The organism is Phenylobacterium sp., assembly GCF_036563285.1.
In the GTDB taxonomy this organism is placed as follows: Bacteria; Pseudomonadota; Alphaproteobacteria; order Caulobacterales; family Caulobacteraceae; genus Phenylobacterium.
Map to the genome: position 1 here is coordinate 167,635 of NZ_DATCMR010000012.1, position 54,699 is coordinate 222,333.

The 54,699-nt window shown below is 69.6% G+C and carries 57 protein-coding genes and 1 tRNA gene (2 of these 58 cut by a window edge); 31 read left to right on the forward strand and 27 right to left on the reverse strand.

All coding sequences use genetic code 11. The annotated features are described in order from the left end of the window. Both VIL76_RS19155 and VIL76_RS19160 read right to left on the reverse strand, forming a co-directional pair. A protein-coding gene (locus VIL76_RS19155) for a DUF1203 domain-containing protein (RefSeq protein ID WP_332046675.1) crosses the window boundary here: on the reverse strand, positions 1-423 show its 5' portion. It extends 48 nt beyond the left edge of the window; the window shows 423 of its 471 coding nt (coding positions 1-423); its start codon is at positions 421-423; the stop codon falls past the left edge of the window. 307 nt (positions 424-730) lie between these two features. Next, positions 731-1,825 carry a lysylphosphatidylglycerol synthase domain-containing protein gene (locus tag VIL76_RS19160; RefSeq protein ID WP_332046676.1) on the reverse strand — a complete coding sequence of 365 codons (1,095 nt, stop codon included), beginning with the start codon at positions 1,823-1,825 and terminating at the stop codon, positions 731-733. A gap of 47 nt (positions 1,826-1,872) precedes the next feature. Between VIL76_RS19160 and VIL76_RS19165 the strand changes: the two genes are divergently transcribed. Continuing rightward, positions 1,873-2,544, forward strand: a complete 672-nt coding sequence (locus VIL76_RS19165; RefSeq protein ID WP_332046677.1) for a BON domain-containing protein — start codon at positions 1,873-1,875, stop codon at positions 2,542-2,544. On the opposite strand, the gene VIL76_RS19170 is transcribed toward VIL76_RS19165, so the two are convergent. Continuing rightward, complete coding sequence (locus VIL76_RS19170; RefSeq protein WP_332046678.1) at positions 2,537-2,950, reverse strand: hypothetical protein; 414 nt, start codon at positions 2,948-2,950, stop codon at positions 2,537-2,539. The genes VIL76_RS19165 and VIL76_RS19170 overlap by 8 nt on opposite strands. A 62-nt stretch (positions 2,951-3,012) precedes the next feature. Here VIL76_RS19170 and VIL76_RS19175 point away from each other — a divergent pair, with 62 nt between their 5' ends. The 3 genes from VIL76_RS19175 to VIL76_RS19185 all read left to right on the forward strand — a co-directional run bounded on the left by VIL76_RS19175 (position 3,013) and on the right by VIL76_RS19185 (position 4,020). After that, positions 3,013-3,324, forward strand: coding sequence for a polyhydroxyalkanoic acid system family protein (locus tag VIL76_RS19175; RefSeq protein WP_332046679.1), 312 nt, complete (start codon positions 3,013-3,015; stop codon positions 3,322-3,324). A gap of 84 nt (positions 3,325-3,408) precedes the next feature. Next, positions 3,409-3,609 (forward strand): hypothetical protein, encoded by a 201-nt coding sequence (locus tag VIL76_RS19180; protein ID WP_332046680.1) that lies wholly within the window; start codon positions 3,409-3,411, stop codon positions 3,607-3,609. A gap of 147 nt (positions 3,610-3,756) precedes the next feature. Then, positions 3,757-4,020 carry a hypothetical protein gene (locus tag VIL76_RS19185; protein ID WP_332046681.1) on the forward strand — a complete coding sequence of 88 codons (264 nt, stop codon included), beginning with the start codon at positions 3,757-3,759 and terminating at the stop codon, positions 4,018-4,020. A gap of 57 nt (positions 4,021-4,077) precedes the next feature. Here VIL76_RS19185 and VIL76_RS19190 read toward each other — a convergent pair whose 3' ends face one another. From VIL76_RS19190 to VIL76_RS19205, 4 genes are all read right to left on the reverse strand, one after another. After that, complete coding sequence (locus VIL76_RS19190) at positions 4,078-4,911, reverse strand: SH3 domain-containing protein (protein WP_332046682.1); 834 nt, start codon at positions 4,909-4,911, stop codon at positions 4,078-4,080. A gap of 164 nt (positions 4,912-5,075) precedes the next feature. Then, the gene (locus VIL76_RS19195; RefSeq protein WP_332046683.1) at positions 5,076-6,086 is read right to left on the reverse strand and encodes a DUF2891 domain-containing protein; all 1,011 of its coding nucleotides are present in this window, start codon (positions 6,084-6,086) and stop codon (positions 5,076-5,078) included. Beyond that, positions 6,070-7,020 (reverse strand): DUF979 domain-containing protein, encoded by a 951-nt coding sequence (locus VIL76_RS19200; protein WP_332046684.1) that lies wholly within the window; start codon positions 7,018-7,020, stop codon positions 6,070-6,072. Before VIL76_RS19200 ends, VIL76_RS19195 begins: the two co-directional genes overlap by 17 nt. Beyond that, entirely contained in the window at positions 7,017-7,685 is a 669-nt protein-coding gene (locus tag VIL76_RS19205) for a DUF969 domain-containing protein (RefSeq protein ID WP_332046685.1), read from the reverse strand. Before VIL76_RS19205 ends, VIL76_RS19200 begins: the two co-directional genes overlap by 4 nt. 74 nt (positions 7,686-7,759) lie before the next feature. On the opposite strand from VIL76_RS19205, the gene VIL76_RS19210 reads away from it, so the two are divergent. Then, the gene (locus tag VIL76_RS19210) at positions 7,760-7,888 is read left to right on the forward strand and encodes a hypothetical protein (RefSeq protein WP_332046686.1); all 129 of its coding nucleotides are present in this window, start codon (positions 7,760-7,762) and stop codon (positions 7,886-7,888) included. Here VIL76_RS19210 and rsmA read toward each other — a convergent pair. The 6 genes from rsmA to lptF all read right to left on the reverse strand — a co-directional run bounded on the left by rsmA (position 7,885) and on the right by lptF (position 15,822). Next, complete coding sequence (gene rsmA / locus VIL76_RS19215) at positions 7,885-8,712, reverse strand: 16S rRNA (adenine(1518)-N(6)/adenine(1519)-N(6))-dimethyltransferase RsmA (RefSeq protein WP_332046687.1); 828 nt, start codon at positions 8,710-8,712, stop codon at positions 7,885-7,887. The genes VIL76_RS19210 and rsmA overlap by 4 nt on opposite strands. Next, positions 8,712-9,719 (reverse strand): 4-hydroxythreonine-4-phosphate dehydrogenase PdxA, encoded by a 1,008-nt coding sequence (pdxA, locus tag VIL76_RS19220; RefSeq protein WP_332046688.1) that lies wholly within the window; start codon positions 9,717-9,719, stop codon positions 8,712-8,714. The genes rsmA and pdxA overlap by 1 nt, the downstream gene beginning before the upstream one ends. Beyond that, positions 9,716-11,071 carry a peptidylprolyl isomerase gene (locus tag VIL76_RS19225; protein ID WP_332046689.1) on the reverse strand — a complete coding sequence of 452 codons (1,356 nt, stop codon included), beginning with the start codon at positions 11,069-11,071 and terminating at the stop codon, positions 9,716-9,718. The genes pdxA and VIL76_RS19225 overlap by 4 nt, the downstream gene beginning before the upstream one ends. Before the next feature lie 58 nt (positions 11,072-11,129). Beyond that, positions 11,130-13,481 carry an LPS-assembly protein LptD gene (locus VIL76_RS19230; protein ID WP_332046690.1) on the reverse strand — a complete coding sequence of 784 codons (2,352 nt, stop codon included), beginning with the start codon at positions 13,479-13,481 and terminating at the stop codon, positions 11,130-11,132. Positions 13,482-13,576: 95 nt separating this feature from the next. Continuing rightward, positions 13,577-14,683, reverse strand: coding sequence for an LPS export ABC transporter permease LptG (gene lptG / locus VIL76_RS19235; RefSeq protein WP_332046691.1), 1,107 nt, complete (start codon positions 14,681-14,683; stop codon positions 13,577-13,579). Continuing rightward, entirely contained in the window at positions 14,680-15,822 is a 1,143-nt protein-coding gene (lptF, locus tag VIL76_RS19240) for an LPS export ABC transporter permease LptF (RefSeq protein ID WP_332046692.1), read from the reverse strand. Before lptF ends, lptG begins: the two co-directional genes overlap by 4 nt. 144 nt (positions 15,823-15,966) lie before the next feature. Here lptF and VIL76_RS19245 point away from each other — a divergent pair, with 144 nt between their 5' ends. The 5 genes from VIL76_RS19245 (at position 15,967) to VIL76_RS19265 (ending at position 20,877) form a co-directional block, all read left to right on the forward strand. Then, entirely contained in the window at positions 15,967-17,412 is a 1,446-nt protein-coding gene (locus VIL76_RS19245; protein WP_332046693.1) for a leucyl aminopeptidase, read from the forward strand. Positions 17,413-17,415: 3 nt separating this feature from the next. Further along, on the forward strand, positions 17,416-18,102 hold the full coding sequence (locus VIL76_RS19250) for a hypothetical protein (protein ID WP_332046694.1): 687 nt from the start codon (positions 17,416-17,418) through the stop codon (positions 18,100-18,102). 70 nt (positions 18,103-18,172) lie between these two features. After that, positions 18,173-20,056, forward strand: coding sequence for an ATP-binding protein (locus tag VIL76_RS19255; protein WP_332046695.1), 1,884 nt, complete (start codon positions 18,173-18,175; stop codon positions 20,054-20,056). 36 nt (positions 20,057-20,092) lie between these two features. Beyond that, positions 20,093-20,551 carry a DNA polymerase III subunit chi gene (locus VIL76_RS19260; protein ID WP_332046696.1) on the forward strand — a complete coding sequence of 153 codons (459 nt, stop codon included), beginning with the start codon at positions 20,093-20,095 and terminating at the stop codon, positions 20,549-20,551. Beyond that, complete coding sequence (locus VIL76_RS19265; RefSeq protein ID WP_332046697.1) at positions 20,548-20,877, forward strand: peptidase inhibitor I78; 330 nt, start codon at positions 20,548-20,550, stop codon at positions 20,875-20,877. Before VIL76_RS19260 ends, VIL76_RS19265 begins: the two co-directional genes overlap by 4 nt. Here the strand turns inward: VIL76_RS19265 and VIL76_RS19270 are convergent. Further along, positions 20,874-22,109, reverse strand: a complete 1,236-nt coding sequence (locus VIL76_RS19270) for a glycosyltransferase (protein ID WP_332046698.1) — start codon at positions 22,107-22,109, stop codon at positions 20,874-20,876. The two genes, VIL76_RS19265 and VIL76_RS19270, sit on opposite strands and share 4 nt — an antisense overlap. Positions 22,110-22,111: 2 nt before the next feature. Next, positions 22,112-23,338, reverse strand: coding sequence for a glycosyltransferase (locus VIL76_RS19275; RefSeq protein WP_332046699.1), 1,227 nt, complete (start codon positions 23,336-23,338; stop codon positions 22,112-22,114). A 97-nt stretch (positions 23,339-23,435) separates the two neighbouring features. Here VIL76_RS19275 and VIL76_RS19280 point away from each other — a divergent pair. Next, positions 23,436-23,520: transfer RNA gene (locus VIL76_RS19280), tRNA-Leu, on the forward strand. A gap of 155 nt (positions 23,521-23,675) precedes the next feature. After that, positions 23,676-25,160, forward strand: coding sequence for a trigger factor (gene tig / locus VIL76_RS19285; RefSeq protein ID WP_332046777.1), 1,485 nt, complete (start codon positions 23,676-23,678; stop codon positions 25,158-25,160). Between the two features lie 64 nt (positions 25,161-25,224). Here tig and VIL76_RS19290 read toward each other — a convergent pair whose 3' ends face one another. Next, complete coding sequence (locus VIL76_RS19290) at positions 25,225-25,404, reverse strand: hypothetical protein (RefSeq protein WP_332046700.1); 180 nt, start codon at positions 25,402-25,404, stop codon at positions 25,225-25,227. A 300-nt stretch (positions 25,405-25,704) separates the two neighbouring features. On the opposite strand from VIL76_RS19290, the gene VIL76_RS19295 reads away from it, so the two are divergent. Genes VIL76_RS19295 through VIL76_RS19305 form a run of 3 tightly spaced genes read left to right on the forward strand, consistent with a single transcriptional unit; the run spans position 25,705 to position 30,361 of the window. Next, entirely contained in the window at positions 25,705-27,492 is a 1,788-nt protein-coding gene (locus tag VIL76_RS19295; protein WP_332046701.1) for an FAD-dependent oxidoreductase, read from the forward strand. After that, positions 27,477-29,309, forward strand: a complete 1,833-nt coding sequence (locus VIL76_RS19300; RefSeq protein WP_332046702.1) for a 2-oxoacid:acceptor oxidoreductase subunit alpha — start codon at positions 27,477-27,479, stop codon at positions 29,307-29,309. The genes VIL76_RS19295 and VIL76_RS19300 overlap by 16 nt, the downstream gene beginning before the upstream one ends. Continuing rightward, positions 29,306-30,361 (forward strand): 2-oxoacid:ferredoxin oxidoreductase subunit beta, encoded by a 1,056-nt coding sequence (locus VIL76_RS19305; protein ID WP_332046703.1) that lies wholly within the window; start codon positions 29,306-29,308, stop codon positions 30,359-30,361. Before VIL76_RS19300 ends, VIL76_RS19305 begins: the two co-directional genes overlap by 4 nt. Here the strand turns inward: VIL76_RS19305 and purM are convergent. Beyond that, positions 30,358-31,383 (reverse strand): phosphoribosylformylglycinamidine cyclo-ligase, encoded by a 1,026-nt coding sequence (gene purM / locus VIL76_RS19310; protein WP_332046704.1) that lies wholly within the window; start codon positions 31,381-31,383, stop codon positions 30,358-30,360. The two genes, VIL76_RS19305 and purM, sit on opposite strands and share 4 nt — an antisense overlap. 79 nt (positions 31,384-31,462) lie before the next feature. Between purM and rnd the strand changes: the two genes are divergently transcribed. Continuing rightward, the gene (gene rnd / locus VIL76_RS19315) at positions 31,463-32,641 is read left to right on the forward strand and encodes a ribonuclease D (protein WP_332046705.1); all 1,179 of its coding nucleotides are present in this window, start codon (positions 31,463-31,465) and stop codon (positions 32,639-32,641) included. 542 nt (positions 32,642-33,183) lie between these two features. On the opposite strand, the gene VIL76_RS19320 is transcribed toward rnd, so the two are convergent. From VIL76_RS19320 to VIL76_RS19345, 6 genes are all read right to left on the reverse strand, one after another. Next, positions 33,184-34,680 (reverse strand): Ppx/GppA phosphatase family protein, encoded by a 1,497-nt coding sequence (locus tag VIL76_RS19320; RefSeq protein WP_332046706.1) that lies wholly within the window; start codon positions 34,678-34,680, stop codon positions 33,184-33,186. Next, positions 34,661-36,865 carry an RNA degradosome polyphosphate kinase gene (locus VIL76_RS19325; RefSeq protein WP_332046707.1) on the reverse strand — a complete coding sequence of 735 codons (2,205 nt, stop codon included), beginning with the start codon at positions 36,863-36,865 and terminating at the stop codon, positions 34,661-34,663. Before VIL76_RS19325 ends, VIL76_RS19320 begins: the two co-directional genes overlap by 20 nt. A gap of 134 nt (positions 36,866-36,999) precedes the next feature. Then, entirely contained in the window at positions 37,000-37,671 is a 672-nt protein-coding gene (locus VIL76_RS19330) for a DnaA ATPase domain-containing protein (protein WP_332046708.1), read from the reverse strand. Positions 37,672-37,783: 112 nt separating this feature from the next. Next, the gene (locus VIL76_RS19335) at positions 37,784-38,185 is read right to left on the reverse strand and encodes a GxxExxY protein (RefSeq protein WP_332046709.1); all 402 of its coding nucleotides are present in this window, start codon (positions 38,183-38,185) and stop codon (positions 37,784-37,786) included. A 55-nt stretch (positions 38,186-38,240) separates the two neighbouring features. Continuing rightward, a complete protein-coding gene (locus VIL76_RS19340; RefSeq protein ID WP_332046710.1) occupies positions 38,241-39,005 on the reverse strand; it encodes an arginyltransferase in 765 nt (254 codons plus the stop codon). Positions 39,006-39,082: 77 nt separating this feature from the next. Then, positions 39,083-39,985, reverse strand: coding sequence for a flagellar motor protein MotB (locus VIL76_RS19345; RefSeq protein WP_332046711.1), 903 nt, complete (start codon positions 39,983-39,985; stop codon positions 39,083-39,085). Between the two features lie 89 nt (positions 39,986-40,074). On the opposite strand from VIL76_RS19345, the gene VIL76_RS19350 reads away from it, so the two are divergent. Genes VIL76_RS19350 through VIL76_RS19360 form a run of 3 tightly spaced genes read left to right on the forward strand, consistent with a single transcriptional unit; the run spans position 40,075 to position 42,218 of the window. Next, positions 40,075-40,929: an NAD(P)-dependent oxidoreductase gene (locus VIL76_RS19350; protein ID WP_332046712.1), complete on the forward strand. Its 855-nt coding sequence runs from the start codon at positions 40,075-40,077 to the stop codon at positions 40,927-40,929. 1 nt (position 40,930) lies between these two features. Then, positions 40,931-41,692, forward strand: coding sequence for a hypothetical protein (locus VIL76_RS19355; RefSeq protein ID WP_332046713.1), 762 nt, complete (start codon positions 40,931-40,933; stop codon positions 41,690-41,692). Continuing rightward, the gene (locus tag VIL76_RS19360; protein WP_332046714.1) at positions 41,679-42,218 is read left to right on the forward strand and encodes a GNAT family N-acetyltransferase; all 540 of its coding nucleotides are present in this window, start codon (positions 41,679-41,681) and stop codon (positions 42,216-42,218) included. The genes VIL76_RS19355 and VIL76_RS19360 overlap by 14 nt, the downstream gene beginning before the upstream one ends. On the opposite strand, the gene hemB is transcribed toward VIL76_RS19360, so the two are convergent. Beyond that, the gene (hemB, locus tag VIL76_RS19365; RefSeq protein WP_332046715.1) at positions 42,215-43,231 is read right to left on the reverse strand and encodes a porphobilinogen synthase; all 1,017 of its coding nucleotides are present in this window, start codon (positions 43,229-43,231) and stop codon (positions 42,215-42,217) included. The genes VIL76_RS19360 and hemB overlap by 4 nt on opposite strands. Before the next feature lie 10 nt (positions 43,232-43,241). Continuing rightward, a complete protein-coding gene (locus tag VIL76_RS19370) occupies positions 43,242-43,718 on the reverse strand; it encodes a hypothetical protein (RefSeq protein ID WP_332046716.1) in 477 nt (158 codons plus the stop codon). An 86-nt stretch (positions 43,719-43,804) separates the two neighbouring features. Here VIL76_RS19370 and VIL76_RS19375 point away from each other — a divergent pair, with 86 nt between their 5' ends. The 5 genes from VIL76_RS19375 (at position 43,805) to hemA (ending at position 49,087) form a co-directional block, all read left to right on the forward strand. Next, positions 43,805-44,944: an isobutyryl-CoA dehydrogenase gene (locus VIL76_RS19375; protein WP_332046717.1), complete on the forward strand. Its 1,140-nt coding sequence runs from the start codon at positions 43,805-43,807 to the stop codon at positions 44,942-44,944. Beyond that, positions 44,941-45,993, forward strand: a complete 1,053-nt coding sequence (locus VIL76_RS19380) for an enoyl-CoA hydratase/isomerase family protein (protein ID WP_332046718.1) — start codon at positions 44,941-44,943, stop codon at positions 45,991-45,993. Before VIL76_RS19375 ends, VIL76_RS19380 begins: the two co-directional genes overlap by 4 nt. 37 nt (positions 45,994-46,030) lie before the next feature. Next, positions 46,031-46,783: a methyltransferase gene (locus VIL76_RS19385; RefSeq protein WP_332046719.1), complete on the forward strand. Its 753-nt coding sequence runs from the start codon at positions 46,031-46,033 to the stop codon at positions 46,781-46,783. 23 nt (positions 46,784-46,806) lie between these two features. After that, a complete protein-coding gene (mmsB, locus tag VIL76_RS19390; protein WP_332046720.1) occupies positions 46,807-47,694 on the forward strand; it encodes a 3-hydroxyisobutyrate dehydrogenase in 888 nt (295 codons plus the stop codon). Positions 47,695-47,857: 163 nt separating this feature from the next. Further along, on the forward strand, positions 47,858-49,087 hold the full coding sequence (gene hemA / locus VIL76_RS19395) for a 5-aminolevulinate synthase (protein ID WP_332046721.1): 1,230 nt from the start codon (positions 47,858-47,860) through the stop codon (positions 49,085-49,087). A 278-nt stretch (positions 49,088-49,365) separates the two neighbouring features. Here hemA and VIL76_RS19400 read toward each other — a convergent pair whose 3' ends face one another. Next, positions 49,366-49,605: a hypothetical protein gene (locus tag VIL76_RS19400; RefSeq protein ID WP_332046722.1), complete on the reverse strand. Its 240-nt coding sequence runs from the start codon at positions 49,603-49,605 to the stop codon at positions 49,366-49,368. Beyond that, the gene (locus VIL76_RS19405) at positions 49,605-50,042 is read right to left on the reverse strand and encodes a MucR family transcriptional regulator (RefSeq protein WP_332046723.1); all 438 of its coding nucleotides are present in this window, start codon (positions 50,040-50,042) and stop codon (positions 49,605-49,607) included. Before VIL76_RS19405 ends, VIL76_RS19400 begins: the two co-directional genes overlap by 1 nt. A 186-nt stretch (positions 50,043-50,228) precedes the next feature. Between VIL76_RS19405 and glyA the strand changes: the two genes are divergently transcribed. From glyA to thiL, 7 genes are all read left to right on the forward strand, one after another. Further along, positions 50,229-51,518 carry a serine hydroxymethyltransferase gene (gene glyA / locus VIL76_RS19410; RefSeq protein ID WP_332046778.1) on the forward strand — a complete coding sequence of 430 codons (1,290 nt, stop codon included), beginning with the start codon at positions 50,229-50,231 and terminating at the stop codon, positions 51,516-51,518. A 32-nt stretch (positions 51,519-51,550) separates the two neighbouring features. Further along, entirely contained in the window at positions 51,551-52,024 is a 474-nt protein-coding gene (gene nrdR, locus VIL76_RS19415) for a transcriptional regulator NrdR (RefSeq protein ID WP_332046724.1), read from the forward strand. A gap of 144 nt (positions 52,025-52,168) precedes the next feature. Then, the gene (locus VIL76_RS19420; RefSeq protein ID WP_332046725.1) at positions 52,169-52,810 is read left to right on the forward strand and encodes a RibD family protein; all 642 of its coding nucleotides are present in this window, start codon (positions 52,169-52,171) and stop codon (positions 52,808-52,810) included. Next, a complete protein-coding gene (locus tag VIL76_RS19425; protein WP_332046726.1) occupies positions 52,810-53,400 on the forward strand; it encodes a riboflavin synthase in 591 nt (196 codons plus the stop codon). Before VIL76_RS19420 ends, VIL76_RS19425 begins: the two co-directional genes overlap by 1 nt. 29 nt (positions 53,401-53,429) lie before the next feature. Continuing rightward, positions 53,430-53,897 carry a 6,7-dimethyl-8-ribityllumazine synthase gene (gene ribH / locus VIL76_RS19430; RefSeq protein WP_332046727.1) on the forward strand — a complete coding sequence of 156 codons (468 nt, stop codon included), beginning with the start codon at positions 53,430-53,432 and terminating at the stop codon, positions 53,895-53,897. Next, positions 53,894-54,343, forward strand: a complete 450-nt coding sequence (gene nusB / locus VIL76_RS19435; RefSeq protein WP_332046728.1) for a transcription antitermination factor NusB — start codon at positions 53,894-53,896, stop codon at positions 54,341-54,343. The genes ribH and nusB overlap by 4 nt, the downstream gene beginning before the upstream one ends. Next, on the forward strand, positions 54,303-54,699 hold the 5' end (the start) of the coding sequence (gene thiL / locus VIL76_RS19440) for a thiamine-phosphate kinase (protein WP_414695448.1). 578 nt of this gene lie beyond the right edge of the window; only the first 397 of its 975 coding nucleotides appear in the window; it begins with the start codon at positions 54,303-54,305; its stop codon lies off the right edge, out of view. The genes nusB and thiL overlap by 41 nt, the downstream gene beginning before the upstream one ends.

Consider the following 54,699-nt stretch of genomic DNA (forward strand, 5'->3'; position numbering starts at 1 on the left):
GGCGTGCAGGTAGGCGACCTCGTCGACGTCCAGCATGCGCTCGATGACGGGCGCGAGCTCCGCCCCGGGCGCGATCTGGCCGTCCAGCATCATGCCGCCGGCGTCGAAGGCGCGCAGCGAGATGTAGGGCCTGAGCGCCAGGGACGGCGGGACCTCATCCACGTAGCGGGCCGTCTCCGCCGCCTGTTCGCCGACGAAGATCGCGTGCCGCGAGCGGAACGGGGTGTCGGCCGGCTGGTGCTCGTAGTTGGCCAGCAGCAGGGTTTCGCCCGGCCGGGCGTCGGTCAGGGTGATGCGGCAGGGGAAGCCCTGCGGCGCGTCGGCGACGTAACGGATGACGCCGCGCTCGGCGAGCGCCTCGTCAGACAGGCCGAACAGCGGGCGGAAGGGGTCGAGCGGCAGGCCCGAGACGACGAAGCTCATGGCGATCTCCTATTCGGGCGGAAGATCGTCAGACCGGGGCTGCGGGCCAATGCAGCCAAATCAACACAGGTCCGAAAGCCGCTACGACGCGGAGGATCAGGCTGCGCATCCCCCTTCCTGGCGGAAGGCGGACGTCGGCGTCACCTCAGGGTTCGTAGCGGATGGGCTCGGACGCCGGACGCGTCGCCCCGCCCAAGGTCGAAGCCAGCGACCAGAAACCGGCCGTCGGACCGAACATCATCAAGAACAGCCACATGAGGGCCTCCACGCCTGAGGCGGAGGGAATGCGGGGAACGCGGCCCCGTTCCTACGGCGAAGCCTTGGTCTTGCGGTGCAGCAGGGTGTCGCCGCCGAGCGCCACGATCGCCACGATGAGCGGCAGGACGTAGTAGGCGAGCCGGTAGCCAAGGAAGGCGGCCGCGAGGGGGGCAGGCTCCACGCCGCGCAGCAGCGCCGACAGCGAGCCTTCGAAGACCCCCGCGCCCGCAGGCACCGTCGAGACCAGGCCCGCGACGCAGGAGATGGCGTAGGAGCCCACGAAGGCGAGATAGCCCACCGAGTCCGGCGGCATCAGGCTCCAGATGATCGCGGCCGCCACGCTGTTGTCGGCCACGCCCACCGCGAGCTGGGCCAGGGCCACGCCCGGCGCGGGCAGCGCCAGGCTGCGGCCGAAGGCGTGCACCGGCGAGCGTCGGAGCGCGCAGAGCAGCACATAACCGAAGGCGAAGGCGAGCAGCGCCGCGCCGAGGCTGCGGGCCACCGGCGTGGAGATGGCGCTGCCGGCCAGCTCCTCGCGCCCGGCCAGCAGCATGCCGAGCCCGCCCAGCGTCGACAGGCCCACGGCGAAGGCCATGCCGTTGAACAGCGTGACCGCGGCCACCTGGGTGAGGCTCACGTTGAACCGGTTGTAGAGCCGCGCCCGGATCGCCCCGGCGACCAGCAGGTTGGCCCCCACCGCATGGGCGATGCCGTTGGCGAGGAACGAGGTCCCCACGGAAGCGCCGATCGGCACCCGCGCGCCTGTCCAGCGCAGGCCGAGCTGCTCGACCACCCCCATCAGAAGGAAACTCACCGCCGACAGCAGGAGCGCCACCAGGATCCTCGCCGAGCCCCAGTCCGCCATGGCCGCGGCGACCTCGTCGAACGACAGGTGGCGGAACTCCCGCCACAGCGCGTAGGCGGCCACGCCGAGCAGGAGCGGCGGGATCAGCCGGAGGGTCCAGCGGCGGATGAGCGAGGGAAGCGGCGTCCGCTCGTCCGGCTCCAGGGCGTGGACGATGTCCTCCTCGATCGGGTGATCGGGCGGATGCTCATGGTGGTCGTGCGGCTTCAGCACAGCGGTGGTCTCGCAGGAGTCGTGCGCGGCGTCACCGTGGCCGGACGCCACGGAACCGAAGGCCACGGCGCCGGTTAGAGCGGAAGGCCGCCCTTGCAAGGAGGAGATACGCCATGCCGCGCTTTGACTGGCGGGACCGTGAAGACGTGCGTCGCGGTGATGACCGCCGCCTCACAGACCGCGACGTCGTCCCGACCCGGGACGATTTCGGACAGGCGGACTACTCCACCGACTATGCCTACGACCCCAGCCGGCGTGCGGGCTATCGGGCCGAAGAGGACCGCACCGGTCGCGACGACTACGGCCAGGCCGACTACTCCGGCGACTATGGCTACGACACCCGCGAGGGGCGCGCCTACCGCCGCTTTTCGGAGGACGACCGCGATTATGCCCGGCGGATGGACGACGGCGGCTACAGGCACGGCCACGAGGAGCGCGACGGCCGGTCCTGGAAGGACCGCGCCGGCGACTTCCTGAGCGGCGGCCGCCGGGAGGAGTACGACCGCCGCGAACCCGCCTACGAGGACCGCCACGCGCGCCGCCGCGGACCGTCGGACCGCGTACTCTGGGCGGTGATCTCCGAGCGCCTGGCGGACGAGCGCCGGCTCGATCTCTCCGACGTGGACATCGTGGTCGAAGGCGGCGAGGTGACGCTGAACGGCACGGTGCGGCGCAAGGAAGACAAGCGCCGGATCGAGGACATTGCCGACATCGACGGCGTCAGCCACGTGCAGAACAACCTGCGCGTCCGCGGGCAACACCGCGGCCGCTGGGCCTTCATCTAGGCCGCGAGCGGGGAAAGCGCCGGCGGAAGCGTTCAACGACCACCGGCGCGGCGGCGGCCCAGATGCCGCCGATGTCCGCCACCCAGTTGTCGATTAGCGGCTCCAGCTGCGCGCCCGACAGCAGGTGCGAGGCCTCGAGCACGGTGGCGAACACCATGTAGCCGCTGACGACGCCGCGCAGGCGCGCGCGCGGCATGGCGGCCAGTCCCAGCAGCTGGGCCACGTAGAACGCCGCGAAATGCTGCAGGTACTTGGAGCGGGCGAAGTCGGGAACCAGCTCGGCCGGCATGAAGACGGCGATGACGATCGCCACGCCCGCGCCGATGAATCCCATCCGGGCGAGCACGGCCAGCGGCCCGGAATCCGGGTAGCGGCCGTCTCCGAACAGGGTGCGGTCCTCGCTCATCGCGCCTCCGGCTGTGCTGTGGGCGAAGGAACCTAGCTGCGGAGCCGAACCGTTAGAAGGCCATGAGCAAGCCGATCACCATCACAATCCCCCACGAACTCGGCCGCGCCGAGGCCCGCCGGCGCATCGACGAGGGCTTCGGGCGCTTCTCCCAGCAGTTCGGCGGGGCCATGGGCGCGCTGGACAAGAGCTGGGAGGGCGACAAGCTCCGCTTCTCCCTTCAAGCCATGGGGCAGGAGGTCTCCGGCTTCGTCGATGTCGCTGAGACCTCGGTGCGCCTGGAGGTGCTGCTCCCGAACCTGCTGGCGATGATCGCCGGCAAGCTGAAGGGCCGCCTGCAGAAGGAAGGCCAGGTTCTGCTCGAGAAGAAATAGCGCTTCGGCCCCGAGTTCTGTCGGCACCCAGACAGAGACTCACTTCGCTCCCCGCTAGGCTCCGAAGTCGGAGAGGGCGACGGAATGCCAGCCTACACAGTGCGCGTCCTGGACGACGAGGGTCGTCTGGTGGTCGGCGCGACGATCAACTGCGTGGACGACGCCGCGGCGAAGGCGAAGTTCAAGTCCCTGCCGCTGCCCGCAGGCGCGGCCGAACTCAGCCAGGGCAGCCGCGTGGTCCTGCGCTCGGATCCGTCGGACACGAAACGCGCCGCGAAGGGCTGACCGGCCAGGTCCGGGGCGACGCCATGCACCGTCCCGCGCCCCTTCTCCCCAGGCGCGGCCGAATCGTCCACACCCCCGTCCACCGATCCCTTTGCAAGGGGGGCGGACTCATGGCGCCATCAGGGTCGCATCTCGAGGAGAGCGACTATGGACGTCGACAACCTCTCGCCGGTCAGCCGGGCGCTTCTGATGCAGGCCCTGCCGGCTGGCCAACTGGTCAATGTGCTCTACCGCGACGGATCGCGGATGCAGTTGGGCTTCGACCGCGAGCGGCGTTGCTTTGCGCTCGGGGAGCGGGGCTGGCTGAGCTTCCTCGGCTGGGAAGGCCAGCCGAGCGGAAGCACGGAGTATGCGAGCCGCTGGGAGCTCACGCGGCCGGCACTGGACGTCCTGAGCCGGCACGCCGCCTAACGAAAAGGGCCGCGGTCGCCCGCGGCCCTTCACGTCTCACTCTTCCTTCGGTCCCGATCAGATCGGGTTCACGCGCCACTGACCGGCCTGGTCGCGGCAGGCGTTGAAGCGCTGCACCTCGGTCTGATAGCCGCGCATGCTGATCGTCTGCTGGACGACCCGGCACGAGTACGGGCTGTCGGTGTTGCGCACGTAGTTCATGGTCCGAGCCGGACGAACCGCGGCGGCGGCCACGTAGCCCTGCACCCAGCCGTCCTGCTCGACGGCAAGCCAGCCGCCGTTGACCATGCCGGCCACGTGGATTTCGGTCCCGGCGCGCAGGCGGTTCACGACCGGCGCGTCGCTCGAGGGCGCGGCGCGCACGTTCACGCGGCCGGGCGCGATGTAGACCGGCGCGGCTGCCTGGAAGCCGGAGCGGATCCGCTGGATGCCGCGGGCGTAGCGCAGGTCTGTCGACGAGACATTGCGCGAGTACTGGCCGGCGTATGGGGCGGCGTAGGCGCTGTCATAGCCGTTGGAGACGACCTCAACCCGGCCGGTCGCGCCAGTGCGCGGATCGTGCCAGCTCTGGGCCCGCCCAGTGTTCAGGGTCCGCTCGAAAGCGTCCTCGGCCGTGGCCCGGCTCGAGGAGTTCATCCGGCAGGCCATCTGGTTGCCGGCCCAAGCGCCCAGGGCGGCGCCGGCCGCGGCGCCCAGAGTGCGTTCGTTCTTGGAGACCTGGCTGCCGAGCAGGCCGCCGATGACGGCGCCGGCCACCGTGCCGGTGGTGCCGTTCGGCCCCTGGCACGAGAAGATCTGGCCCAGGCCCATGCCTTGGGCGGCTGCGGTCTGGGGGGTGGCGGTGGCAAGCGCCGCGGCGGCGGCGGTCAGTGCAAGGGCGTGCCTGCGCATGGTTTCATCTCCTCTAGTGTCTCGGCCGCCAAAAGCGCGAGGCCCCACAAGAGGTTCCATGAACCGAAAATGAATAGCCCCGCTTCGAGGGGAAGCTCACCGGATGTTGAGCGGTCGCGCCGTTCCAGGCTGAATTGTGACGTCTTTACGGCCTAGTCTTGCGATTATTCTGCCGCGGTCAGTGCGAGTAGCGCGAACGATGCCAACCAATGCTCGCCCATGTAGTCACCGGCCACGTGCGGCAGGCTGGCGGCCAAGTGACGGGCGGCGGCCTCGGCGGCCGCGTGGCGGGCCTCGCCAGGCGAAAGGACGGCGGCAAGCTCACGCCAGCACCAGGCCCGCGAGAGGTTCAGCCCGTCCAGGTGCGCGATCTTTCCGTCTGTCCGGTCGCTGACCACGGCGGGGATGAACAGGCTGGCGGGCCGACGATGGGCAATGTGCGGCAGGTAGTCCGCGAGCCAGACGCCGAACTCGTCCGCCGGCAGGACCCGGCGCAGGCACTCCGCGGTCACCAGGGTGGGCGAGAGGAAGTCGTCGCCCGACGGCTCCCAGGCCTGGGCGTCCGCGTCGGCGAGGTACCAGCCCCGTGCAGTCTCCGTGAACAGCGCGAGGAGTGGCTCGTCCCGCGCCGCCCGGGCGTAGTCGCTGGCCAGCGCCAGGGCAAAGGCGGTGGAGGAGTGAACGCCCGTGCGGATTGGGTAGGCGGCCAGCGGCAGGAAGTCGAGGAACCGCTCGGCGAAGGCGTTGGCGAGCGGCTGGTGCGTCGCGGCCCATGGCGCATCGTGCCCCAGGAGCTCCGCCTGCAGCTTCAGCAGCCAGCCCCAGCCGTAGGGCCGCTCGAAGCCCCTGGCCGAGGGCCGCGCGAGGTACGCCGTTTCCGCACCGACCTTGTCGGAGGTGAAGGCTTCGTCGAACAGCGCGCGGATGGCGGGCGCCTCGGGGATGTCGGGGAAGCGCCGCAGCACGGTGGCGAGGGTCCAGTACCCGTGAACGCAGGAGTGCCAGTCGAAGCTGCCGAAGAAGATCGGATGCAGCTCCCGCGGCCCCTTCACGTCCTCCGGGCCGTCGATCACGTGGTCGAGCTTGTTAGGGTACTCGCGCGCAACATGCCCCAGCGCAAGCCTGGCGAAGAGCGAGGCCTGCTCGGCGTTCAGGCGCTCAGAAGGCGAGGACATACATCAGACCTATGTTGGCCAGGAGCAGCGGCAGGGCCGTCGGGATCTGCGCCTTGATCACCGAATAGCGGTCGGGAAGCTCCAGGAGCGCTGGCGGCACCAGGTTGAAGTTGGCCGCCAGCGGCGTCATCAGCGTGCCGCAGAACCCCGACAGCATCCCGATCGAGCAGACCACCGCCGGATCGCCGCCGAACCGCTGGATCAGAATTGGCAGGCCGACGCCGGCGGTGAGCACCGGGAACGCCGCGAAGGCGTTGCCCATGATCATGGTGAAGCCGGCCATCCCGAGGCAGTAGACGGCCGTGGCGGCCAGCCTCGTATCCATCGGGATGTAGGCCGTGACCAGGTCCCCGATCACCTTTCCGACGCCGGCCAGCGCGAAGACCGCGCCGAGCGCCGCCAGCATCTGCGGCAGCAGGGCGGCCCAGCCGACGGTGTCCATCAGCCGCCGGCCCTCCTGCAGCGGGCTCAGCAGCGGCTGGCGAAGCAGGACCAGCCCCACGACGACCCCGACGATAGCCGCCAGGGCCAGGGAGATCAGGGTCGCCTGCTTCGGATCCATCAGCGGCGCGCCGCCGACCTGCAGCGGCTTCAGCACCAGCACGCCGAAGATCACCACCAGGGGCAGGGTGAGGGCGGGGATGAACAGCCGCTCCCCGAACCGCTCGGCGAGTGCGCGGCGTTCCTCCGGCGAGGTCGTGGCAGGCTGCCCCCGGCCCAGCCAGCCGAAGCCGGCGATGACCGCCAGGCCCACCACCAGCACGCCGTTGCCCAGGTCGCCCATGAGGTCGCCGGCCAGGAAGCTCGTCGCCACCAGCCCCCAGAAGGCGGCGTTCCCGAAGCGCCTTGGATTGTTGCGGTCCAGCGCGCTGAAAAGCGCGAAGGACCCGAAGACCAGCCCTGCGAGCAGGTAGACCGCGCCCAGCTTGATCACGGCTGGCCTCTCCGCCGCAGCCTGCGGTCGAAGAGGAGGAGCCGGCCGCCATGGATCAGGAAGGCCACGATCGCGGTGGGGATGGCCCACAGCGACAGCTGGATAGGATCGAGCGTGATACCGGACGCGGCCAGGAAGCCCACCATCAGCAGGATCGACCCGATGGCGATGAAGATGTCCTCGCCGAAGAACAGGCCGATGTTGTCGGTGGCTGCGGCCTGGGCGCGGACCGACTGACGGGCGCCGGCGTCGAGCTCACCGGTGCGCGCCTCCACGGCGCCCTCGGCCATGGGGGCGACGATGGGGCGGATGCTCTGCGCCTGGCCGGCGATGGAGGTCAGCCCCAGCGCCGAGGTGATCTGGCGGAAGGCCAGGTAGCCGATCAGGAATGGGCCAACCGAGACGCCTTTGAAGCGGGCGATCAGCATGCGCGCCCGCTCCTGCAGCCCGGCGCGCTCGACCACGCCCACCAGCGGCAGGACCAGGAGGGCGGCGCTGACGTAGCGGTTCTCGTTGAAGGCCTTGCCGAAGGCCGAGAGGACCTCCACCGGCGACAGCCCTGCCGTGAGTCCGGTGACCAGGGCGGCGACCACCACGACCAGGAGCGGATTGAACCGGGCGGCGAAGCCCAGGACGACGACGGCCACGCCCAACAGGGTCAGCATCCGGGCTCCTTCAGCAGCGAAGGGCGCATAGGAGCGCCTGGAGCGCGCTTCGGCAACGGCGTAGGCTCCGCGCCATGAGCGAGCCTCGGGAGACGAAACCTCTGGACCCGGTCGAGCAGGCCGACCTGGAGTCCTTCCCGGCCAGCGACCCGCCGGCCTGGAACCCTCCGGGCCGGCAGCGGCCGCCGCCCGAAGAGGACTAGCCGCGCGCCAGCCAGGCGTCGGCCAGCCTTAGGAACCCCGCCACGTCGATGGTCTCGGCGCGGGCCTGCGGATCGAGGCCCGCCCCCTCGAGCAGCAGATCGCCGCCGACCCCCTTCAGGCTGGCCCGAAGCATCTTGCGCCGTTGGCCGAAGGCGGCGGCCGTGAGGGTCTGCAGAGCCTCCAGGCGCTTGGGCTCAGGGCGATCGAGACGGGGCGTGAGCCGGACCACGGCGGAGTCGACCTTCGGCGGCGGGGTGAATGCCCGCGCCGGGACGTCCATCACGATCTCCGCGTCGCTGGTCGCCTGGGCGACGACGGCCAGCCGGCCGTAGTCGCTGTCGCCCGGCGCCGCCACGATCCGGCGGGCGACCTCCTTCTGGAACATCAAGGTCATGGAGGCCGGGGTCCACGGTCCCGTCAGCCACTTGATCAGCAGCGGCGTGCCGACGTTGTAGGGCAGGTTCGACACCACGTGACCGGCCTCGCCTCCGGTGAGCTCCGCCTCGTCCACCGCGAGCGCATCGGCCAGCACCAGCGTGAGGGCGCCTGACGCCGCGACCACTTGCTCCAGCAGCGGCCGGAATCGTTCGTCCTTCTCCACTGCTGTCACGCGGGCGCCGGTCTCCAGCAGTGCGCGTGTGAGGCCTCCCGGACCAGGCCCCACCTCGACCACCCGCGCGCCCTCGGGCAGCTGCGCCAGGCGGGCGATCTTGCGGGTGATGTTGAGGTCGAGGAGGAAGTGCTGGCCGAACGACTTCTTCGCGGCCAGCCCGTGGGCGGCGAGCGCGTCGCGCAGGGGCGGCAGGTCGTCGAGCCCGGCCATCAGGCGGCGCGGCGCTGCGCGATCTCGTCGGCCAGGCGGATGGCGGCCACCAGGCTGTCCGGCCGGGCCACGCCGCGCCCGGCGATGTCGTAGGCGGTGCCGTGGTCCGGCGAGGTCCGCACGATGGGCAGGCCCAGCGTGACGTTCACCCCGCCCCAGAAGTCCAGCATCTTCACCGGGATCAGGGCCTGGTCGTGGTAGAGGCACACCGCCGCGTCGTAGAGCGCGCGCATGGCGTCGGGGAACATGGTGTCGGCAGGGTAGGGGCCGGCGGCGTCGATCCCCAGATCGCGCAGGCGCGCAATCGCCGGCGCCACGATCTCCACCTCTTCGCGGCCGATGGCGCCGCTCTCGCCCGCGTGCGGGTTGAGACCGGCCACCGCCAATCTCGGATGGCGGATGCCGAAGTCGCGCCGCAGCGCCTCCGCCGTGACCTGGGCCACGGCCACGATCTTCTCGACGCTGAGCGCGCCGGGGACCTTGGCGAGCGGCTCGTGCACCGTCACCAGCGTGACCCGCAGGTCCTTCGCCGCCAGCATCATCACCGGACCGCGCGCGCCCTGGAAGGCTGCCGCGCGGGTGAGCTCGCCCAGGAACTCGGTGTGGCCGGGGAACCTGAATCCCGCCTCGTATAGCGGGGCCTTGGAGATCGGCGCCGTCACGACGCCGGAGACGTCACCGCGCAGCGCCAGGCCGACGGCGGTCTCGATCCACTGGATGATCGACGGGGCGGCCTGCGACGATGGCTGCCCCGCGACCACCGGCGCGCGTAGCGGCAGGTCGAGGACGGGCAGGGCCTCGGGGAAAAGGCGGTTGGCCTCTTCCGGTGAGGTGATCCGCACGATCTCCGTTGCGGCTCCGGTAGCGGCCGACGTTAGAGCCTGGCAGTCGCCGACCACGAGGAACGCCGGACCGGAGGCCCGCAGCTCGCTCCACGCCTTGACGACGATCTCGGGGCCGATGCCGGCGGGATCGCCGAGGGTCAGGGCGAGCGGGCCGGTCCTCACCGGGTCTCGATGGTGGCCGAGTTGCGCAGGTCGCGCATGGCGCGCCGGGCGATCATGCTGAGCTGCTGGCCGTAGAGCCGGTTCTCGATCTGCTCCCGATCGAGCTGGGCCGCGCCGGCGGCCCGCTTGCCGCAGACCGCCAGGACGTGCAGCCCGGCCGGGCTGCGGACCGGCTGCGAAATCTGGCCCACCTGCAGCTGGTTGGCGGCTTCCTGGAAGGCCGGGATCAGGTCGCTGACCTCCGCCTCGCCAAGGTCGCCCGCCACCACGCCCTGGGCGCGGCCGGCCACGGCCTCCAGGTCGTTGCAGCCGGTGGCCTGGGTGCGGATGGCCTCGAGCTTCACGCGGGCTGCCGCCTCGTCGCCGGGGGTGGCGCCCTGCGGCAGGGCCACGGCGGCCTGCTTCAGGTTCACCAGGGTGCCGCCGGCGCCGCCGCGCTTGTCGCGCAGGTAGACGATGTAGACGCCGTCGCGCACGGGAATGGGGGCGGAGAGCTGGCCAGGGCGCAGCTGCTCGAGCGCGGCGTCCACCTCGGGGGGCATCTCGCCGGGGCTGACCCAGCCGGCGTCGCCACCGGTGGCGGCGGTCGCGGCGGCGGAGAACTGCCGCGCCACGGCCGGGAAGGGGGCGCCCTGCTGCAGTTGCTGCACCAGCTGCTGTGCGCCGGCCGTCGCAGCCTGCATGCCGCCGACCCGGTTGGCGTCGATGAACACTTCGGAGACCTGGTACTGCGGCTTAGACGCCGCCGCGGCCAGGCGCTGCTGCACGAGGGTCACCTGATCCTCCCCGATGCGCAGGCGGCTGCCGTAGTAGCCCTGGATCCAGCGGCGCCAGCTGATCTCTGCGCGGATCTGCTCGCGCAGCGTGTCTGGGTTGATCCCCTGGCCGCGCAGCGCGGTGACAAAGGCCTCGGGCCGCAGGTTGCTCTGCTGGGCGAGCTCACCCAGTTGGCGGTCGACGTCCTCCTCGTCGGCGACGATGTTGATCTTCCGCTCCTTCTCCACCCGGCGGAGCTCCTGCAGCTGCAGGCGCTCGTCGATCAGGGAGATCAGCGCCTCGCGCTGGAACTGGGGCAGATTCTCCTGGGTGGGCTGCACTCCGGAGGTGGCGATCAGCAGCCGCATCCGCTGGGCGAGGTCGTAGGTCGAGATGATCTCGTCGTTGACCACGGCGGCCACCGATTCCGACATGTTCCGCGGCCCGGCCGGTGCGGCCGGCGCCGCCGGCGCGGCCCCCAGGGGGCCGCGCAGGTCCTGGGCGGCCGCGACGAGCGGCAGGCCTGCGGCGGCGAGGGCTGCGGCCAAAGCCGCGCCGCGCGCCACGAGGCCCGGGACGTAACGCAGGTGCTTCATGAACGAGGTCATTCCTTGGTGGGGCCGGTCCCGATGGGACCCTTGGCCCGCAATTCTCTCAATTGCCATACAGAGGTCCGGCCAATGTGGCGAGCGTTAGGCGGAAGGTGATCGACTCCCGCGGACCCAGGCGGCCGATGACGGTGTCTTCCTTGCGGTAGATCACGTCCAGCCGCAGGCATTCGTCTCGGTAGAAGACGCCGAGGTCGCGGATGACCCAGGCTTCCTGGGTGATGTCGCGGTTACCGTAGGCCGAGACGCCCCAGTTGCGACCGATCGCCACTTCCCCCCCGACGTCGAGGTTCTCGCGCCTGAGGTTGGTGGGCTGGAACGGGTTGGTCAGGTCGACGGCGAAGTCGTCGGTCAGATAGCGGACGAAGCCGGAGGCGCGGCGGGTGGCGACGTTGGCCCCGGCCTCGAGCCGATGGACGTCGAGGTTGTCGGAATCCAGCCGCGCGCGGGTGAACAGGCTCAGGCCCCGGATCGGCTGCACGTCGGCGGCGACGACCCAGTCCGACGCGGTCTGCCGCAGGCCCGAGCGCAGCGAGAAGACGTCGTTCTCCTCGGCGCGGAAGCTGCGGCCCACGAGGAAGCTGCCCCGGCGGCCGTCGTCCCACAGGATCGAGGCGCGGCCGGCGACGTTGAGCCGCGCGCCGTCCTCGTAGAGGTCGTAGCCCGGGAACTTGTTTGCCCGGAACAGGGTGGTCTCGTCGAACTCGAAGGTGGCCGAATCCTCGTTGAGGTAGATGGGCTGTCCCGTCGGGTCCGTGCCGAGCACGATCTGCTTGGCGTCGGGAGAGACGGCGACCTGGACGATGGGCTCGAGCACCACCGAGGCGTCGCGCCAGCGGCGGTGCACCGGATAGGTCAGGAAGGCGCCGGCGACGGCGAGGGCGCGGGAGGTGGTCTCGCTGCGCGTCTGGGCGGCGACGCCATTGGTGATGTCGTTGATGCTGTAGCCGTCCAGCCGCACGTTGACGAACGGCTCCAGCCGCAGGCCGCCGCGGGAGGTGAAGGTCCGGCGCCAGTCGGCCTCGCCCGTCACCCGGCGGCTGTCGAGGCCCGGCAGGCGCAGGGCCGGATTGAGCGGGGACTGGTCGCGCGTGAGCGCCACCGCGCTGGCATGGAAGCGCAGCCGCCCGCCCGCCACCTGGCCGGCCTCGAAGTGGCTCTCGACCAGCGGGGCGATCAGCGGGAAGGTCCGATCGACGTCGAACGGCCGCAGGCTCTGGATGCTCATGGCGGCCGTCGAGAAGTACGACCGCCGGTCCTGGCGCACCGTGTAGAGCTGGCTGATCAAGCGGCGGTCGTCGGCGATGTAGGGGCCGCGGCTCTGGTAGACGTCGCCGACTTCGTACTTGTCGAAGATCAGGTCGTCGGAAGCCCGCTCTGCGGTGAAGCCCCAGCGCCACTTGTCGGCCGGCCGGAAGGCGCCGGAGGCCAGCAGGTAGCTGCGGTGGGTCTCCTCGCCGAACTTCTGCCCGCGCCCGTCGAAGTCCTGCTCGTAGGTGTAGCCGGCGCGCACCTCGATGTCGCCGGAGTAGAAGCGCTTGCGCCCCTGCACGTTGAGGAACGGATTGACCTTGGTGTTGAGCTGCGGGCTCAAGATCACGTCGGAGTAGGGCGAGATCGCCCAGTAGTAGGGCTGCTCGTAGGACAGGCCCCGGCGGTCCGAGGCGCCGATCTTGGGGGCCAGGAAGCCGGAGGCGCGCGGCGACTCCGGATCGGCGTGCCAGAAGACGGGCAGGTACAGCAGCGGGACGCCGAAGATCCGCATCCGGGCGTTGCGGTAGTAGACGATCCGCCGGGTCTTATCCTGCACCACCCGGTCGGCCGCGATCGACCAGGTCGGGGTCTTCGGCTTGCCGTCCGCCGCGCAGATGTCGCACGGCGTGTAGATCGCCCGGTTCAGCTCCTGGATGTTCTCGTTGCGGCGCACGGCGCTGGCTCCGGCCAGCTTCACGTTCTGCTGCAGGCGCGTGGAGAAACCGAGCGCCACGCCCGCGCGCATGTCCTCGTCGAGCACGAACTCGTCGGCGTACTGAACGGTGCCGTCGTCGTTGATGATGGTGACGTTGCCGCGGGCGCGGATCACGCCCTGGCCCTCGACGTCGCTCTCTTGGAAGATCAGCCGGTCGGCGCGCAGGGTACGCCCTTCGTAGCGGACCTCGACGTTGCCCTGGGCGGTGGTGAGCCGCTTCTCGTCGTCGCGGACGACCTCGTCGGCCTCCATGTAGAGCTCGCCGGGCTCCAGGCCATCGGGCGTGCGGGCGGGGGTCGCGGCCGGCGCTGCGCCGGGGGCGGCAGGCGTCTGGGCCTGGGCGTAGGGGCTCCACGCGACGGTGAGCGCCACGCCTGCGAGGAGGGCGCGCTTGGCTACGGCTGACGGCGAGCGCCGAGCGGAACTCATATTAAGCTTCTGATCCCCTCTTGCCGCACCCCTGAAAGGGCGCGGGACGCCTTTAGCCTGGGCTGTCGCCTTGCATAGCCGCGCGGGCCGGCGATTCAACCGTCTTCGGTGTAGCAGAGCAGCGTCAGCCCAAACAGCAGCGCCACGAGCGGTGGCGCCCAGGCGGCGGCGAACAGCGGCAGGAAGTCGGCGCGGGCCAGCGCCCCGCTGAACTGGTTGAAGAAGAACATCACGAAGCCCAGCGCCACGCCCGCGCCGGCCAGGCCCGCGAGCCCCCCCAGCCGGACGAGCCGCAGCGAGAACGCGGCCGCCAGCACCGCCATGGCGGCGAACAGCAGCGGCGTCGCCAGCAGCTGGTGCCAGCGGAGCTCGTAGCTTGCGGCCGAGAAGCCGGCCTGCTCGGTGGCCTCGATGGCGCCGGGCAGCTTCCAGAAGGCGATGGCCTCAGGCGAGGCGAAGCGCTCCATCGCGCCCTCGGCCCCCAGGCGCGAGCGGATCGAGAGACTCTCCGAGCGCACCGAGTTTTCTCCGGCCATGGCCTCGCGCACGTCGGTCAGCTGCCAATGGCCGGGCATCAGGCGCGCCTCGGCGGCCTCCAGCCGGCGGCGGAACTCCGGCGCGCCGGTCTTCGGGTTCTTCTGGTAGATGAACAGCGACACGCCCTTCAGGCGCACCGTCCCGCGCTCCACGTCGCGGGTCTTGGCGTGGATGACGATCTGGGTCCGCTCGTCGCCCTGGCGCAGCCAGACCTCCTTCGGCGCGTCGCCCAGGTAGTTCTCCATCATCCGCCCGCGCTGGGCCTCGAAGCGCGCGTTCAGGGCCGCAGCCAGGGGATTGAGCACCGTCACCGCCAGGACGCCGACGACGAAAGAGGCGGCCGCGAAGGGCAGGATGAAGCGCCAGGCCGAGACGCCCGCGGCGCGCATGGCCACCAGCTCGCTCTTGCGGTTCAGGCCCACGTAGGCGCCGATCCCGCCGCCCAGGAAGACGAACGGAAGCAGCACCTGGATCACCGAGGGCGCCCGCAGCAGGGTCAGGCCGAGGATGTCGCTGGCCCCCACGTCGGCGGGCGCGCCCACGTCGCGCGACAGGTCCACGAACTGGATCAGGAAGACGATGGACGCGATGACGGCCAGGGCCGCGCCGACGCCGGCGAAGGCGCGGGAGAGCACATAGCGTTCGAGCCGTCCGGTCCCGATCACGCCGCGGCTCCGGCGGTCGCCACCGGCCTCGTGCGGCGCGTCATGTCGATGAACCGGCTCACCCGCTGGCGGAAGATGCTGTGCAGGGCCCACCAGATGGTGGCCAGCGGGATGACGTACTGCAGCACGTTCACCCAGGGGCTGTCTTCGGAGGCGGCCTGGACGGCGAAGCCCAGGATGCGGCTGAACGCGGCTACGGCGCTCATGATGGCGATCCGCCGACCGTATCCCAGCCGGGAGAAGCCGCCGCCGATGATCGCCGACAGCGCGAGCGCCATGAAGGCGATGTTGTAGAGCGGCGTCGTCAGCCGCGCGTGGCCCTCGGCCAGCAGTTCGTCGTGGCTGCGCTGTTCCCAGATCTGCGTCATGTCCGGGAAGAACAGTTCGTGCAGGTAGCGGTCCGACGGCTTGTAGTGGACCAGCTCCTCGGAGTTCACCAGCGGCCCGAGGTCGAAGGTGTACTCGTCGAAGGACAGGTAGTTGAGCACGCCGCGCTCGGAGAACTCCTGGTTCGAGCCCTTGCGCATGATCAGCACGGGCCGGCCCTGCTGCTTGGCCACCCGGCCCTCGGTGGCCGTGTAGGTCGTCGCCGAGCCGTCCGGCTTCATCTGGTGGATGAAGAGGTTGCGCATGTTGCCTTTGCCGTCGACGGTCTGGGCGTAGACGGTGAGGCCGGGCACCGGCTCGGTGAACTCGCCCTCGCGCACCAGGGCTGCGGCCAGGTCGGTCCGCACCTTGAAGAGCTCGTCCCGCATGGCGCGGGCCGCCGCCGGCTGGATGAACAGGTTCAGCACCAGGGCCAGGAAGGCGATGGTGCAGGCCAGCCGCAGGGCCGGCGAGATCACCCGCCAGCGGCTCATCCCGCCGGCGAAGCAGACCACGATCTCCTGCTCGGTGTGCAGCCGATTGAGCGCCACCAGGGCCGCCACAAACAGGGCCACGGGCATGATCATGTTGACCAGCTGGGGCATGGCCAGCAGCGTGATCTTCAGGAAGACGAGCGCGCTCTGCCGCTCGGTGACGATGTAGTCGAGCGTCGACAGGGTCTGCGACAGCAGCGCCACGCCGGCCAGGGCGGCGGTGGCCAGCAGGGTCGGCCCGAGGAGCTGGCGCAGCAGGTAACGGTCGATCAGGCGCATCGGCAAGAAATACGGCTCACCCGGGAATTCTGCCGCGCCCCGGCCGCGGAGCTGTTCTAAACCATGCGTCGCCTTGCCGGACAACCGTCGATGGCGTAGCCCGGCGCCCAACCCCCGACCGACAGAGACGAGAAGGCAGTATCGATGGAGATCGAGTTCGTCGCGGCCGACGCCCCCCTTGCCCCGAAGACCGCGGTGGCTCGCGTGGTGTTCGAGGGCCAGGCGCAGGAGGGCGCGCTCGCCCGCGCCGTCTCCGCCAGCCGCTTCACCGGAGCCAAGGGGCAGACGCTGGACGTGCTGGCGCCGGACGGCGGCGCCGAGCGGCTGGTGCTCGTCGGCGCCGGCAAGGCCGAAGCTTTCGACGCGCTGGCCGCCGAGCATGCGGCCGCGGCCGCCTATGCGGCTGTGAAGACCTCCGGCCTCACGACCCTTCGCGTAGAGCTGCCCAACGCGGACGCCGATCTGGCGGCCCGCGCCGCCTTGGGCGTACGCCTCGCCAGCTACCGGTTCGACAAGTACCGGACGAAGGAAACGGCGGACAAGAAGCCGTCGGTGACCAAGGCCCAGATCGTCGGCCAGACTGACGCCGCTCTGACCGCCTTCGCGCCCCTGGCGGCGCTGGCCGACGCGGTGGCCTTCACCCGGGACCTCGTCTCCGAGCCCGCCAACGTGCTGTATCCCGCCGAGTTCGCCCGCCGCGTGAAGGAGCTGGAGCGCCTCGGCCTCGAGGTCGAGATCCTGGGCGAGCCGGAGATGATGAAGCTCGGCATGGGCAGCCTGCTGGGCGTCGGGCAGGGCTCCATCCGCGAGAGCCAGCTGGTGGTGATCCGCTGGAACGGGGCGGACGACAAGAACGCCCAGCCGGTGGCCTTCATCGGGAAGGGCGTGTGCTTCGACACCGGCGGCATCTCCATCAAGCCCGCCGACGGCATGGAGGACATGAAGTGGGACATGGGCGGCGCGGGCGCCGTCGCCGGCCTGATGCACGTGCTGGCCGGCCGCAAGGCCAAGGTGAATGCGGTGGGCATCCTGGGCCTGGTGGAGAACATGCCCGACGGCAACGCCTACCGGCCCGGCGACGTGCTCACGTCCATGTCGGGCCAGACCATCGAGGTGATCAACACCGACGCCGAGGGCCGCCTCGTGCTGGCCGACGCCGTCTGGTACTGCCAGGACCGCTTCAAGCCGAAGTTCATGGTCGATCTGGCCACCCTGACCGGCGCGATCATCATCAGCCTCGGCAACGAATACGCCGGCCTGTTCTCCAACAACGACGAGCTTGCGGCCAACCTGCTGGCGGCCTCGGAGACCGAGGGCGAGCCGCTCTGGCGCATGCCCCTGCCTGCGCAGTACGACAAGAATATCGACAGCGTGATCGCCGACATGAAGAACACCGGCGGCCGGCCTGGCGGCTCGATCACGGCGGCCCTGTTCATCAAGCGCTTCGTGAACGACGTCCCCTGGGCGCACCTGGATATCGCGTCGACCGCCTGGAAGAAGCCGTCCACCGTGCCGACCATCCCGGAAGGCGCCACCGGCTACGGTGTGCGGCTGCTGAACCGGATGGTGCAGGAGAAGTACGAGGGCTGAGGCATGCGCCTCGTCCTCCTGCACAGCCCGCTGCTGGGCCCGCTCTGCTGGCAGCCCGTATGCAAGACGCTGGCGCTGCGGGGGCTCGACGTCGAGGCCCCCGCTTGGCCGAAGCTCTCGACCCTGGCGGTCGACTGCTACGCCGGCCTCGCCAACGCGATGGCCGCCACGATCGACGCCCACGGCACGGCGCCAGCCATCCTCGTGGCGCACAGCGGGGCAGGGCCGCTCCTGCCGTCGGTGGCTGCCCTGGCCCGGACGCCGGTCGCCGGCGTGATCTATTGCGACGCCATCCTGCCGCATCCGGGCCTCAGCTGGTTCGACACCGCCCCGCCGGAGTTGCGCATGCAGCTTCGGGTGGGGGCTGAGGACGGCCGGCTGCCGTCGTGGGATCGCTGGTGGCCGCCTGGCAGCCTCGAGAGGTTGATCCCGGACGAGCCCTTGCGGACGGCCTTGCTGGCCGAGCTGGAGCCGATCCCGATCGACTACTTCGAAGAGCTCGCGCCCGAGCTCGAGTTCGAGCCGCCCACCGCCTTCCTGCAGCTCAGCGGCGCCTACGACGACGAATCACGACTCGCCGGGCGCCAGGGTTGGCCGGTTGTGCGCCTGCCTTTGCACCACCTGGCGATGCTGACCCACGTGGAAGGCGTAGGCGGGCCCCTCGAAAGTCTCGCGTCGCGGTTGTGCTGAGCCACGTCTATCCCGTTCCGAGATTATTCACCAATTACGCCAAGATTCCCTCTCGAGGGGGGACTGGCGTATGCCGGATGGGGACAAGTCGCGTCTGAATCTCAGCCCGACCGTGCAGCCGGGCCGCGCCGACGTCTTCAGCAGCTATCAGCTCACGCTCGACGCCCTGACCTTCCCGGCATGGCGCCACGCCCTCGTGGGCGCAGTCCGCGCCGGGTGCCTCGCTCTGATCGGCCACCCCTGGCTGGCGCTCGCCTGGTTCGTCGCTTCCGTGCCGGCCGACATCGGGCAGCAGTGGCTGGTCGCCCGTCTCAAGCGGAAGGCGGTCGCCCGCAACGTCACGGACACCCCGTTCGCGGTGGCAGTCCTCTGCTTCTTCCGCTCGTGCCTCTACATTTCCGCGCCGCTGGCGGCGGCGCTGATCTCCGGGTCGCTGGAAGCCGTGCTGTTCATGGCGCTGATCGGCGCCTCGCTGGTCGCGCTCAGCCTCTCTTACGGGGCCTTCTCGTTCGCCGTGTTCTTGGGCACGGCGGGCCCGGCGCTGGTCGCTCTCGCCGCAGTGGGGGTCGCGTTGCTCGCGCCGCTGCACAGTGGCGTCATCGTGGCCACCGTGGTGATGACAGCCCTGGTGATGTCGCTGGTCGCCTTCACCTGGCGGACCTCGCTGGGCGCCTGGCGCAGCACCCACAACGCCTCCCTCGACCTGATCCGCGACCTGGAGGTCGCCCGCGACCGCGCGCAGGAGGAGCGGGCCTCGGCCGACATCGCGCGCGAGACGGCCCGCCGCGCCGGCCAGGCCCGCGCCGCCTTCCTGCACAACCTCAGCCACGAGATCCGCACCCCGATGAACGGCGTCGTGGGCATGGCCGAGGCGCTGCGCCGCTCGGCGAAGGATCCGGAACAGGCCGCCCGCCTCGACATGCTCGTCGAGAGCGGCGAGCACCTGATGTCGATCCTCAACGACGTCCTGGACATGTCGAAGATCGACGCCGGCCGGCTGGAGCTGGTGCTCGAGCCCGAGGACCTGCCGCGCTTCCTGCAGATGGTCGTCGCCTTCTGGGCGCCACAGGCCGAGGCTAAGGGGCTCAGGCTGGAGCTGGCCGCCGATACGGGCCTGCCAGGCGTGGTGCAGATGGACGCGCTGCGCCTGCGCCAGGTGCTCTACAACCTGATCTCCAACGCCCTGCAGTACACCGACAGCGGCTCCGTCAGCGTAGTGGCGCGCGCCGGCCCCGTCCGCCAGGGCCGCTCGCGGGTGACCATCAGCGTCAACGATACCGGGCGCGGGATCTCGCCCGAAGAGCTGCCCACCATCTTCGACCGCTATTCGAAGGGCGACACGGCGGCCCAGGACCGCTACGGCGGCATGGGCCTGGGACTCGCCATCAGCAAGCAGGTGACCGAGCTGATGGGCGGGCGCCTCAAGGTCGAGAGCACACCGGGTCAAGGCTCGAGCTTCCAGGTCGAGCTGGTGCTGGAGCTGGCCCGCAGCGCGGAGCTCGCGCAGGCGCGCAAGCCGGCGAGGCCCGCGGCCCGCAGCCGACGCCTGAAGATCCTGGCCGTCGACGACGACCCGGTGAACCTCTCAGTCGTCGAGCAACTCCTGGTCGGCGCCCGCCACCAGGTGTTCCGCGCCGCCAGCGCGGCCGAGGCCCTGCAGCTCGCGCAGAGCCAGGCCTTCGACCTCCTTCTGCTCGACGTCCACATGCCGCAGATGTCCGGCCCCGCGGTCCTGAAGACGATCCGCGGCAGGGACGGCCCGAACCAGGACACGCCGGCGATCGCCATCACCGCCGACGTGGTCACCGGCACCCGCGCGTCCTGCTTGGCGCAGGGGTTCGTCGAGCACGCCACCAAGCCGATCCGCGCCGACGAGCTGCTGGCCGTGATCGGCCGGGCCGCCAAGGCGGCGCCGAAGAAGACCGCCCCGAAGAGGTCAGTCAGGCGCGCCTGACCTCGCCCGCCCGACGAAAGGGCGGTAAGAGGGGCCATGCCTGCGGCCCCCTGCGAGATGTGGTTCTACCACCTGGAGCGCACCGGACTCGACCAGGCGCTGCCGGAGCTCCTTGAGAAGACGCTGCAGCGCGGCTGGAAGGCGGTGGTGCGCACACCCGAGCCCGAGCGTATCGAGCACCTCGACGGCTGGCTGTGGAGCTACCGCGACGACAGCTTCCTGCCGCACGCCCCGTCCGACGAGCCCAACGCCGCGCGCCAGCCGGTGCTGCTCACCACCGGCTTCGAGAACCCCAACGGGGCCGACGCCCTGTTCCTGATCGACGGGGCCGAGCCCGGCGAGCTGGAGGGATACGCCCGCTGCGTCGTGCTGTTCGACGGCGCCGACGACACGCAGCTGGCCCGGGCCCGCGCGCAGTGGTCGGCCGCCAAGGGCAAGGGCGTGCCGGTCTCCTACTGGAAACAGCAGGCGCGCGGATGGGAGAAGACCGCATGAAGCCCTGGCTCGTCTTCGCTGGCCTGGCGCTCCTGCTTGGCGCCTGCGGCACCTCCCCGGAGGACACCGAGCCCGCGGCCCCGCCGCCGGCCGTGCGTCCCGCGCCGCCGGCATCCACGCCGCCGCCGCCGCCGGATTCGTGCGGCGCGTCCCGGCTGCAGCACCTGGTGGGCCGGCCCAAGTCCGAGATCCCCATCCCGGTGGACCCGGGCCGCCAGCGGGTGGCGTGCACCACCTGCCCGGTGACCCAGGACTTCAGCCCGCAGCGCCTGAACTTCTTCTTCGACGCCGACACCGGCGTCATCCGCGAGATCCGCTGCGGCTAGGCCGGGATCTCCACGTCCATCTCCCGCAGCAGGTCGAGCCAGGCCTGCCGGCCCTTGGCGCGGCTGAACCTCTCCAGCGGGGTTTCCCTCGCCGCCGCCCGCAGGGGCCTGGTCGCCTCCGGATTGCGGCAGGCCTCGATCAACGCCTCCGACAGGGCGTCCACGTCGAAGAACGGCAGCAGCCGCCCGTTCATCCCGTCCTCGATCGCGTCGCGCACCGGGGGCGTGTCCGAGCCGATCACGTAGCACCCCAGCGCCATGGCCTCGGCCAGCGACCAGGAGAGGACGAACGGATAGGTGTAGTAGACGTGCGCCGACGACAGCCGCAGCGCGTCGTGCATGCGCCCGTGCGCAACCCGGCCGAGGAAGTGGACCCGGCTCATGTCGATCCGGTCCTCCACGCCTTCCAGGCAGACCTGCTTCCAGGTCTTGCCCTCGGGCGCATTGCCGCCATAGCCGCGGGCCTTCTCGTCGCCGATCACCAGCACCTGGGCGTCCGGCACGGCCTCCAGCACCCGCGGCAGCGCGCGCAGGAAGATGTGCAGCCCCCGCAGCGGCTCCATCTGGTTGTTGATGTGGGTGATCACCGGCGTGCCGGGCGCGATCACCCGTCCGTCGTCCAGCGGGAACGGCGCGGCGGGTGCGGGTGCGATCGCATCGACGTCGATCCCTTCGTGGATGACCCGCACCCTCGGCTGGAAGATCGAGGGCAGGGTGGAGGCCTGGAATGGCGTCGGGCAGACGATGGCCGTGGCGTCCGTCAGGGCCAGTGACATGACCGAATTCTTGGTCTTGCCCAGCAGCACGCCCTCTTCGGTGAGCGGGATGAACTCGTTGTCGAAGTCGATGTCGAGCCCCCGCCCACGGTAGAAGAACTCCGGATAGAGCACCTGCTTCGCGTCGGGCCAGGCCTCCTTCAGCAGCGCGGTCTCGCCCCAGCCGGAGTGGCCAACGATCACCTGCGGCTCGAAGCCCTCGGCCTTGAGGCTGCGGGCGCCGCGCAGGGCCGCGGTGGCGCGCAGCAGGTCGGCCTCGGGCCGGACGGCATAGACGAAGATGCCTGGCGTGGTGCCGCGGCTGAGCCCATAGCGGGCGGTGCGCACCTGCGGCATTACGGGAGCGGTGTTGGCGCTGATCGCGCGGACCGGCACGCCGCGGGCCAGCAGGCTCTCCACCAGGTCGCGGAATTGCGCCGGGAAGTTAGTGTGAACGAACAGCACGCCTTCCGCCACGCTCAGCCCTCCACCTTGACGCCGAGCTCGGCGAGCAGCGCCAGCCAGCCGGCGCGTCCGTTGGCGGTGGAATAGCGCTCCGCCGTCTCGCGCGCCGCGGCTCGCATGGGCGCGGACGCCGCCGGGTCGCGGCAGGCCTCGATCAGGGCCTGGGACAGCGCGCCCACGTCGAAGAACGGCAGCAGCCGTCCGTTGACGCCATCCTCGATCACCTCGCGCACCGGCGCGGTGTCCGAGCCGATCACGTAGCAGCCGGCCGCCATCGCCTGCAGCACCGACCAGGAGAGGACGAACGGATAGCTGTAGTAGACGTGGGCCGCCGACGCCCGCAGCGTGCCCAGGATCTGGCCGAACGGCACGTAGCCGATGAAATGCACGCGGGCCGGGTCGAGGTCGACGCCCCTCAGGCAGGCCTCCTTCCAGCTCGCCGCGCCTTCCGGCGGCGGACCCGAATAGCTCAGCGCCCGCTCGTGGCCGAAGATCATCACCTGCGCGTTGGGGACCACCTCCAGGACGCGGGGCAGGGCGCGGGCGAAGATGTGCAGGCCGCGGACCGGCTCCAGGTGGTTGTTGATGTGGGTGATCACCGGCTGGCCCGGCTCGATCGTGCGGCCGTCGCCGAACTGCAGCCGCGGCGCCAGCCCCGGCCGGATGGCGTCGACGTCGATCCCCTCGTGGATGATCCGCACCCTGGGCCGGAAGACGTCGGGCAGCATGGAGGCCTGGAACTCGGTGGGGCAGACGATGGCGTCGGCGTCGGTGAGCGCCAGGGCCTTCGGCGCCCCCAGCGCCCAGGTGCTGAGCACCTGCTGGTCGCTGGGCGGGAACTCCGGGTCGAAGTCGAGCTGCAGGCCGCGGCCGCGCGGGAAGAACTCCGGGTAGATCACCTGCCGGGCGTCCGGGAAGGCCTCGTGCAGCAGCAGGGTCTCGCCCCAGGTGGCGTGGCCGACGATCACCTGCGGCGCGAAGCCCTGCGCCTTGAGCTCGCGCGCGGCGTCGAGGGCGCCCACCGCCCGGATCATGTCCGCCTCGGGCCCGGCCGCGAGCGGGAAGATGCCGGGGGTCGATGAACGGGGGATGGCGTAGCGGGCGATCTTGATGCCAGGAACGCCCGGCGCATGGCCCTCGCCGATGGCCGCCACGTCCACGCCGCGGGCGGCCAGGGCGGCCGCGAGGTCCCCGAACTGCCCGGGGAAGGCGTTGTGCACGAAGAGGACGGCCGGCTTCACCGGCCGGGTTCTGCCCGCAGCCGGCGCGGCTGTCACCTGGGCTGCCGCTCGGCCGGGGGTTGACGGCGGGCCTGCGTCCCGCGATGGCAGGCCCTGAGCGGATGTGGCGGAACTGGTAGACGCACTGGATTTAGGTTCCAGCGCCGCAAGGCGTGGAGGTTCGAGTCCTCTCATCCGCACCACGCCCGCGCCCAGGCCTTGGGGCTTGGACGCAGGCGGCGGCCATGACATAAGCAGCCGCTTCGCCGCCGGCCGTTCGGCGGCGCTTATCCTTTCCACTTGAAGGCGGAGCTCCTCGCGCAAACCTTGCGTGGCCTCCGGGAAGTCCAAGATGTCGATGCAGATCGTTGAAAAGTCTGGCGAAGGCCTGAGCCGCGTCTATGGCGTGACCGTCCCGGTCGCGGACCTGACCTCCAAGCTGGAGGCGCGCATCGCCGAGATCACGCCGACCCTCAACATCAAGGGATTCCGCCCCGGCAAGGTGCCGCCGGCCCACGTCCGCCGCCTCTACGGCAAGGCCCTGATGAGCGAGGTCGTCGAGCAGACGCTCAACGAGACCACCCAGAAGGTGCTCACTGACAACAACCTGCGCCCCGCAGGCGACCCCGACCTGAAGCCTGAGGGCGACATGAACGAGGTCATCGAGGGCAAGGCTGACCTCGCCTACGAGATCGCCATCGACCTGATGCCCGACTTCACCCCGGTGGACGTCGCGACGCTTAGCCTGGAGCGGCCGGTCTACGAGCCCACCCAGGCCGAGGTGGACGAGGCCGTGGGCGAGCTCGCCAAGCAGAACCGCACCTACGAGGCCAAGACCGGCAAGACCGTGAAGGCCGAGGACGGCGACATGGTCGTCATCGACTTCGTGGGCAAGCTGGACGGCGAGGCCTTCGAGGGCGGCACGGCCACCGACGCCGAGCTGGTGCTGGGCTCGGGCCAGTTCATCCCGGGCTTCGAGGAGCAGCTGGTCGGCGCCAAGCCGGACACCGACGTCGAGGTGAAGGTCACCTTCCCGGAAAACTACCAGGCCGCCAACCTGGCCGGTAAGGAAGCCATCTTCGAGGTGAAGGTGAAGGAAGTGAAGGCCGCGGTGGACACCGCCGCCGACGACGCCTTCGCCGAGCGCCTGGGCGTGGAGAGCCTCGACAAGCTGCGCGAGCTCATCAAGTCCAACCTGCAGCAGCAGTACGCGGGCGCCTCGCGCTTCAAGCTCAAGCGCGCCCTGCTCGACCAGTTGGATTCGAAGCACGACTTCCCGCTGCCGCCGAAGATGGTGGAGGCCGAGTTCGCCACCATCTGGAACCAGGTCCAGCAGGACAAGGAAAGCGGTCAGCTGCCGCCCGACGACGCCGAGAAGTCCGACGACCAGCTGCAGGCCGAGTACCGCAAGATCGCCGAGCGCCGCGTGCGCCTGGGCCTGGTGTTGGCCGAGATCGGCCGCGCCAACAACGTCCAGGTCACCGACCAGGAGCTGACCGAGGCCATGCGCCAGGAGGCTCTGCGCTACGGCGCCCAGGCCCAGCAGATCTTCGACCTGTTCCGCCAGAACCAGAACGCCCAAGCCCAGCTGCGCGCCCCGATCTTTGAGGACAAGGTCGTCGACCTGATCGTCGGCAAGGCGGCGGTGACCGACAAGCCGGTCTCCAAGGAAGACCTCCTGAAAGAAGACGACCTGCCCGAGGGCTACGGCGACGAGGCCGAGGCGAAGCCGAAGAAGAAGGCGTCGGCGAAGAAGGAAGCTGCGGCTGGCGACGAGGCCGCCGCGGAAAAGCCCGCGAAGAAGGCGGCGCCGAAGAAGAAGGCTGCCGCCAAGGAGGAGTAGCCTCCTTCGCCATACGACGTCGAACGCGCCCCCGGCTCAACCCGGGGGCGTTTTCGTATGGGCTTCAGAGCCCGCGAAGGCGGCGAAGCAGCTCGGGATTCTCGATGCGAGCCCGGCGCTCGTTGATCTCGCGGGCGGCGCTGAAGGAGACGATCTCCTCGGCAAAGGCATCGACGAGGACGGCTTCGACGGGCGGAATGGCGGGGGACGCAGGCACTGGGACGACATCGCTCTGGATGCTCATCGGCGGTTCTCCCTGCCCCTGGCGAGGGGCTCCCGAGGGTTAAGCTAGCATTAATTCGGGACGGCCGCATGCACCTGGCCGTCACAACTCCGTTGGCCAGAGCAGCGCCAGCATTCGCCCGCCGACCGGCAGTCTGCGACCAGAAATCACCGAACAGCGATCAGGATTCGGCTTGGCTTGGGCTGAAAACGGGGCGTAACCTCACGGTTGGACGCCGCGTCGTGACGGCGGGCCCACTCTGGCTCTAGCCGGGGTTCGCCTTCCGCCACGGGAGTAGAGCGTGTCGGGAAGGAACTGGCTTTGCAGCGCACGCGTACCGAGGGTCCTGAGTACTTCCACAAGGTCGTCGATTGCCAGTGGGCGTGCCCGGCCCATACGCCCGTGCCGGAGTACATCCGCCTCATCGCCGACGGCCGTTACGCCGACGCCTACATGATCAACTGGACGTCGAACGTCTTCCCCGGCGTGCTGGGCAGGACGTGCGACCGCCCCTGCGAACCCGCCTGCCGCCGAGGCCGGGTGGAGGAGGAGCCGGTCGCCATCTGCCGGCTGAAGCGGGTGGCGGCGGACAACAAGGGGGACGTGCGCGAACGGATGCCGCCGCCCGCCGCCGAGAAGAATGGCAAGCGCATCGCCCTGGTGGGCTGCGGGCCCGCCTCCCTGACCGTGGCCCGCGACCTCGCCCCGCTCGGCTACGAGATCGTCATCTACGACGGCGAGACCCGCTCCGGCGGCATGATCCGCAGCCAGATCCCCCACTTCCGCCTCCCGGAAGAGGTGATCGACGAGGAGGTGGGCTACATCACCGGCCTCGGCATGGAGCTACGCCTCGGCCAGCGGGTGGACAGCCTCAAGGCCCTGCTGGACGACAAATGGGACGCGGTCTTCATCGGCTCCGGCGCGCCGCGCGGCCGCGACCTCGACCTCCCCGGCCGCCAAGAGGCCGCGGCCAACATCCACATCGGCATCGACTGGCTCTCGTCGGTCTCCTTCGGCCACATCGAGAAGATCGGCCGGCGGGTGATCGTGCTGGGCGGCGGCAACACCGCCATGGACTGCTGCCGCACCTCGCGCCGCCTCGGCGGCGAGGAGGTGAAGGTGATCGTCCGGTCCGGCTTCGAGGAGATGAAGGCCTCGCCGTGGGAGAAGGAAGACGCCCTGCACGAGGACATCCCGATCCTCAACTACCGGGTCCCCAAGGCCTTCACGCACGAAAACGGCCGCCTCACCGGCGTGCTGTTCGAGGTGGTCGAGGCGGTCTACGACGAGAAGGGCCGCCGCAAGCTGGTCCCGTCCGGCCAGCCGGACGAGTTCCACGAATGTGACGACGTGCTAGTGGCCGTGGGCCAGGAGAACGCCTTCCCCTGGATCGAGCGCGACATCGGCCTGGAATTCGACGAGTGGGGCCTGCCGAAGGTGAACCCCATCACCATGCAGTCGACCATCCCGCACGTCTTCTTCGGGGGCGACGCGGCCTTCGGGCCGAAGAACATCATCTGGGCCGTCGCCCACGGCCATGACGCGGCGGTCTCCATCGACAAGTTCTGCCGCGGGGAGGACGTGGCCCTGCGCCCGCCGCCGGACGCCTCCCTGATCAGCCAAAAGATGGGCATCCACGAGTGGAGCTACGACAACGACATCGCCAACGACCGGCGCTACCGGGTGCCGCTGCGCGACAAGGAAGTGGCGCTGAAGGACGTCCGGATCGAGGTGGAGCTGGGCTTCGACCGCGAGCTGGCGCTGAAGGAGGCCCAGCGCTGCCTGAACTGCGACGTCCAGACGGTTTTCGCCGACCCTCTGTGCATCGAATGCGACGCCTGCGCCGACATCTGCCCCGTCGACTGCATCACCTTCACCGAGGAGAGCGAGGAGCCTGACCTGCGCGGCCGGCTGCGGGCCCCGGCGCTGAACCTGACCCAGGAGCTGCTGGTCTCGGGGAAGTTGCCCACCGGGCGGGTTATGGTGAAGGACGAGGACGTCTGCCTGCATTGCGGCCTGTGCGCCGAGCGGTGCCCGACCGGCGCCTGGGACATGCAGAAGTTCTATCTCGAGATGACGCACGCGGGGGCGGGATGCCGGGCGAGTTGAAGGCGCGGGTGAACGACTTCGTCGTCAAGTTCGCCAATGTGAACGGGTCGGGCTCTGCCAGCGCCAACGGCATGTTCGCCAAGTCAATCCTGCGGATGGGGGTGCCCGTCGCGGCCCGCAACATCTTCCCGTCGAACATTCAGGGCCTGCCGACCTGGTTCGAGGTCCGCGTGACCGAGCAGGGGCATCTGGGGCGGCGGGGCGGCGTCGACGTGATGGTCGCCATGAACCCCCAGACCTGGGACAAGGACGTCGCCGAGATCGAGGCCGGCGGCTATCTGTTCTACGACAGCACCAAGCCGCTGCCGCCGTCCAAGTTCAGGGACGACGTGACGGTGATCGGGGTGCCGCTGACGGCGATGTGCAACGCCCGCTACACGCTTCCCCGCGAGCGGCAGCTGTTCAAGAACATCGTCTATGTGGGCGCGCTGGCGGCCCTGCTTGGCATCGATCCCGCGGTGATCGAACAGCTTCTGGCCGAGCAGTTCGAAGGCCGCGAGAAGCTGATCCAGGCCAACTGCGAGGCGCTGCACATGGGCGTGGCCTACGTGCGCGAGAACCTCGTCCCGCTGAAGCTGCAGGTGAAGCGGGCGGACAAGGTCGGCGACCGCATCTTCGTGGAAGGAAACCAGGCCGCGGCCCTGGGTGCGGTCTACGGCGGGGCGACGGTCTGCGCCTGGTACCCGATCACGCCCTCCACCTCCCTGGCGGAGGCCTTCACCGACTACTGCCAGGAGCTCCGGATCGACCCGGAGACGGAGAAGGCGCGCTACGCCATCATCCAGGCCGAGGACGAGATCGCCTCCATCGGCATCGTGGTGGGGGCCGGCTGGAACGGGGCGCGGGCCTTCACCGCCACCTCGGGGCCCGGCATCTCGCTGATGACCGAGTTCATCGGCCTGTCCTACTTCGCCGAGATTCCGGCGGTGATCTTCGACGTGCAGCGCGGCGGCCCCTCCACCGGCATGCCGACGCGGACCCAGCAGGCTGACCTGTTGGCCGCCGCCTACGCCAGCCACGGCGACACCAAGCACCCGATGCTGCTGCCGGCGGACCCGGGCGAGTGCTTCGAGTTCGGGGCGCTGGCTTTCGACATCGCCGACCGGCTGCAGACCACCGTCTTCGTCATGCTCGACCTCGATATCGGCATGAACGAGTGGCTGACCAAGCCCTTCGCCTGGGACGACTCCAAGGCCCTTGACCGCGGCAAGGTCATGTCCTTCGAGGACCTGGAAGCGGGCGTTGATTTCGGCCGCTACAAGGAGGTGGACGGCGACGGGATCCCGTACCGTACCTATCCCGGAGTCCACCCGACACGCGGCGCCTACTTCACCCGCGGCACCTCCCGGAACCCCTACGCCCGCTATTCGGAGGAGGGGACGGTCTATGTCGACAACATGCAGCGCCTGCTGCGCAAGTTCGACACCGCCAAGTCCCTGATCCCCGCGCCGGTGATCACGCGGGCCAAGCGCAAGACGCCCGAGGGCGTGATCTATTTCGGCTCCACGACGCCCGCCATGCACGAGGCGCTGGAGGCGCTCGACGCCAGAGGCCTGCGGCTAGACGCGCTGCGGCTGAAGGGCTTCCCGTTCTGCGAAGAGGTGTTCGACTTCATCGCCGAGCACGAGCGGGTGTTCGTGGTCGAGCAGAACCGCGACGGCCAGCTGCGAACCTTGATCATGAACGAGGGCGGAGTCGATCCGGCCAAGCTCGTGCCCGTGAAGCACTACGACGGCACGCCGATCACCGCCCGCTTCATCGCCGGAGAGATCGCCGCCCTGCTGGCCATCGGCAATGTCATCGAGGCTGCGGAATGACCTACATCACCAAGCCGCAGCTGCATCACCCGGCGCTGGCCAAGAACAGCCTCGGCTACACGCGCCGTGACTACGAGGGCTCCGTCTCGACGCTGTGCGCCGGTTGCGGCCACGACAGCATCTCGGCGGCGATCATCCAGGCGGTCTACGAGCTGGAGCTGCCGCCGCATCGCATCGCCAAGCTCTCCGGCATCGGCTGCTCGTCCAAGACGCCGGACTACTTCTTGGGAAATTCCCACGGCTTCAACACCGTCCATGGCCGCATGCCGTCGGTGCTGACCGGCGCCAACCTGGCCAACAAGGACCTGATCTACCTGGGCGTCTCGGGCGACGGGGATTCGGCGTCCATTGGCCTGGGCCAGTTCGCCCACGCAATCCGGCGCGGCGTGAACATGCTCTACATCGTCGAGAACAACGGGGTGTACGGCCTCACCAAGGGCCAGTTCTCCGCCACCTCCGACAAGGGCTCGAAGTCCAAGCGTGGGGTGACCAACCACGACGCCGGCATCGACCTGGTCTCGATCGCCCTGCAGCTCGGCGCGACCTTCGTGGCGCGCTCGTTCTCCGGCGACAAGGAACAGCTCGTGCCGCTGATCAAGGCGGGCCTGAACCACCGGGGCGCGGCCTTCATCGACTGCATCAGCCCATGCGTGCAGTTCAACAACCACCAGGGCTCTACCAAGAGCTTCGACTACGTCCGCGAGCACAACGAGGCGGTGAACCGGCTCGACGTGATCGCGCCGCGCGCGCCGATCAACGTCGATTATGCGCCGGGCGAGACGGTGAAGGTGCAGCAGCACGACGGCTCGATCCTGAGCCTCCACAAGCTCGCCGACCTCTACAATCCCAACAACCGCGCCCAGGCCCTCGGCTACCTCCAGGCCCGGCAGGCGAGGGGCCAGATCGTCACCGGCCTGCTCTACGTCGACCCCGCTTCCAGCGACCTGCACGACGGCCTGCAGACGGTGGACACCCCGCTGAACGAGCTCGGTGGGCCGGAGCTGGTCCCGGGCGCCGCGGCGCTGGATCGGATCAACGCGGCGCTACGCTAGCCCTCCGCCAGTTCGCCGATCACGAAGGCGTCCTCGCCGGCGCGGACGAGGCCTTCCAGCACGTCGGGCAGGTCGTGGGTGTCGACGATCAGCACCAATCCCACCCCGCAGTTGAAGGTCCGGCGCATCTCGTGGTCGGCGACGCCGCCGGTCTGCTGCAGCCACTCGAACACCGGGGGGAGCGCCCAGGCATTCCAGTCGAACTTGGGGACCAGGCCTTCGCGGATGGCGCGGGGCGGGTTCTCGATCAGGCCGCCGCCGGTGATGTGGGCCAGGCCCAGGACGCGCCCGGCTTTCAGGTGCGGCAGGACGGTCTGGATGTAGATGCGGGTGGGCGCCAGCAGCGCCTGGGCGAGCGTCTTGCCGTCCTCGAATGGGCAGGGGGCTTCCCAGGCCAGGCCCGAGCGCTCGACGATCCTGCGGACCAGGGAATAGCCGTTGGAGTGCGGCCCAGACGAGGCCAGGCCGATCAGGATGTCGCCGGCCTTCTGGTCGCCGAGCCTGGGCAGGACCTTGTCGCGGTCCACGGCGCCCACGCAGAAGCCCGCCATGTCGTAGTCGCCGTCGGCGTACATGCCCGGCATCTCGGCCGTCTCGCCGCCGACGAGGGCGCAGTTGGCCTGGCGGCAGCCCTCGGCGATCCCGGCGACGACGGTGGCGGCCGCCTCCACGTCCAGCTTGCCGGTCGCGAAATAGTCCAGGAACAGCAGCGGCTCGGCGCCCTGGGCCAGCAGGTCGTTGACGCACATGCCCACGAGGTCGATGCCGACTGTGTCGTGGATGGCGGTCTCGATGGCCACCTTCAGCTTGGTGCCGACGCCGTCCGTCGTGGAGACCAGCAGCGGGTCGTCGTAGCCGGCGGCCTTCAGGTCGAAGAGGGCGCCGAACCCGCCCAGCGAGGCCTCGGCGCCCGGCCGGCGGGTGGCCTTGGCCAGCGGCTTGATCCGCTCAACCAGAGCGTTACCCGCGTCGATGTCTACACCAGCTTGTGCGTAGGTGAGACCGTTGGGCCGCTCGGACATGGCGGAAAAGCCTTTGAAATCGTGGTGGCGCGTTACGCGGACTTGCAGACTCGGCCCCGCGCGGGGCTATAGCTAATCGATGACGCCGATTACGACCACCGCGGACCTCGCGGTGTTTTGCGACAAGCTCAAGGGCCAGCCGTTCGTCGCCGTGGACACCGAGTTCATGCGCGAGACGACGTACTGGCCGAAGCTGTGTCTGATCCAGGCGGCCGCCCCTACTGCGCACGCGGTGATCGATCCGCTGGCGGAGGGGATGGACCTCGAGCCGTTCCTCGAGGTGATGCGCGACGAGAGTATCTTGAAGGTGTTCCACGCGGCGCGCCAGGACGTGGAAATCTTCAACAATCTCAATGCGATGCCGCGCCCTCTATTCGATACTCAAGTGGCGGGGATGGCCGCGGGGTTCGGCGAGCAGATCGCCTATGACGCGCTGGTCCGACAGATGCTGAAGATCGAGCTCGACAAGAGCTCGCGGTTCACCGACTGGGCCCGCCGGCCCCTGTCGGACGCGCAGCTGACCTACGCCCTGGCCGACGTGACCCACCTGGCGGAGCTCTATCCGCGGCTGCGGGAGCGGCTGGAGAAGGAGGGCCGGCTGGTCTGGGTCACGGACGAGATGAAGGGCCTGACCGACGCGGCCAACTACGACGTGGAGCCGGAGAACGCCTGGAAGCGGCTGCGGCCGCGCCGGCACACCGCCAAGTACCTGGCGGTCTACAAGGCGGTCGCGGCGTGGCGGGAGCGGACCGCGCAGCTGCGCGACCAGCCGCGCGGGCGGATCCTCAAGGACGAGGCGATCGACGAGATCGCCACCCAGGCGCCGGTGGACGCCGAGGCGCTGGACCGGCTGCGTTCGGTGCCGAAGGGCTTCTCCGGCTCGCGGTTCGGACCGGACCTGGTGGCGGCCGTGCGCGAAGCGCTGAAGGACCCGGAGGCCTACGCCCCGGTGATCGAGCGCAGCAAGGGCCCGCCGTCGCCGGCCGCCGGCGCGGTCGTCGAGCTGCTGAAGGTGCTGCTGAAGGCCCGCGCCGAGGAGGCGGGGGTGGCCTCGAAGCTGATCGCCACCGTTTCCGACCTGGAGCAGATCGCCAACGACGACAACGCCGACAACGCCGCGCTGAAGGGCTGGCGGCGCGAGGCGTTCGGCGAGGACGCCCTGAAGCTGAAGCGGGGCGAGCTGGCGCTGGTGCTGGACGGCACGCGGGTGCGCGTCGTCGAGGTCCGCCGGGCGCCGAAGGCCGCCTCCGCCGGCTGACCGCCGGTTTCCTGAGGATAAGCGTAAACATTGAAAAGGCTGGGCTTTCGCGCCCGGCCACAGGCTTGTCCACAGCTTGTCCACCGGGCCGGCGCACAACGCTCACATACCCCCGATTCACCATGCTTGCCCCCCGCCGGGGGATGGGTGATCGTGACCTTGCCGAGAGGGACTGCGGCGCGGCGAGCCGGGCGACCGGAACGCGGAGCGGGCAGAGGTTCCAGGACAGCGAAGGGCGGAACGGGGCGACCCGGACTTCCCCGAGACGGACTGGCGCCCGGGGGCGACCCACGCGGAGCGGCGCAAGCCGCGAAGTGGAGGTTTCCTCCGAGAGGTTCCGAGGGACCAAAAGGCGGCGCGGGGCGACCCGGGCAGTCTGAGGTTCCAAAGGACACCGGAGACGGATCGAAGCGGAGCGGCGCGAGTCGCGAAGCGGATGGTTCTCTCCGACCTCGAAGGCCTAGATCCCCCAACGGATCTGGATCAGAAGGCGGTGTTCCGGGTCCCCCGGGGCGCCGCCTTCTTGCATTTGGCGGCGCCGCTCAGGCCATCTCCAGCTTCAGCTTCAGGGCTCCGGCCAGGGTCTTGGCCCGCTTCGCGGTCTGTTCGCCCAGCAGCATGGCCTCCCATCCCGGCGCGGCGCTCAGCGTCAGGCGGTCTCCGGCGATGGCGATGGCCGACTTCTCCAGCAGGCGGGCGTTTCGGCCGGACAGGTCCGCGCCCAGGCGGATGGCCGAGCCCAGCGCACGCGCCCGCTGCCGCCGCTCCGGCGACAGGATGCGGGCGATCGCAACTTCTTCCGGCGTCCTGGTCGCCACCGTGTAGCGGGCGAAGGCGGCGCAGGCGAGGAACGCCCGCTCCGGGTGGGTCATCCCGGCGATGGGCGCCCGCAGCACGGCCTCGAAGGCCAGGTCCGCGCGATGGTCGGGGTGCATCCGCGCCCCGATGTCCGCCAGGCGGCAGGCCGCGGCCAGCAGGGCCGGGTCGCGGCGGCCGAACAGCGGAGCAAGCCGGTCGAAGGCCGGCCTGAGCCAGGCCTCCAGGGCGCCCCCCAGGTCCGGCGACAGGCCGCGCACGGCGGTCAGCGCCTCGCAGCCGGCGATCAGCGGATCGCGCCGGCGCACCTCGGGCGGCATGGCCTCCAGGAGCATGCCCTCGCGCACCCCATAGGCCGAGATCGCCACCTCCTCCACGCCGAGCTTCTCGATCACCGCCTCCAGCACCAGGGCGGAATAGGGCAGGGTGTCGAAGCGCTTCTTGGAGACCCCCTGGATCCCCTCCAGCGACGAGCGCGACTGCCGCTCCACGAAGCGGGCGACCTCCACGGCGTCGGTGCGGCTGAGGGCGTACTGGTGGGCCACCTTCAGGGGGTAGTCGGCGAGCTCCATGTGCAGCAGGGCCAGGTTCCGCCAGGCGCCGCCGACGGCGTGCAGGCGCGGCGTGGCGAAGCGCCCGGCCAGGGGCGCCAGGTGGCCGTCGATCACGCGGCGGATCTTGTCGACGTCCAGCGGCCGCGGCGCGCCGAGCGCAAACGGCCCCAGCGGCAGGGTCACGCCCTCGGCGGGGTCGGAGCCGTTCAGCCGGATCAGCTCCAGGCTGGAGCCGCCCAGGTCGCCCACCACCCCCTGCGCCACCGGATCTCCGGCCACCACCCCCAGCGCGGCGTAGCGGGCCTCCTCGTCCCCGGAAAGCACCCGCACGGAGAGGCCGGTCTCCTTGCGGATGCGCTGCAGGAAGGCCGGGCCGTCGGCGGCGTCGCGGACGGCGGCGGTGGCCACGGCGGTGATGTCGTCCGGTCGCCAGCCGTCCAGCACGGTCATGAAGCGTCGGATCGCCGCCATGGCGGTCTCCACGCCCGGCTGCGACAGCCGGCCGGAGGTCGGCAGGTCGCGGCCGAGTCCGGCGAGCGCCTTCTCGTTGAACACGGTCCACAGCGCGCGGCCGTCGATCCGGTAGATGACCAGGCGGACCGAGTTGGAACCGACGTCGATGACGGCCGCCTGCCGCGGCTCGGGCGTGCTACCCCCGCGCGGCCACATGGTCGATCGCGCGCGGCATGTCCTTCACCTTCTGGCCTCGTCCGGACAGGCTGGGGTTGGTCATGAAGTACTCGTGCGCGGAGAAGGCGCTCGGGTGGTCCCAGGACGGGTCCCGCCTATAGCGGCCGTCGGCGTCCAAGGTCCAGCTCTGAGCCTCGTCCTTCAGGTTGGCCAGCATGATCTGCTGGAGCACCTGCTGGTGGACGGTGGGGTTCTCGATCGGGGTGAGGCACTCGACACGGCGGTCGAGATTGCGCGGCATCCAGTCGGCCGAGGAGATGAACAGCCGGGCCTCGGACGACGGCATGGCCGCGCCGTTGGCGAAGGCGACGATCCGGCCGTGCTCCAGGAACCGGCCGATGATCGACTTCACCCGGATGTTCTCGGACAGCCCCGGCACGCCGGGCCGCAGGCAGCAGATGCCGCGGACCACGAAGTCGATCTGCACGCCGGTCTGGCTGGCCTTGTAGAGCGCGTCGATGATCTCCGGGTCGACGAGGGCGTTGAGCTTGGCCCAGATCGCCGCTGGACGACCGGCCTCGGCGTTCTCGATCTCGCGCGCGATGAGCGTCAGCAGGTCGCGCTTCATGGTCACCGGCGAGAAGGAGAGCTTCTCCAGGCTTTCGGGCTCGGCGTAGCCGGTCACGTAGTTGAACAGCCGGGCGGCGTCGCGGCTCATGGCCGTGTCCGTCGTGAACAGCGACAGGTCGGTGTAAACGCGCGCGTTCACCGGGTGGTAGTTGCCGGTGCCGAAGTGGCAGTAGGTGCGCAGCGCGTCGGCTTCCTTGCGGACCACCGTCGAGAGCTTGGCGTGGGTCTTGTACTCGATGAAGCCGAACACGACGTGCACGCCGGCGCGCTCGAGGTCGCGGGCCCACTTCAGGTTGGCCTCCTCGTCGAAGCGGGCCTTGATCTCCACGACCGCGGTGACGTTCTTGCCGTTCTCCGCCGCCTCGATCAGGGCGGCGATGATCGGGCTGTCGGCGGAGGTCCGGTAGAGCGTCTGCTTGATGGCCAGCACGTTGGGGTCGCGTGCGGCCTGCCGGAGGAACTGCACCACCACGTCGAAGCTCTCGAACGGGTGGTGGACCAGGATGTCCTTCTCGCGGATCGCGGCGAAGCAGTCGCCGGCGTGGTCGCGGATCCGTTCCGGGAACCGCGGCTCGAACGGCTTGAACTTCAGCTCCGGCCGGTCCGGCGGAATGAGGTGGGTCAGCTCGTCCAGCCCGAGCAGCCCGTCGATCATGATGATGTCTTCGGCCTGGGCGTGCAGGTTCTGGCAGATGAAGCCGGAGAGCTCCTCCGGCATGGCGGATTCGACCTCCACCCGGACCACCGAGCCCATGCGGCGCTGCTTGAGCAGGGCCTCGAATTCGCGGACCAGGTCCTCGGCCTCTTCCTCGATCTCCACGTCGGAGTCGCGGATCAGGCGGAACACGCCCTGACCCAGCACTTCGCAGCCGGGGAACAGGTGGTCCATGAACAGGGCGACCATGCTTTCCAGCGGGATGAACCGCCGTTCGGCCTTGCGGCCGCGGCCGGCCCGGGGCAGCTCCCAGAACCGCGCCACCTGGGCGGGGATCGGGACCAGCGCATAGAGCAGCCGCCCGTCGAACCCGCGGCGCAGCTTCAGCACCAGCGAGAACGCCAGGTTGGGAATGAACGGGAAGGGGTGCGCCGGGTCGATAGCCAGTGGCGTCAGCACCGGGAAAATCTGGCTGACAAAGGTCTCCTCGAGCGAGGTCTTCTCGCTCTCCGAGATGTCGTCGAGGAAGGCGACCTTGAGGCCTTCGACCGAGAGCTCCTCGCGCAGCTCGCGCCAGCGGGTCTGCTGATCGGCCATCAGGTCGGCCGCCTCGGCGTTGACCCGCTCCAGCTGCTCGCCGGGGGTGAGACCGTCCTGGCTGACCACCCGGACCCGCTCGCGGACCTGGGCTTTCAGCCCGGCCACGCGGACCATGTAGAACTCGTCCAGATTGCCGGCGCTGATCGCCAGGAACCGCAGCCGCTCCAGGAGCGGGTGGCGGGGGTTCATGCTCTCGGCGAGCACCCGGCGGTTGAACGACAGCCAGGAGAGCTCGCGGTTGAAGAACCGAGCCGGCGAGTCCGCGAGCTCGGCGTCCCAGGCGAGCGGCCGCGGCGCGCCGTGATCGGCGTTGGCAGCGGCGGGCGTCGCATAGGGCATTCCGGGTCGGCTCCTCGGGCTCGAAGGGGGTGCGATTTCGGACCCCATGGCCTGAAACCGCAAGTGTTCATCCGAAAAGGTCAATATTTTGGTTAAGACGCAGGAATTCCAGCGTCTTGGGCCGCCGAGCGCCGCTATTCGAAGAGGTCGAGGTTGGGATCGCCCCCTTCAAGGATCTCGCGGGCCAGCACGCGCGAGATCGGCCGCGGGTCGCCTTCGCCGGCCTCGTCCAGCCGCCGCACGATCTCGCGCGCCTCGGGGACGGAGCGCTCCATGCGGCGCAGCAGGTAGGCGTAGACCTCGTTCGGCGGGCGGATATTGCGCTCGCGGAAGAACCGCCGCAGCACGCCTTCCAGGACCCGGTCGTCGGGCGGCTCGATCTCCGCCACGGGCAGGGCGTTCAGGCGGGAGCGCAGGTCCGGCAGGGCCGCGGGCCAGGCCATCGGCGGGGTGCGGGCGGTGAGCAGCAGTCCGCCGCCTTCGCGCCCGGCGAGGTTGATCAGGTGGAAGAGGGCCTCGTCCGGGGCGCCACGGTCGACGTCCTCGATCAGCGCCGGCCGGCCGGCGGCGGCGTCCACGTCCGGCGCCTCCCGGTCGAGCGCGACGGCCTTGGCGGTCTTCGCCCAGGTGTGCGCCAGGTGGCTCTTTCCGACCCCTTCCGGCCCCACCAGCACCAGGCAGCCGCCGTGCCAACCCGGCCAGGCGTCGACAGCCGCCACCGCCTGCCTGTTGCAGAGGCCTTCGACGAAGTCGTCGCGGGAATAGCCGGCCTGGCGTCCGAGCTTCAGCCGAAGCTGTTTGGCCATGCGCCTCGTCCGGTGCGGAGCATGGCCGGGTATTTAGAGGGGGCGGCCGCCGGGCGCCAGCGTCGCAGCAACCGTCGGAACCGGACCACGGAAAACACGGAGAACACGGAAGTCAGAGCGCGAAGCGCTCGATCTTCACCTCGGGCGTCGCGCCGAAGTTGATCAGGAGCCCGAGCCTCAGCCCTGTCGCTCGGAGGTAGTTGAGGGTTTGCGCCCGATGCTCGGGCGCGATTTCTCGCGCCACCTTCAGCTCGAGCACCACCCGGTCGAAGCAGACGAAGTCGGGGGTGTAACTCTTGCGGAGCTTCCGGCCCTGGTACTCGATGTGAAGGGGCTGCATCGCGACGAAGGGGATCCGCCGCTCCGCGAACTCGATGGCGAGGCACTCCTGATAGACCGCCTCCAGGAATCCAGGGCCCATCGTCCGGTAGACCTCGAACACGGCGCCCCGGATGCGGAACGTCTCGTCCGCAAACAGGAGGTTTCCGTGTTCTCCGTGTTTTCCGTGGTCCATTTCCACAGCCTAGCCGTAGCTGCGATGTGGAACAATACGTGAACGATCCAGCCGTCTAAGGGGCGGGCTTCGGTTTCAGGTCGCGGGCCGCGACGAGGGTCCAGCCTTCGGGCCGGAGGAGCTCGATGGGGGTGAAGCGGACCTTGTAGTCCATCTTCTCGGAGCCGCGGACCCAGTAGCCCAGGTAGACGTAGGGCAGGCTGGTCAGGCAGGCCTGGATGACGTGGTCGAGGATCACGAAGGACCCGAGGCTGCGGCGCGGCAGGGTGGGGTCGTAGAAGCTGTAGACCAGCGACAGGCCGTCGCTCATCAGGTCGACGAGGGCGCAGGCCACCAGGTCGCCGGGGCCGCCGTCGAACGGACGGGTGCGGTACTCGATGATGTGGGTCCGGACGGCCGTGTCCTCGACCATGGCCACGTAGTCGGGCCAGGTCATCTCGGCCATGCCGCCATCGGCGTGGCGGGATGTCAGGTAGCGGCGGAGCAGGTCGAACTGCTCCATGGTGGCTTCGGCCTCCACCAGGTGACGCTCGAGGTCCTCGTTGCGGTTCAGCACCTTCCGCTCGGAGCGCGAGAAGACGTAGTCCGCCGCCGGGATGCGCGCCGAGACGCAGGCCGTGCAGGCCTCGCAGGCCGGGCGGTAGGCGATGTTCTGTGAACGGCGGAACCCTACCTGGGTGAGGCTGTCGTTGACCGTCGCCCCATCCGACAGCGGCAGGTGGGCGAACACCTTCCGTTCGAACCGCTCCGGCAGGTACGGGCAGGGCGAGGGGGCGGTCAGGAAGAACCGGAGCTGCCTGGTCGGAAAATGCTGCGTCACGGACCTGCGGTCGCCCTTACACCCACGCCTTGGAACAGATTAGGCGTCATGCCGGGGCCCAGCGCAAGGCGCTTACGCTAAAGCCCCTGGTCCGGCGGCAGAACCGGCGCCTCACGCAACAACACGATCGCAATGCGACGGTTGCCGGGAAGCGTCGGATCGTCGGGATAGAGCGGCTCGGACGTGGCCTTTCCGGCCATCTGGTAGACGCGGTCGGGATCGACGCCCGCGCCTTGCAGGATGCGCCGCGACGCATCGGCGCGGCCCGCCGACAGGATCCAGTCGCCCTCGGCCTTGGCGCCGTTGGGGCTGGCGCTGGTGTGGCCGTAGATGCTGATCCGGTTCGGCAGCTGGTTGATCACCTTCGAGATCGCCCTGAGCAGCACCTTGGCGCGGTCGTTCGGCTGGGTGGAGCCCTGGTTGAACATCGAGCGGCCTTCCTGGTCCACGAGCTGGATCCGCAGGCCCTCGGGGGTCTGGTCGATGATCAGGTTCTTCGACAGCTCGGCGAGCTCGGGCATGTCCTGCAGCGCCTGGCGCAGGGACTGGGCGGCGGAGGCGAAGGCGGCCTCCTCGCGCTTCTGAAGCGCCTGGCGCATGGCCTCGGTGGAGGCTCGTTCGGCTGCGCTCTTCGAGGCGTCCTGCGCCTTGCCGTCGTCCGGGTTGCGGCTGTCGGGAGAGAGTTCCTCGATCACCGACATGGTGCCGTCGCCCTTGGCGCCGTCGTCGCCCAGGGCGGTGCCGCCCAGGATGCCGCCGGAGCCGGAGGTGGTCTCCGAGACGCTGGCCGGGGCGAAATAGTCGGCGATGCCGCGCTTCTGCTCGGGGCTCGTGGTGTTGATCAGCCACATCAGCAGGAAGAAGGCCATCATGGCCGTGACGAAGTCCGCATAGGCGACCTTCCAGGCGCCGCCATGGTGTCCGTGGCCGCCGCCTTTCTTGATCTTCTTGATGATGATCGGCTGGTCGCCCACCGACATGGCTCACCCCGGACAAGCCTGTTACGAGGGGCCGAGGGTGCGCAGGCGCTCGTTAAGATGCCGTTGAGGGTAAGAGGAGTTCGAGGGGGATGAGGCTCGCGTTCGCAGGCCTGGGGGTGATGGGCTTCCCCATGGCCGGGCACCTGGCCAGGGCCGGCCACGAGGTCACCGTCTACAACCGCAGCCCGGAGAAGGCCGCCCGCTGGGTGGAGACCTACGGCGGCCGCTCGGCGGCGACGATCGCCGAGGCGGCGCAGGAGGCGGAGGTTTTCCTGCTGTGCGTGGGGGCCGACGACGACGTTCGCCAGGTGGTGGGCGAGGCCCTGCCGGCGCTGCGCCACGGCGCCGTGGTGGTCGATCACACCACGGCCTCGGCCGCGGTGGCGCGCGAGATGGCGCTCGAAGCCGCCAAGCGCGGCCTGGGGTTCGTCGACGCCCCCGTTTCAGGCGGGCAGGCCGGCGCGGAGAACGGCCAGCTCACCATCATGTGCGGCGGCGATCCGGCGGCCTTCTTGACCGTGCAGTCCGTGGTGGCGCCCTACACCAAGGCCATCCGGCTGATGGGCGGGCCCGGCGCGGGCCAGCTGACCAAGATGGTCAACCAGATCTGCATCGCCGGCGTGGTCCAGGGGCTCGCCGAGGGGCTGCACTTCGCCAAGCGCGCGGGGCTCGATCCGCAGGACGTCTACGAGGCGATCTCCAAGGGCGCGGCCCAGTCCTGGCAGATGGACAACCGCTGGAAGTCCATGGGCGAGGGGAAGTTCGACTTCGGCTTCGCCGTCGACTGGATGCGGAAGGACCTGGGCCTGGTGCTGGAGGAGGCCGCCCGCAACGGGGCGAAGCTCGACATGACGGCGCTGGTCGACGGCTTCTACGCAGAGGTGCAGGGGCTCGGCGGCAACCGCTGGGACACTTCAAGTCTAGTTGCGCGCCTGGAGAGATAAAATGGAACAGCGCGAAAAAGAACTTCACTATAGATATTGGCTGGGAATCGTCGGTGCAATTGCCGTCTTGATCGCCAGCACACTGTGGTCGGGAAACGATACCTTATTTAACATGATATCATTCGCGGCAGCTGTGTCCTCATTGATTCTTGCCGTAATCGCGATACTGATGACGAATAAATCAACAGAGAATATACAGTACACACTTGCGTCACTTAGTTCCTCATCCGGCAAGATCGAGTCTGTCGCTTCTAGTTTAGATCGCTCAACCACCGAGTTGGCTTCCAAGGTCGAGGCTATCCCAAGCGCGTTGGGGGATATGGCCGAAAGACTCGACCGCGCGCAGGAAACCTGGGGCGCTCAACGCGCGCAGGTGGCCGCCGTGGTCGAAGCCGCAGAAAGCGAGGGCTCGCCCAGCAAGAGCGGGGAAGAGTCCGAGTTGAGCGTACTCTTGGAGCGAGCTCCCCCTGGAGGCGTGATGGCAATGTATGCTTGTGCGCTGGCAGCTGCGACTGGGAAGAGGGTCCGCTTCGAAGACATTTGGGACACTAGGTCTGCCTCTTTCGCGAAGGGGTTTTTGCGTGGGTTGCACGCCGCTAGAGTTATAGAAAGTAAATCTACCTCCAAATTTACGTCGATCACCGACGCGAAGAGCTTAGATAAGGACGTGTTAAAGACGTTTCTGACAGAAATGGCCCCGAAAAACAGCTATGTGCAGCGATATATGCCCAGAGTGGAAGACTATTTCGGTGACGAAATCTGACTCGGAGATGGCTTTGGAAGGTGTGGTTGTAATAGAGACGGATCGCCTGACCCTGCGCGAGATCACCGAGGACGACGCCGGGTTCATGCTGGAGCTGCTGAATTCGCCCGGGTTCATCCGCTACATCGCCGACCGCGGGGTGCGCACGGAGGCGGCGGCGCGCGCCTACATCGGCGAGCGGATCACCTCCAGCTACCGCGACCACGGCTTCGGCATGTGGGGCGTGGTCCCGAAGGGCGAGGGCGCGCCGGTAGGCCTGGCGGGGCTGGTGAAGCGTGACGTCCTCCCGCATGTGGACATCGGCTATGCGCTGCTGGAGCGGGCCTGGGGACGCGGCTACGCCCGCGAGGCCGCCGAGGCGGTGCTGAAACACGCCCAGGGGCCGCTGGCGCTGGGGACCATCGTGGCGATCACCACGCCCGACAACGAGGCCTCGCAGAACGTGCTGAAGAAGATCGGCCTGCGCTACGTCGACGAGCGCGACCTGCCCGGCTGGGACGGGCCCAGCGCCTACTTCTCGACCTAGGCACCCAGCAGCCGGGCCGCCCGGGGCGCGAAATAGGTGATCACGCCGGCGGCGCCGGCGCGCTTGAAGGCGCCGAGGCTCTCCAGGATCGCCCGCTCCTCGTCGAGCCAGCCATTCTGGGCGGCGGCCATGAGCATGGCGTACTCGCCGGAGACCTGGAAGGCGAAGGTGGGCAGGGAGAAGGCGTCGACCACCTGGCGGACGATGTCGAGGTAGGGCAGGCCGGGCTTGACCATGACCATGTCCGCGCCCTCGGCGATGTCGAGCGCCACCTCGCGCAGGGCCTCGGCGTGGTTGGCCGGGTCCATCTGGTAGGTGCGCTTGTCGCCGGGGTTCTCCACGTCGCCGCTGCCGAGCTTCCCGGAGCCGATGGCCTCGCGGTAGGGGCCGTAGAAGGCCGAGGCGTACTTGGCCGCGTAGGACATGATCATCACGTCCTGCAGGCCCTCGGCCTCCAGCGCAGTCCGGAGCGCCCCGCAGCGGCCGTCCATCATGTCGGAGGGGGCGAGGATGTCGCAGCCGGCGCGGGCCTGCATGATCCCCTGATGGACCAGCCGCTCGATGGTCTCGTCGTTGACGATGCGGCCGCCGCGCACGACGCCGTCGTGGCCGTGGGTGGTGAACGGGTCCAGCGCCACGTCGCACATGATCCCGACCTCGGGGGCGGCGTCCTTCATGGCCTTGACGGCGCGGGCCACCAGGCCATCGGCGTCATGGGCGAGCGTGCCCTCGGCGTCCTTCTTGGCCCCGTCGATGTGCGGGAAGACGGCGATGGCGGGAATGCCCAGGTCGCGGGCCTCGCGGGCCGCGGCGGCGGCGTCCTTCACGGAGAAGCGGCTGATGCCCGGCATCGAGCCCACCGGGACCTGGCCCTCGCCCTCGTGGACCACCATCGACCAGATCAGGTCCGCCGGGGTGAGCACGCTCTCGCGCACCAGACGGCGGACCCAGTCGGTCTGGCGAAGGCGGCGAAGGCGGAGCGCTGGGTAGGCGGCGAGGGGCGGGAGGGTCATGAGCCTGCGGCTACTGCCCGATGGGCTCCGAGGCAAGCCTGACGAAGCCGATGGAGGAGGCCACGATCAGCCAGAAGGTGGAGAGCAGGCCCAGCACCAGGGCCGCGCCGAGGAGCGCGATGGTGCTCGAATCGATGGTCACGTCGGAGAGCTCGACGTGCATGTTGCCCACCCCGTCGAAGCCGCTGATGGCGGCGACGTCGACGATCTGGCCCAGGCCCGCGACCACCCCGGCCGAGGCGCAGGCCGCCGCCCCCAGGGTCAGGGCAAGCGCGATCCAGAACATCCGGATTTGGAAGTTGAAGTGCGAACGGATCCGCTTCGGGGCGGCGTCCTTCTGGGAATAGGCGATGACCACCGCCACCAGCGCCGTCAGACCTGCGAAGAACACGGACAGGAACAGCAGCCCATACCCCAGCATCGCCAGGTTCATGGACGTGTCGGTCGGCCGCGCCGTCGCCCGCGCCCCCAGGTATTCCGTCGCCATTACGGCCCCCCAAAGCCGCCCATGTCGATTGACAGGGTGCGCCAGCGGAGCCAGTTCCTCAATCCCTTTGGTCAATTTGGCGCGCCATGGACTTCAGCCTCACCGACGACCAGCGAGCCATCGAGGAGGCCGCGCGCGCCTTCGCCGAAGCGGAAATGGCGCCGCATTCCGCCCGCTGGGACGAGGAGAAGCACTTCCCCGTGAACGTGCTGCGCAAGGCCGCCGAGCTGGGATTCGCCGGCCTCTACGTGGCTGAGGACGTGGGCGGGTCGGGGCTGTCGCGACTCGACGCCTCGATCGTGTTCGAGGCGCTCTCCTACGGCGACGTGGCGGTCTCGGCCTTCATCTCGATCCACAACATGGCAGCCTGGATGATCGACCGGTTCGGCGCCGACGAGCTGCGGCGCAGGTACCTGCCGAAGCTCACCGCCATGGAGTTCATCGCCTCCTACTGCCTGACGGAGCCGGGGTCGGGGTCCGACGCGGCGGCGCTGGGCACGACCGCGCGCAAGGACGGCGGCGACTATGTCCTGAACGGCTCCAAGGCCTTCATCTCCGGCGCGGGAACGTCCGACGTCTATGTGGTCATGGCGCGGACCGGCGGGCCGGGGCCGAAGGGGATCTCGGCCTTCGTGGTGGAGAAGGACGCGCCCGGCCTCTCCTTCGGGGGCCAGGAAAAGAAGATGGGCTGGAACGCCCAGCCCACCGCCCAGGTGAACTTCGACGACTGCCGCGTGCCGGAGGAAAACCGCATCGGCGCGGAGGGCGACGGCTTCCGCTTCGCCATGGCGGGCCTCGACGGCGGGCGGATCAACATCGCGTCCTGCAGCCTCGGCGGCGCCCAGCTGGCGCTCGACACCGCCAGGGCGCACCTGGAGACCCGCAAGCAGTTCGGCCAGGCCCTGAAGGAGTTCCAGGGGCTGCAGTGGCGGCTGGCGGACATGGCCACCGAGCTGGAGGCCGCCCGGCTGATGGTCCGCCGCGCGGCCGACGCCCTCGACAAGCGCGACCCCAAGGCCACCCAGTACTGCGCCATGGCCAAGCGGTTCGCCACCGACGCCGGCTTCGAGGTGGCCAACCAGGCGCTTCAACTGCACGGCGGCTACGGCTACCTGCGCGACTACCCGCTGGAGCGCATCGTCCGCGACCTGCGGGTCCACCAGATCCTCGAGGGGACCAACGAGATCATGCGCGTGATCACCGCGCGGGAGCTGCTGCGCCAATGAGTGAAGAGCCGGAAGTCCTGATCCGCATCGAAGGGGCGGTGGGGCGGATCACCCTGAACCGCCCGAAGGCGCTGCACGCGCTGACCACGAACATGTGCCGGCTGATCACCGACGCGCTGACGACCTGGGTGGACAACCCGATCGTCAAGCTGGTGCTGCTCGACCACGCCGGCGAGCGGGGCTTCTGCGCCGGCGGCGACATCCGCATGCTGGCCGACAGCGGGGCGAAGGATGGGGCCGAGGCCCGCGAGTTCTTCCACACCGAGTACCGGCTGAACCATCTGCTGTTCCACTACCCCAAGCACATCATCGCGGTGATGGACGGGGTGACCATGGGCGGCGGCGTGGGGCTGTCGCGGCCCTGCCGGTTCCGGATCGCCACCGAGCGGACCACCTTCGCCATGCCGGAGACGGGGATCGGCCTGTTCCCCGACGTGGGCGGCGGCTGGTACCTGCCCAGGATGCCCGACCACATCGGGCTGTGGCTGGCGCTCACCGGGGCGCGGATCAAGGCGGCCGACTGCGAGCTCCTGGGCGTCGCCACCGACTACATCGAGAGCAAGGACATCGAACGGTTCAAGGCCGGCGTCATCGCCGAGCCCGCGGCCATGGAGACCCTGCTCACCGAGATGGAGGCCGATCCCGGCCGGCCGGCCGTGGCCCAGCACCAGGACGAGATCAACCGCATCTTCGGCCAGGACAGCGTCGAAGCCATCGTGGCCGAGCTGGAGCGGGCCGACACCGACTGGTCCCGCGAGCAGCTGAAGGTGCTCGCCACCAAGTCCCCGCAGACCCTGAAGGTCGCCTTCCGGCAGCTGAAGCTGGGCGGCCAGGCGAAGTCCTTCGCCGAGAACATGGCCATGGAGTACCGGATCGGCGCCCGCGTGGTGCAGCGGCACGACTTCCTGGAGGGGGTGCGCGCCGTGATCGTCGAGAAGGACAACGCGCCCCGCTGGGACCCGCCGACGCTGGAAGGCGTCACCGAGGCCATGCTGGACGAGATCTTCGCGCCCTTGCCTTCCGCCGAAGAGTGGACGCCACTACCCTGAGCGTAGGACCGCTGACGCGGTCGGGGAGGACACAGAGATGAATTCCAAGCTGATTCTGGCCGCCGTGGCGGCCCTGGCGCTGTCGGCGTGCGCGAGCACCGGCGGCTCGTCCGGCGGCGGCTCGACCATCGCCGCGGCCATCGCCGATCCGGCCCGGCCCGAGGCCGACGTCAAGCGCGACGCCGACCGCAAGCCCGCCGAGATGCTGGCCTTCGCCGGCGTCAGGCCGGGCATGAAGGTGGCCGACTTCCTCCCCGGCGGCGGCTACTTCACCCGCATCTTCGCCAAGGCGGTGGGCCCGTCGGGCAAGGTCTATGCGGTGATCAACCCGCCGGCCCCCAACGCCCAGCAGCCGCCGCCGATCATCGCCGTGGCCCAGGGCTATCCCAACGTGCAGGTGACCCCGGTCCCCTTCGCCAACCTGGCGCTCCCGGAGCCGGTGGACGTGTTCTGGACCTCCCAGAACTACCACGACCTCTACCTGACCCGGTTCAACCTGGACGTCCCGAGCGTGGACAAGGCGATCTTCAACGCCATCAAGCCGGGCGGCGTGCTGATCATCCTCGACCACGCGGCCAACGCCGGCGCCGAGGTGGGACCCACCGCCAACACCCTGCACCGGATCGACCCGGCCGTGGTCCGCCGCAACCTGGAGGCCGCCGGCTTCCGCTACGAGGGCGAGAGCAGGGCGCTCGCCAACCCGGCCGACGACCACACCAAGGGCGTCTTCGACCCGTCGTTGCGCGGGCACACGGACCAGTTCATCTACAAGTTCCGCAAGCCTCGCTAAGCAGCTGAAGTAAAGGCGTTTAAATGACTCGCGTCGCGTTCATCGGCCTCGGCAACATGGGCGGCGGCATGGCCGCCTGCCAGGCCAAGGCCCAGCGGGCCGTGAGCGCCTTCGACCTCTCCGCGGCCGCCGTCGAGAAGGCGCTGGCAGCCGGGTGTTCGGCGGCGGGCTCGGTCGCCGAGGCGGTGCGCGACGCCGAGGCGGTGGTCACCATGCTACCGGCTGGCCCGCACGTGCGCTCGGTCTACGCCGAGCAGGTGTTCCCCAACGCCCCGGCGGGCGCGCTGCTGATCGACTGCTCCACCATCGACGTGGAAAGCGCCCGCGCCGTCGCCGCCCAGGCAAGGGAGAAGGGCTTCCGCTTCGCCGACGCCCCGGTCTCCGGCGGGGTCGCGGCCGCCGAGGCCGGGACCCTGGCCTTCATGGTCGGCTGCGACGAGGCGGATTTCGCCGAGGTGGAGCGGGTCATCGCGCCCATGTCCCGGGCCACCATCCGGGCCGGAGACCACGGCGCCGGGCAGGCGGCCAAGATCTGCAACAACATGGTCCTGGGCGCCTCTATGATCGCGGTCTGTGAGGCCTTGGCGCTGGCCGAGAAGCTCGGCCTCGACCCGGTGAAGTTCCACGAGATCTCCTCGCAGTCCTCCGGCCAGTGCTGGAGCCTGACCAGCTACTGCCCCTGGCCGGGACCGGTGCCGGCGGCGCCCTCGAACCGCGACTACGAGGGCGGCTTCGCCACGGCGATGATGCTGAAGGACCTGAAGCTCGCCCAGGAGGCTGCGGCGAAATCGGGCGCTGCGGCCCCCTTGGGCGCGCAGGCGGAGGGCCTATATGCCCTGTTCGAAAAACTCGGTTATGGCGGTAAGGACTTCTCCGCCATCCTGCAGCTCTTCCGGGGCCAACTTCCGTAGACCGCGTATGTCGCTGGCGAAATCCGGGCGGCGATTGACGGAAATCAAGGGACCGTAGAGTCCCCCTCGGTAGACAAACAGGCGCCGCAGGTCCAAAAGCGCCGGTCGTAAAAGGGGCCGTTTCGGCGTATTATCGTCGCGACGTCGTCGGGAACTTAAGTCGATGGATTACAGAGCCGCGTTCAAGACCGCCTTGGAAAGGGTCCACGCAGAGGGCCGCTACCGGGTCTTCGCGGACCTTAAGCGTCACCGCGGCGAGTTCCCCTGCGCCACCTGGACCCGGGACGACGGGACCCAGCAGGACGTCACCGTCTGGTGCTCCAACGACTACCTCGGCCAGGGCCAGAACCCCGTCGTGCTCGACGCCATGCACAAGGCGATCGAGGAGGCCGGCGCCGGCTCCGGCGGCACCCGCAACATCTCCGGCACCACCCACTACCACGTCGAGCTGGAGCGCGAGCTCGCCGACCTGCACGGCAAGGAAGCCGCGCTGCTGTTCACCTCCGGCTACGTGTCCAACGAGGCGTCGCTGTCGACGCTCTACAAGATCCTGCCCGGCCTGATCGTCTTCTCCGACGAGCTGAACCACAACTCGATGATCTCCGGCATCCGCGCCGGCAAGCGCGAGCAGCGCCGGGTGTTCCGCCACAACGACCTGGAGCACCTCGAGCAGCTGCTGCTCGAGGCCGACCCGGCCGCGCCCAAGCTGATCGCCTTCGAGAGCGTCTATTCGATGGACGGCGACATCGCCGACATCCCGGCCACCGTGGCGCTGGCCAAGAAGTACGGCGCCATGACCTACATCGACGAGGTCCACGCGGTCGGCATGTACGGCCCCCGCGGCGCAGGCGTCGCCGAGCGCGACGGGATGATGGCCGAGATCGACATCATCGAAGGCACCCTGGGCAAGGCGTTCGGCGTCATGGGCGGCTACATCGCCGCCGACGCGGTGATCGTCGACGCCATCCGCAGCTACGCCGACGGCTTCATCTTCACCACGTCGCTACCGCCGGCGTTGGCGGCGGGCGCGGTGGCCTCGATCCGCTACCTCAAGGAACACGACGAGGTGCGCCAGGCCCACCAGGAGCGCGCCGCGACCCTGAAGGCCCGCTTCGCCAAGGCCGGCCTGCCGGTCATGCCCTCGGTGAGCCACATCGTGCCGGTGCTGGTGGGCGACGCCGTCCACTGCAAGCTGATCTCGGACATCCTGCTCCACGAGCACGGGGTGTACGTCCAGCCGATCAACTACCCCACCGTGCCGCGCGGGACCGAGCGCCTGCGCTTCACGCCCTCGCCGGCCCATACCGACGAGATGATGGACCACCTGGTCCAGGCGCTGGAGACCCTCTGGGTCCACTGCAACATCAAGCGCGTCGGCGGCGTCGCGGCCTAAGCCGCAGCGCAAGCCCGAAAACAAGGCCTTCGGAGCGATCCGGAGGCCTTTTTCATGCGCGGTGGGGAAGGGGAGCCGGCGCCAGAACAGGCGGCATCCGATGCACGGACAAGGCGGCTGCTAGACCGCTGCACGCTGTTCTGGCTGGCTCGACGGCGTTTGCTGGGTTGGCCGGTGATCAGTCGGCCGGAAAGCCCAGTGCGGCTCGCACGAAGCAAATGGAAGTTGGCCACCCGGCGCGGCGCTTTCAAGGCGCACGCGCCGCTATCCACAGGCGATTATTCGTAGACCTCGACGACCCGGCACACGGCGCTCCAGCCGCCGCGGAAGACGGCGATCTCGATCACCACCACGTCGTGGATCAGGCCGTCCCGCTCGACGATGAACAGGTCGCCCAGCCTGGGGACCAGCGGGTCGACCGACCAGATGGTCACCTCGCGGCGCGCCTCCAGGTCGTCGTCCAGGATCTCGTAGCCGCTCTCGGCGAAGGGCCGCAGGCCCGTGTCGGTGAAGGACATTACTTGCGTCTCCGGACGCCGCGGCCGAGGCCGATCTGTTTGGCGAAGTCCGAGCGGCGGGCCGCGTAGGCCGGCGCCACCATCGGGTAGTCGGGCGGCAGGCCCCAGCGGCGGCGGTACTCGTCGGGGCTCATGTTGTAGCGAGAGCGCAGGTAGCGCTTGAGCATCTTCAGGCGCTTACCGTCCTCGAGGCAGACGATGTAGTCGTGCTGCACCGACTTGCCGATCGGCACCGCCGGCTTCGGGCGCTCCTCGGGCTGGGCCTGCACGGCCCCGCCGCGGGAGATGCCTTCCAGCGTCTGGTGAACGGTGCGGATGATCTCGGGGACCGACTCGACGGAGACGGAATTGCGGCTGACGTACGCCGCCACGATCTCAGCCCCCAGGCGCAGGATTTCCTCGCCCGAACGATCGTCGGTGTCCGGACCCACGCTCATGCAAAACCCCCTTAGTTACCCAGCACGCTACCGCCTGGCGCCCCGCGTCGCGTGCACCATGGGTTAGGCCGGAACGCTGAAGCTGGGAGTTTGGTTCCGGCCGTTGGAAGGCCGCGCGCATCAGGGTAAACAGCGGGCTCCGCCCCGCCAGACTCAACGCCGTCCTGAAAGGCGCCGCCCTTGACCCTGCACGTGCAAGCCCAGCCCTCCACGGAAGACTTCTTCGGCCACGGGGTCGCCACGGGCGATCCGGAGATCGCCGCCATCCTCGGCCAGGAGCTGAAGCGGCAGCAGGACCAGATCGAGCTGATCGCCTCGGAGAACATCGTCTCCAAGGCGGTGCTGGAGGCCCAAGGGTCCGTCCTCACCAACAAGTACGCCGAAGGCTATCCGGGCAAGCGGTACTACGGCGGCTGCGAGGTGGTGGACGAGGCCGAGCGGCTGGCGCAGGAGCGGGCCAGACAGCTGTTCGGGTGCGAGTTCGCCAACGTCCAGCCCCACTCGGGGAGCCAGGCGAACCAGGCCGTGTTCATGGCCACCATGGCGCCGGGCGACACCTTCATGGGCATGAACCTGGACCACGGCGGCCACCTGACCCACGGCAAGAGCGTCAACCAGTCCGGCAAGTGGTTCCGCCCGGTGGCCTACGGCGTCCGCGCCCAGGACCACCTGATCGACTACGACGAGGCGTTCGAGGTCGCCCGCGCCGAGAAGCCGAAGGTGATCATCGCCGGCGGCTCGGCCTATTCGCGCGCCATCGACTTCGCGAAGTTCCGCGAGATCGCCGACGAGGTGGGCGCCATCCTGATGTGCGACGTGGCCCACTACGCCGGGCTGATCGTCGCCGGCGCCTATCCGAACCCGTTCCCGCACGCCCACGTGGTCACCACCACCACCCACAAGACCCTGCGCGGTCCCCGCGGCGGCATGATCCTCACCAACGACAAGAAGCTGGCCAAGAAGATCGACAGCGCCGTCTTCCCCGGCCTGCAGGGCGGCCCGCTGATGCACGTGATCGCCGCCAAGGCCGTCGCCTTCGGCGAGGCCCTTCGGCCCGAGTTCAAGCTCTACGCCCGCCAGGTGATCGACAACGCCCGTGCGCTGGCCGACAGCCTGCAGAGCGTGGGTTTCAAGATCGTCTCCAACGGCACCGACAGCCACCTCATGCTGGTGGACCTGACGCCCAAGGGCGTGAGCGGCGCCGACGCCGAGATCGCGCTGGAGCGGGCCGGGATCACCACCAACAAGAATTCGATCCCCGGCGACCCCCTGCCGCCGATGCAGACCTCGGGCCTGCGCGTCGGCTCTCCGGCCGGCACCACTCGCGGCTTCGGCCCGGGCGAATTCCGGCAGGTGGGTAAGTGGATCGGCGAGGTCCTGGACGGCGTCGCAGCCGGCGGCGACAACACCGCCGTAGAGCAGAAGGTACGCTCGGAAGTCGTGCAGCTGACGAAGCGCTTTCCCATCTACGCCTAATCGCGTTTTATGGCCGGGAAGGGGGCTGGAATATGCGTTGCCCGTTCTGCGGTCATGCCGAGAGCCAGGTGAAGGACAGCCGCCCGTCCGAGGACGGGGCGGCGATCCGTCGTCGGCGCCTGTGCCCCGACTGCGGGGGCCGGTTCACCACCTTCGAGCGCGTGCAGCTGCGCGAGCTGACCATCGTCAAGCGCTCGGGCCGGCGCACCCCGTTCGACCGCGACAAGCTCGCCCGCTCGATCGCCATCGCGACCCGCAAGCGCCCGGTGGACCCGGAGCGCCTGGAGCGGATGATCTCGGCCATCACCCGCCAGCTGGAAAGCATGGGCGAGACCGAGCTGCCGTCCTCGGCCATCGGCGAGCTCGTCATGAAGCACCTGAAGCAGCTCGATGACGTGGCCTACGTCCGCTACGCCAGCGTCTACCGCGACTTCAAGGAAACCGAGGACTTCGCCAAGTTCCTCGGCGAGGAAGGCCTGACCGAAGCCGCGACCGAAGAGCGTTGATTTCCCTCCCCTCCTGGGGAGGGACAGCTCGCCGAAGGCGAGCCGGGTGAGGAAGCCGCGTTCCAGCGCCGACCCCCTCGCCCAGACCCCACTTCCTCACCCTGGCCGCTTTCGCGGCCTGTCCCTCCCCTTTATGGGAGGGAAATGGTCACCTTGAAGCTCGCCACGTCGCTGGACGGCCGGATCGCCACCGCCGCCGGCGAGAGCCGCTGGATCACCGGCGAGGCCGCGCGCGAGCAGGCGCACCGGCTGCGGGCCGAGCACGACGCGGTGCTGGTGGGCGTAGAGACCGCCCTGGCCGACGACCCGGAGCTCACCGTGCGCACGCCCGGCTGGAACGGCCCGCAGCCGGCCCGCGTGGTGCTGGACAGCCGCCAGCGGCTCAGCCCTGACTGCAAGCTGGTCCGCACCGCGCGCGATACCCCCACCTACATTGTCGCCACCACCGAGCCCGACCCGGTGCTCGTCGACCTCGGCGTGCGGGTCCTGCAGGTCCGCGCCGTGGGCGAGGACCGGCCGGAACTGAAGACGGTGGTGCAGACCCTGGCCGCCGAGGGCCTGGAGCGGCTGTTCGTCGAGGGCGGCGGCCAGGTGGCGGCCTCTTTCCTTCGCTGCGGCCTCGTCGACCGGCTGGAGTGGTTCCGCGCCCCCATTGTCATCGGCGGGGAGGGGCGGCCGGGCGTCGGCGCGCTCGCCATTGCAGGGCTTGCCGACGCGCCCCATTTCCGGCGCACGGAGGTCTCCCAGCTCGGCGACGACCTCTGGGAGCGCTACGAGAGGATCTGATGTTCACCGGCATCGTCACCGACGTGGGACGCGTGCGCTCGGTCCGCGAGACCAACCGCGACCGCCGCTACGAGATCGAGACCGCCTTCGACCTCTCGACCGTCGACCTGGGCGCCTCGATCAGCCATGCGGGCGTCTGCCTCACCGTGGTCGAGAAGGGCGAGGGCTGGTTCGCCGTCGAGGTCTCTGGGGAGACGCTGGCCATGAGCACGCTCGGGGACTGGTCCGAGGGCCGCCGAGTGAACCTGGAGCGCGCCGCCCGCGTCGGCGACGAACTGGGGGGCCACATCGTCTCCGGCCACGTCGACGGGGTGGGCGAGGTGGTCTCCGTCGAGGCCGAGGGCGGCTCCCACCGCGTGCGGATCCGGGTCCCCCGTCCGCTGCACCGCTTCATCGCGCCGAAGGGCTCGATCACCGTCGAAGGCGTCTCGCTGACGGTCAACGAGGTGGAGGACGACGTCTTCGGCGTGAACCTGATCCCGCACACCTGGGACGTCACCACCCTGGGCGAGCTGACGCCGGGCTCGCGGGTGAACCTCGAGATCGACATGCTGGCGCGCTATCTCGCGCGCTGGCGCGAAACCGCCTAAAGGCTTCCCTCCAAGCCCTTAGGAGCCCCATGAGCGACGAGCCGATCCGCATCCTGATCGTGGAGGCGCGCTTCTACGACGACCTCGCCGACGCCCTGCTGGAGGGCGCGACCGAGGCCCTGAAGGCGTTCGGGGCGGAGTACGACGTGGTCACCGTCCCCGGCGCCCTGGAGATCCCCGCCGCCATCGCCTTCGCCGAGGAGGGCGGCCACCGCCCGGCCGGCCGGCCGGCCTATGACGGCTATGTGGCCCTGGGCGCGGTGATCCGCGGCGAGACCTACCACTTCGAGATCGTATCCAACGAGAGCGCCCGCGGGATCATGGACCTGACCATCGGCCGGCGGCTGTGCATCGGCAACGGCATCCTGACCACCGAGGACGAGGAGCAGGCCTGGGCGCGGGCCCGCATCAGCGAGGGCGACAAGGGCGGCGGCGCGGCGCGCGCGGCGCTCACCATGGTCGACCTGAAGCAGCAGCTGCTGGCCGGCAAGCGATGACCGGGCCCGTCAAGCAGGCGCGTTCGGTGGCGCGGCTCGCCGCCGTCCAGGCGCTCTACCAGATGGAGGTCTCCTCGGCCGGGGCGGAAGCGGTGATCCGCGAGTTCACCGAGCACCGCTTCGACCGCGACCTCGAGGATATGACGCTGGCCGGCGCCGACGAGCCGTTCTTCGCCGACCTGGTGCGCGGCGTCGTCGCCCACCAGAAGGAGGTGGACGTGGCCGTCGCCCGCAAGCTCGCCACCGGGTGGCGGCTGGAGCGGCTGGACGCCACGGTGCGCGCCATCCTGCGGGCCGGCGCCTACGAGCTGACCCACCGCCAGGACGTGCCCACCGAGGTGGTGATCGACGAATACGTGGAGCTGGCGAAGTCGTTCTTCGAGGGGCCGGAGCCGGGCTTCGTCAATGGAGCCCTCGACGCGGTGGCCCAGGATGTCCGGCGCTGACGAGTTCGGAGAGATCGCAAGGCTCTTCCGCCCGCTGACCCACGGCGCGGCGGGGGCCTTCGACCTCATGGACGACGCCGCGGTGATCCCGTCGCGGCCCGGGTTCGACCTCGTGGTGACCAAGGACGCACTCGTGGAGGGCGTGCACTTCCCCAAGGGCGAGGCGCCGGACCTGGTGGCGCGCAAGCTCCTGCGGGTGAACCTCTCCGACCTGGCGGCCAAGGGCGCCGAACCGTTCGGCGGCTTCCTCGCCGTGGCTTGGCCGAAGGCCTACGGCGCGCGCGACCGGGCTCGGTTCGCCATGGGGCTGTCCGCCGACCTGGAGGCCTTCGGCATCGACCTTCTGGGCGGGGATA

Bases quoted from the DNA above. Each gene is read 5' to 3' on its own strand.
- VIL76_RS19400 (WP_332046722.1), bottom strand. From the start codon at position 49,605: ATGTCCTTCACCGACACGGGCCTGCGGCCCTTCGCCGAGAGCGGCTAC.
- VIL76_RS19210 (WP_332046686.1), top strand. From the start codon at position 7,760: ATGAGCGAGCCTCGGGAGACGAAACCTCTGGACCCGGTCGAGCAGGCC.
- VIL76_RS19330 (WP_332046708.1), bottom strand. From the start codon at position 37,671: ATGGCCAAACAGCTTCGGCTGAAGCTCGGACGCCAGGCCGGCTATTCC.
- VIL76_RS19320 (WP_332046706.1), bottom strand. From the start codon at position 34,680: ATGTGGCCGCGCGGGGGTAGCACGCCCGAGCCGCGGCAGGCGGCCGTC.
- VIL76_RS19420 (WP_332046725.1), top strand. From the start codon at position 52,169: ATGGTCACCTTGAAGCTCGCCACGTCGCTGGACGGCCGGATCGCCACC.
- VIL76_RS19175 (WP_332046679.1), top strand. From the start codon at position 3,013: ATGAGCAAGCCGATCACCATCACAATCCCCCACGAACTCGGCCGCGCC.
- VIL76_RS19230 (WP_332046690.1), bottom strand. From the start codon at position 13,481: ATGAGTTCCGCTCGGCGCTCGCCGTCAGCCGTAGCCAAGCGCGCCCTC.
- VIL76_RS19405 (WP_332046723.1), bottom strand. From the start codon at position 50,042: ATGAGCGTGGGTCCGGACACCGACGATCGTTCGGGCGAGGAAATCCTG.
- purM (WP_332046704.1), bottom strand. From the start codon at position 31,383: ATGTCCGAGCGGCCCAACGGTCTCACCTACGCACAAGCTGGTGTAGAC.
- VIL76_RS19180 (WP_332046680.1), top strand. From the start codon at position 3,409: ATGCCAGCCTACACAGTGCGCGTCCTGGACGACGAGGGTCGTCTGGTG.
- nusB (WP_332046728.1), top strand. From the start codon at position 53,894: ATGACCGGGCCCGTCAAGCAGGCGCGTTCGGTGGCGCGGCTCGCCGCC.
- mmsB (WP_332046720.1), top strand. From the start codon at position 46,807: ATGACTCGCGTCGCGTTCATCGGCCTCGGCAACATGGGCGGCGGCATG.
- VIL76_RS19345 (WP_332046711.1), bottom strand. From the start codon at position 39,985: ATGTCGGTGGGCGACCAGCCGATCATCATCAAGAAGATCAAGAAAGGC.
- VIL76_RS19300 (WP_332046702.1), top strand. From the start codon at position 27,477: ATGCCGGGCGAGTTGAAGGCGCGGGTGAACGACTTCGTCGTCAAGTTC.
- VIL76_RS19205 (WP_332046685.1), bottom strand. From the start codon at position 7,685: ATGCTGACCCTGTTGGGCGTGGCCGTCGTCGTCCTGGGCTTCGCCGCC.
- VIL76_RS19325 (WP_332046707.1), bottom strand. From the start codon at position 36,865: ATGCCCTATGCGACGCCCGCCGCTGCCAACGCCGATCACGGCGCGCCG.
- rnd (WP_332046705.1), top strand. From the start codon at position 31,463: ATGACGCCGATTACGACCACCGCGGACCTCGCGGTGTTTTGCGACAAG.
- VIL76_RS19255 (WP_332046695.1), top strand. From the start codon at position 18,173: ATGCCGGATGGGGACAAGTCGCGTCTGAATCTCAGCCCGACCGTGCAG.
- VIL76_RS19370 (WP_332046716.1), bottom strand. From the start codon at position 43,718: ATGGCGACGGAATACCTGGGGGCGCGGGCGACGGCGCGGCCGACCGAC.
- VIL76_RS19335 (WP_332046709.1), bottom strand. From the start codon at position 38,185: ATGGACCACGGAAAACACGGAGAACACGGAAACCTCCTGTTTGCGGAC.
- VIL76_RS19225 (WP_332046689.1), bottom strand. From the start codon at position 11,071: ATGAAGCACCTGCGTTACGTCCCGGGCCTCGTGGCGCGCGGCGCGGCT.
- VIL76_RS19195 (WP_332046683.1), bottom strand. From the start codon at position 6,086: ATGTCCTCGCCTTCTGAGCGCCTGAACGCCGAGCAGGCCTCGCTCTTC.
- VIL76_RS19290 (WP_332046700.1), bottom strand. From the start codon at position 25,404: ATGAGCATCCAGAGCGATGTCGTCCCAGTGCCTGCGTCCCCCGCCATT.
- VIL76_RS19250 (WP_332046694.1), top strand. From the start codon at position 17,416: ATGCGCCTCGTCCTCCTGCACAGCCCGCTGCTGGGCCCGCTCTGCTGG.
- hemB (WP_332046715.1), bottom strand. From the start codon at position 43,231: ATGACCCTCCCGCCCCTCGCCGCCTACCCAGCGCTCCGCCTTCGCCGC.
- lptF (WP_332046692.1), bottom strand. From the start codon at position 15,822: ATGCGCCTGATCGACCGTTACCTGCTGCGCCAGCTCCTCGGGCCGACC.
- ribH (WP_332046727.1), top strand. From the start codon at position 53,430: ATGAGCGACGAGCCGATCCGCATCCTGATCGTGGAGGCGCGCTTCTAC.
- VIL76_RS19170 (WP_332046678.1), bottom strand. From the start codon at position 2,950: ATGAGCGAGGACCGCACCCTGTTCGGAGACGGCCGCTACCCGGATTCC.
- VIL76_RS19425 (WP_332046726.1), top strand. From the start codon at position 52,810: ATGTTCACCGGCATCGTCACCGACGTGGGACGCGTGCGCTCGGTCCGC.
- VIL76_RS19245 (WP_332046693.1), top strand. From the start codon at position 15,967: ATGGAGATCGAGTTCGTCGCGGCCGACGCCCCCCTTGCCCCGAAGACC.
- VIL76_RS19165 (WP_332046677.1), top strand. From the start codon at position 1,873: ATGCCGCGCTTTGACTGGCGGGACCGTGAAGACGTGCGTCGCGGTGAT.
- VIL76_RS19185 (WP_332046681.1), top strand. From the start codon at position 3,757: ATGGACGTCGACAACCTCTCGCCGGTCAGCCGGGCGCTTCTGATGCAG.
- VIL76_RS19385 (WP_332046719.1), top strand. From the start codon at position 46,031: ATGAATTCCAAGCTGATTCTGGCCGCCGTGGCGGCCCTGGCGCTGTCG.
- hemA (WP_332046721.1), top strand. From the start codon at position 47,858: ATGGATTACAGAGCCGCGTTCAAGACCGCCTTGGAAAGGGTCCACGCA.
- tig (WP_332046777.1), top strand. From the start codon at position 23,676: ATGCAGATCGTTGAAAAGTCTGGCGAAGGCCTGAGCCGCGTCTATGGC.
- nrdR (WP_332046724.1), top strand. From the start codon at position 51,551: ATGCGTTGCCCGTTCTGCGGTCATGCCGAGAGCCAGGTGAAGGACAGC.
- VIL76_RS19265 (WP_332046697.1), top strand. From the start codon at position 20,548: ATGAAGCCCTGGCTCGTCTTCGCTGGCCTGGCGCTCCTGCTTGGCGCC.
- rsmA (WP_332046687.1), bottom strand. From the start codon at position 8,712: ATGGCCGGGCTCGACGACCTGCCGCCCCTGCGCGACGCGCTCGCCGCC.
- VIL76_RS19355 (WP_332046713.1), top strand. From the start codon at position 40,931: ATGGAACAGCGCGAAAAAGAACTTCACTATAGATATTGGCTGGGAATC.
- VIL76_RS19350 (WP_332046712.1), top strand. From the start codon at position 40,075: ATGAGGCTCGCGTTCGCAGGCCTGGGGGTGATGGGCTTCCCCATGGCC.
- VIL76_RS19375 (WP_332046717.1), top strand. From the start codon at position 43,805: ATGGACTTCAGCCTCACCGACGACCAGCGAGCCATCGAGGAGGCCGCG.
- VIL76_RS19260 (WP_332046696.1), top strand. From the start codon at position 20,093: ATGCCTGCGGCCCCCTGCGAGATGTGGTTCTACCACCTGGAGCGCACC.
- VIL76_RS19380 (WP_332046718.1), top strand. From the start codon at position 44,941: ATGAGTGAAGAGCCGGAAGTCCTGATCCGCATCGAAGGGGCGGTGGGG.
- VIL76_RS19305 (WP_332046703.1), top strand. From the start codon at position 29,306: ATGACCTACATCACCAAGCCGCAGCTGCATCACCCGGCGCTGGCCAAG.
- VIL76_RS19190 (WP_332046682.1), bottom strand. From the start codon at position 4,911: ATGCGCAGGCACGCCCTTGCACTGACCGCCGCCGCCGCGGCGCTTGCC.